Source organism: Flavobacterium hibernum, assembly GCF_000832125.1.
Classification (GTDB): Bacteria; Bacteroidota; Bacteroidia; order Flavobacteriales; family Flavobacteriaceae; genus Flavobacterium; species Flavobacterium hibernum.
In genome coordinates, this window is the sequence record NZ_JPRK01000018.1 from 1 (window position 1) to 57,671 (window position 57,671).

The following is a 57,671-nucleotide window of genomic DNA, read 5'->3' on the forward strand; positions in this document are numbered from 1 at the left end:
TTTGCGAGATTTAAAAAAAGAACTTTGTAACTAGTTTCTATGTGTTAGAAAAAATTACGTCACTGACTAAAATTACTTTGAAATACCAACATGAATAAAAGAGTTGTAATTACTGGAATGGGAATTTATTCTTGTATTGGAACTTCTCTAGAGGAAGTAAAGGAATCTTTATACCAAGGAAAATCAGGTATTAAATTTGATTCTGAAAGAAAAGAATTTGGTTTCCAATCAGCTTTGACCGGAATGGTTCCTAAAGCCGATTTGAAAAATTTATTGACCCGAAGACAACGCATGAGTATTGGCGAAGAAACAGAATATGCATATATGGCAACTATTCAGGCTTTGAAAGATGCCAATATAGATGATGCTTTTTTCGATAATCGTGAAGTTGGAATTATGTACGGAAATGATAGTGTTTCAAAAGCTATTATTGACGCCACAGATATTGTACGCGAGAAAAAAGACACCGCTTTAATAGGTTCCGGAGCAATTTTCAAGTCAATGAATTCTACGGTAACAATGAATCTTTCTACAATTTTTAAACTTCGTGGAATCAATCTTACTATTAGTGCCGCTTGTGCCAGCGGTTCACATTCTATTGGACTGGCTTATTTTTTAATAAAAAGCGGTTTTCAAGATATCATTATTACCGGAGGAGCACAAGAAATCAACAAATATGCGATGAGTAGTTTTGATGGTTTAGGTGTTTTTTCGAAGAGAGAAAACGAGCCCGAAAAGGCTTCTCGTCCTTTTGATGTAGATCGCGATGGATTAATTCCGAGTGGTGGTGGCGCAACCTTAATTCTCGAAAGTTACGAATCTGCCATTGCAAGAGGCGCCAATATTATTGCCGAAGTTGTAGGTTACGGATTTTCATCAAACGGAGGACATATCTCAACTCCAAACGTCGAAGGCCCGTCTATAGCCATGCAACGAGCACTTGACGATGCACAACTAAAAGCTACAGATATTGATTACATAAATGCTCACGCAACCTCAACTCCGGTTGGAGACGGAAATGAAGCGAAAGCAATTTTTGAAGTTTTTGGCGAAAAAAACCCATATGTAAGTTCCACCAAATCAATGACAGGTCACGAATGTTGGATGGCCGGAGCAAGCGAAGTTATATATTCTATCTTAATGATGCAAAATGATTTTATTGCACCAAACATCAATTTAGATAATCCAGATGAAGATGCTTCTAAATTAAATTTGGTCAAAACTACTTTAAACAAAAAAATTGACATATTTTTGTCCAATTCCTTCGGATTCGGAGGAACCAACTCTGCGTTGGTGGTTAAAAAGTTTAAATTGAACAATGAATAAAGAAGAGATTATAGCAAGAATTAATGGTTTTTTGGTTGATGAATTTGAAGTAGACAATGACGACATTGAGCCGAATGCTAATTTGAAAGACACACTTGGGTTAGATAGTTTAGATTATGTAGATTTAGTAGTTTCAATTGAATCTAACTTTGGTGTAAAACTGGTTGAAGCTGATTTTGTTGGAATCGCTGATTTTCAAAGTTTTTATGACCTTATCGAAACCAAAATAAAAGCCAAAACTGCTTAATGAGTCAATGGGATGGCAAATCAAAAGGGACAGTTTTAGGCTATAAAATATTCGTTTTTTTAATACAAAAAGCGGGTGTTAAAGCTGCTTACGGCTTACTTTATTTTGTTGCTTCTTACTACTTTTTATTCTTAAAGAAAAGCAATCGCGCTATTTCTTATTATTTTAAAGAGCGACTTCAATATTCCAATTTTAAAACAAAAAAAATGGTTTTCAAAAGTTACTATACTTTTGGACAAACCATTATTGATAAAATTTCCATTTCGGCAGGAATGCGAAATAAATTCACCTATGAATTTGATGGAATCGAAGTGCTAAAAAAACTGCTAGCCGAGAAAAAAGGCGGTGTTTTAATTAGCGCACACGTAGGTAATTTTGAAATTGCCGAGCACTTTCTTGGCGATATTGATGTTGATTTTCAAATCAATTTAGTGACCACTGATTTAGAACATTCGGCGATCAAGAATTATCTCGAAAGCGTTACCCAAAAACCCACCGTAAAATTCATAATTATCAAAGACGATTTGTCTCATATTTTTGAGATAAATGCAGCTTTGGCAAACAACGAATTGGTTTGTTTTACCGGCGATCGCTATTTTGAAGGTACCAAATCTATTTCTGAAGAAATTCTGGGTAAAGAAGCAAATTTTCCTGCAGGTCCATTTTTAATTGCTTCAAGATTAAAAGTTCCAGTTGTATTTGTTTATGTAATGAAAGAACCAAACCTTCATTATCATTTATACGCGCGCGAAGCAACCGTAAAACATCGTGACGAAAAAGCTTTACTAAAAGAATATATAAAAAGTGTTGAAAGTATTCTGCAAAAATATCCCTTACAATGGTTTAATTATTTCGATTTTTGGAATGATTTGAAAAGCTAGTTTTTTCGCCACGAATTACACGAATTTTCACTAATTAGTAATCGCTTTCTATTTTGTAAATTCTCAAGATACAGTTTTTATACCTTTTTTTGCCACATATAGATTTGCGAAAATTCGTGTAATTCGTGGCGAAAAATTAATCCATTAAACAAGAAAATTCGTTTAAATAAATTTACTTATTTTTGTTTACCACCAAAGCAAATAACCAAAATGAAAAATGTTCTCGTTATTTATTATTCTCAATCCGGACAACTGGAATCTATTGCGAAAAATATTGCAAAACCATTTCTAAATTCAGAGGATATAAAAGTAACTTTTCACGAAATACAATTAGAGAAACCATTTCCGTTTCCTTGGAATAAAGCTTCTTTTTTTGATGCCTTTCCAGAATCTTTTTTACAAATTCCAACAAAGTTAAAACCAGTTTCAGAAGAGATTTTAAATACAAAATTTGATTTAATTCTTTTTCATTACCAAGTTTGGTTTTTATCACCATCAATTCCAATCAACTCGTTTTTAAAAAGTCCGGAAGCCAAAACAATATTAAACAATACTCCCGTTATAACTATTAATGGTTCTCGTAATATGTGGGTCATGGCGCAAGAAAAAATTAAAGTTTTATTGCGTGATGCAAATGCAAAATTGGTTGGAAATGTTGCATTAGTAGATCGCGTTGGAAATTTAATTAGCGTAATCACGATTGTAAATTGGATGTTTTCTGGTGTAAAGAAAAAATATCTCGGCTTTTTTCCGCTTCCCGGAGTTTCTGATAAAGATATTCAGGAGTCAGATAAATTTGGAGAAATCATACTTTCAGAATTTAAACAAAATAAACTTGGCGATTTACAGCCAAAATTAACCGAAATAGGTGCTGTAAAAATCAGTCCATATTTAGTTACAGTAGATAAAACCGCCAATAAAATTTTTAATAAATGGTCAAATCTCATTCATAAGAATCAAAAAAACAGGAAAACGCTTCTTAAAATATTTTATGTTTATTTATTCCTTGCGATATGGCTAATCTCACCAATAGTCTATATATTGCATCTTATTACCTATCCATTCAAGTTCAAAACCATAAAAAAAGAAACTCAATATTATCAAGGAGTTTAGCACACGAAATTTAATTATGTTTGACGTATATATTACCAAAGCCGCAAAATATTTGCCTAATGAAGCTGTTTCAAATGACGAAATGGAAGATTATTTAGGTCTGATAAATGACACTGCCTCAAAGGCAAGACGTATTATTTTGCGTAATAATAAAATTACAAACCGTTATTACGCTGTAGATAAAAACGGAAAAAGCACACATAGTAATGCAGAGTTAACACGCAATGCCGTTGCACAACTATTTGATGAAAACTTTACAGATCAGGATTTGGAAGTACTTTCATGCGGAACTTCATCGCCTGATGTTTTGGCGCCGTCACATGCTGCAATGGTTCATGGTTTATTAAAGAACAGATCTGTAGAATTAAATTCTTCAATGGGTATTTGCTGTTCTGGAATGAATGCGCTTAAATATGGTTTTCTTTCGATAAAATCAGGAAACTCTAAAAATGCTATTTGTACAGGATCAGAAAAAGTTTCGACATGGCTTTCTTCTCCAAAATACAATCACGAAATTGTTAATTTAAAAAACCTTGAAGAACAACCTATAATTGCCTTCAAAAAAGATTTTTTACGTTGGATGTTGTCTGATGGAGCCGGAGCATTTTTATTAGAAAATAAACCAAGCGGAGAAATTTCATTAAAAATTGAATGGATGGAAGCCTATTCTTATGCATTCGAATTAGAAACTTGTATGTATGCTGGTGGAGATAAACTAGAAAACGGAGAAATCAAAGCCTGGAGCGATTACAAACCAGAGCAATGGTTAAACGAATCTGTATTTGCGGTAAAACAAGATGTAAAAATATTAGACGAATTTATCCTTCCAAAAGGTGTCGAAAGTATGAGCGATGCAATGGCAAAGCACAATATCACGGCAGATCAGATAGATTACTTTTTACCACACGTTTCCTCTAACTTTTTTGTAGAAGGACTAAGAAAAGGACTAATAGAAAAAGGAGTCGATATTGCCGAAGAAAAATGGTTTATGAACCTTTTAAGAGTTGGTAACGTAGGTTCGGCCTCAATTTATATTGCGCTTGAAGAATTAATGTATTCAGGTAAACTAAAAAAAGGAGATCGCATTTTATTATCAGTTCCGGAAAGCGGAAGATTCTCTTTTGCCTACGCCTATTTAACCGTTTGCTAATGGAAACAATTTCTCTATTAAATAAAGAAGCCGTCGAAAATTTATTGCCACAAAAGTTTCCTTTTGTAATGGTCGATAAAATGTATTCTTATACCGAAACCTCATTAGTTTCCGGTTTAAAAATTCAGAGCGACAATATCTTTGTTGAGAATAATTCTTTTCTGGAAGCAGGTATAATCGAGCATATGGCACAATCTGTGGCATTGCATACCGGATATGAGTTTTTTTTGAAAAACGAAACCGCACCAACAGGTTATATTGGCTCTATAAAAGATATTGAAATAAAAAAATGCCCAAAAGTCGACGATACAATTCAATCAGCCGTGACTATTCTGCAAGAATTTGCCGGAATAACTTTGGTTGATATTGTGACTACTTTAAATAATGAAGAAATTGCCCGCGGACAAATGAAAACCGTTTTGGCAAAATAATATACCTATGAAGATTGGAGTTGAAATACAAAATTATCTACCGCACCGGGCGCCAATGCTTATGGTAGATTTAATTTTGGATATAAATTCAAGTTTTGTAGAAACGACATTTCTGATAAAAGAAGACAACATTTTTGTTGATAATAACATTTTTGTCGAAGCCGGATTAATCGAAAATACAGCACAAACCTGTTCTGCAATTGTAGGCAAAAAGTATTTTTTTGAAGAAGACGGAACAGAAAATGAAAACGTAAATGTAATTGGTTTTATCAGTGCTTTAAAAAATCTGAAAATACATTCGCTACCAAAAACTGGTAATACCATTATTACCAAAGCAAATCTGGTTTCGAAATTTATTGGCGACGATTATACTTTATGCACAATGAGTTGCGAAAGTTTATTTGAAGACAAACTACTTTTAGAATGCGAAATTAATTTGTTTATTCAAAAGACAGTTTCGACAACAACATAATTCTGATCGAAAATAAAAAACCGTCATGGAAAAAGAAAATGTACCTCAGCACGATGGAAATTTAAGCAAAAAGAACCTCAAAGAACTTGTTTATGCTACAGATGAAAATGGCAATTATACAACCGCTTTAAGCACGGGTTGGGAACCAAAAGCAATTGCACTTTCTAACGCAATTGATGATATAAAAGAACGTGCGGAAGAAGCCAAAATAAAAGTTCAGACTGGCGAATTAAGTCCAATTTGTTATTATATGGAACTCAATAAAATGGATCTTACCATTCTTGCAGGTTATGTAGAAATGTGGAAATGGCGTGTAAAAAGACATTTTAAACCAACTGTTTTTGCCAAATTAAGCGATAAAACTTTACAGAAATATGCCGACGCTTTTGAGATTTCAATAGCTGATTTAAAAAACTTTAAAACAGATTAATGCAAGTTACTTTTACACATCATCAATCTGCTCATTGTGAAAATGGAGTAGCTTCAAACCTCTTAAAAAATAGCGGACTCAATATCAGCGAACCTATGGTTTTTGGAATTGGTTCGGGACTTTTTTTTGTGTACCTACCTTTTTTAAAAGTAAATCATGCGCCAGCAATTAGTTACAGAACTTTGCCTGGACAAATTTTTAATAAAGTTGCCAACCGTTTAAATTTAAAAATAAAAAGACAAAAATTTTCATCAACAGTTAATGCCAATAAAGCATTAGATGAAAATCTAAAAAATAATATCCCAACCGGATTACAAGTTGGCGTTTATCATTTAAGTTATTTTCCTGATGAATACCGTTTCCATTTTAACGCACACAATTTAGTCGTTTACGGAAAAACCGAAACCGATTATTTAATTAGCGATCCCGTAATGGAAACCGTTACCACTTTGACACACGAAGAATTAGACAAAGTGCGTTTTGCCAAAGGTGCATTTGCTCCAAGAGGACAAATGTATTATCCAATTCAGATTCCAAAAGATGTTGATTTAAAAAGTGCCATTATTAAAGGAATCAAAAATACGTGTCGCGATATGTTGGCACCAATGCCAATTGTTGGTGTTCGCGGAATTAAAATGGTTTCTCGACAAATTAGAAAATGGCCATTGAAACACGGTGTTAGAAAAGCCAATCATTACCTTGCCCAAATGGTTCGTATGCAGGAAGAAATAGGAACTGGTGGCGGAGGTTTTCGTTTTATATATGCCGCATTTTTACAAGAAGCTTCGGTTATTTTAAACAATGAAGAATTAAAAGTGCTCTCGAAAGAAATGACTCAAATTGGAGATTCCTGGAGAGATTTTGCTGTAGAAGCTTCCAGAATTTACAAAAACAGAAGCGCCAAAGAAGATGCTTACAATGCCATTGCCGATGAACTTTTGAGTATTGCCAACAGAGAAGAAATCTTTTTCAAAAAACTAAAAAAAGCAATTAGCTAAATATATATTTTGCAATCCATTATAAAAATAGAATCCCTTTCGAAAAAGTACAAAGATGCAGAAATGTATTCTTTGAACAGTGTTTCGTTGGATATTAACCAAGGTCAGATTTTTGGATTATTGGGCCCAAATGGTGCCGGAAAAACTACTTTAATTTCCTTGCTTTGCGGATTGATAAAACCAACTTCCGGGCACTTTAGTATTGACGACCTAAACTATTCCAATCATGCTTCAAAAATTAAAAAAATTATTGGAGTTGTTCCGCAAGAATATGCTTTGTATCCAACATTAACGGCGAGAGAAAATTTGCATTATTTTGGAAGTATGTACGGCTTAAAAGGCAATCATTTAAAAGATAAGGTAATCGAAACTTTAGATCTTTTGGGTTTATTAAAATTTGCCGACAAACGTATCGACACCTTTTCCGGAGGTATGAAGCGCCGAGTAAATTTAATCGCCGGAATTTTGCACAACCCAAAAGTTTTGTTTTTAGATGAGCCAACCGTTGGCGTTGATGTTCATTCTAAAAATGCCATTATAAATTATTTGAAAGTTTTAAACCAAAACGGAACTACCATTATATACACCTCACATCATTTGGCCGAAGCCGAAGATTTCTGTACCAATATTGCCATTTTAGACCAAGGTCAAATTTATGCCAAAGGAACTCCAAAGGCTTTAATTGATGCTACTGAAAATGCAAGAAATCTAGAAGACGTTTTTATTTCATTAACCGGTAAAGAGTTGCGAGATGATGTATAAAATTTGGATGTCGGTCGTAAAAGAATTCTTGTTGCTCAAACGAGATTTAGGAGGTTTGATCATTTTGTTTATCATGCCTTTGGTTTTGGTTATTACAGTAACCTTAATTCAGGACAGTGCTTTTAAAACGATTAGCGATAATAAAATTCCCATTTTATTAGTAGATAACGACAACGGTTCAGTCTCAAAATCCGTTTTTGAGAACTTAGAAAAAAGCAATTTGTTTAGTGTTATCACACAAATCGACAACAAACCAATTACCGAAGAAGTTGCCAAAGAAGCCGTTTACAAAGGAAAATATCAATTGGCTATTATAATTCCGCAAAATCTAAGTATTGATTTACAAACCAAAATTGATCAGAATGTCGAGAACATTGTGAGCAAAATGGGTTTAACAGAAACCGATACTTCCGCGCAAGCTGAAAAACCAAAAGTAATCAAAGAAAAAGAAGTGAAATTGTATTTTGATCCAGCGGTTCAAATGAGTTTCAAAAATGCGGTTATGAGTTCTATTGATAAAATGATTTCACAAATCGAAACCAAATCAATTTACGCCACTTTTCAAAATCAATTAGGAGAAGGAAATATTCAATTCGAACAAAAAAGCTTCATTACATTCAAAGAAATAATTCCAAGGATAAACAACAAAGAAGTATTGCCAAATTCAGTACAGCATAACGTTCCTGCGTGGACACTTTTTGCTATATTTTTTATTGTAATTCCCTTGTCTATAAATATCGTAAAAGAAAAATCCCAAGGAACATTTGTTCGATTATTAACCAATCCGGTTTCAAATCTAATTGTCATCATCGGAAAAACAATCACGTATTCAATCATTTGTATGATTCAGTTTTATATGATGGTTGCCGTTGCTATTTTCTTGTTTCCGCATATTGGTTTGCCTCCACTAAATATCGAAGGACATTTATTTTTAATGAGTATTGTCGCCTTATTTTCAGGTTTTGCCGCCATAGGTTTCGGAATTCTATTAGGAACTGTCGCAAGTACACAAGAACAATCGGCTCCGTTTGGTGCAACAAGTGTACTTATTTTAGCTGCCGTTGGAGGAGTTTGGGTTCCTGTTTTTGCAATGCCAAAAATCATGCAGATTATCGCTAAATCATCGCCTATGAATTGGGGTTTAGAAGCGTTTTATGATGTTTTATTGCGCAACGTTTCTTTCCTTGAAATCATTCCAAAAATAAGTTTGCTATTTTTGTTCTTTATAATCACAACATCCATCGCCTTATTTTATGACAAAAAGAAAAGAACAGTATAACGAAGCCACAGACTTAACCGTTTCGCACGAAATCAGAATTCGTTTTAACGAAACTGACCCACTCGGAATCGTTTGGCACGGCCATTATATTACCTATTTTGAAGATGGACGCGAAGCCTTTGGACGCCAACACGCACTCACCTATTTGGATATTGCCAAAACGGGTTTTACAACACCAATTGTAAAATCAAAATGCGAACACAAATTGTCTTTGCGTTACGGAGATGTTGTAACGATAGAAACAACAGTTGTCGATACGCCTGCTGCCAAAATAATTTATCGTTTTAAAATTTTAGACGCTCAAGGCGAAATTGCCTGCACTGGCGAAACCGTTCAGGTATTTTTAGATAAAGAAGGAAACTTAATGCTGACGAATCCTCCTTTTTATGAGGAATGGAAACGAAAAGTTGGGTTGTTAATGTAAAAGAAATGAATCAATTTAAAACTAGATACAATTACTTAATTCTTGTAGCAAGATTTATCTTCACAATCTTTTTTGGAGCATTATCTATTATAATGATTTATGTATTAATTAAAGATTCTAAATCAAACAATTACTTATCTGAATTTTTCTTTGGAATAGTATTCAACATCATTATGATATACCTTACTTATCATTTTGCCATTCTTATTATTAAACAATCATATAATTTCAAAATAGAAGAAAATAGTATATTTAAAATTTCAATTTTATCTGGTAGAAAAGAATTACTAAAAACGAATCAAATTAAAGGTTTTAGTATTTCAGAGTACCCAATAAAAATTTGGAATTTTAAATCGATAATATTGTATTTGGCGAACGGTAAAAAAATAGAACTGCCCCAATTCTTATATTTTAATTTCAATAAAATTGAAAATGAGCTTATTGAAAACTCAATCACAAAATTGGGTCACGAAAAACACAAATGGAAATCCTTTGATTCTCGATATTATGAGTATGAATAATAATCTTGACAATCAACGTAATATAAAATGACAAAAGAAATATATATCACACAAACGAATTGTATCACGCCTTTAGGTTTTGATGTTGAATCGAACATCGAAGCGATTTTGCGTGGTGAATCTGGAATTCAATTGCATTCCGCTCTTTCTTTAATGCCAATGCCGTTTTATGCTGCGATTATTAATGATGAAAAAATAAACAGTGCTTTTGAAAAAATCAGCACAGAAAAAAAATATTCCCGTTTAGAGAAAATGATGATCTTGGCTTTAGAGCCAATTATCAAAAATTCAGGAGTTGAATTAAATTCGAAAACTGCTTTTATACTTTCGACTACAAAAGGAAATGTTACGGCTTTAAAAAATAATTCTGAAGAAAGTTTCAATAACGCACATTTAGATGTTTTAGCAAAAAATGTTTCGGATTTCTTCGGATTTAAAACACAACCAATTGTAGTTTCAAATGCTTGCGTTTCCGGAATTTTAGCAGTTTCTGTTGCCAAAAGAATGATTCAGTCTGAATTGTACGATACTATTTTTGTGGTTGCCGGCGATGAAATTTCAGAATTTGTTTTGTCTGGATTTAATGCTTTTCAGGCAATGAGTGATTTGCCTTGTAAACCGTATTCTAAAAATAGAACCGGAGTAAGTTTAGGCGAAGCAACCGCAGCCGTTTTACTTTCGGCGGAAGCCAAAAATGCCAAAATAAAAGTAATTGGCGACAGTTCGATAAACGATGCCAATCATATTTCGGGACCTTCAAGAACAGGCGAAGGTTTGTTTAGAAGTATTCAGAATGCTTTGAAAGAAGCTCAAATTAATTCCGACAAAATCCATTATATTTCCGCACACGGAACCGCAACTCCGTTCAACGACGAAATGGAAGCTATTGCTTTAAATCGTTTAAATTTACAAAACGCTCCAATAAATAGTTTAAAAGGATTTTACGGTCATACATTAGGCGCTTCTGGATTGTTGGAAACGGTAATCGCGATAGAATCTGCAAATCAAAATATACTTTTTGAATCGAAAGGTTTTGATGAAATTGGAGTTAGTGAAGCTATCAATGTTATTGAGAAAAATCTAGAAAAGAAGATTGAGTATTTCCTGAAGACGGCTTCCGGATTTGGAGGTTGTAATACGGCGGTTGTTTTTGAAAAGATAAAATCCAACTTGTAAATTTTCTTTATAAGTTCAAAATTTAAATATCATGAATATAGACGAATCCCTTTTTAAAAAAGCTTTAAAAATTCACGGTTTTGATTTCAAAAATGATGTAGTAAAAGTAACTGATAAAATTATTGAATTTCTTGAAAGCTTAAATCTATCTAAAGATTTAATAACTTTTTTAAAAGCATTTTCCTTTAAAGAAGAGATAAATTTTGGAAGCATTTATTTTAATTGTGTAAATAGAATTAGAATAGAAAATCTTGAAAAGGAGAACAAAGAAATCTATAAAAAAGATTTACTTATAATTGGTTCAGGTGCAAATGGTGATCCAATTGTTGTAAATACTAAAACACTGAATGTGGGATATATTTTTCATGACATTCTTTGGGAAGAAGAAAATATTGAAGATTTGAATAAAGTTTACATTGATCTAAAAATGAGTATTGGAACTTTCTTTTATAAATCGATAACAGAAGAAGATTTTCCTATTGATGCTTATCAAGCAGAAGATTATATAAAATAAAATGACTCAAAATAAAACCTACATACAATCCTACATCACCATCCAAAACAACGAAATTGTTTTGAACGGAACTTCTGTATTCAAAATTGAACCAACAGATTTTGGGGATTTCTCGAAACAAGCGTATCGTAATTTTGATATTCAATACCCGAAGTTTTTCAAAATGGATGCTTTGAGCAAATTGGCTTTTTTAGGATCTGAATTGCTTTTGAGTCCGATAACTTCGGCTGAACAAGAAAACAATATTGCGTTGGTTTTGGCCAATAAATCGTCAAGTTTAGATACTGATGTTAAGTATCAGGAATCTATTTCAGACAAAGAAAATTATTATCCGAGTCCTGCGGTTTTTGTTTATACTTTACCAAATATTTGTTTGGGCGAAATAAGTATTCGTCATCAGCTTAAAAGTGAAAATTCTTTCTTTATATTTGATGCTTTCAATTCGGAGTTTCTGTTGAACTATTCCGAGGTTTTGTTAAACACAAATAAGGCAGATTCAGTTCTGTGCGGTTGGGTAGAATTTTTTAAGGATGATTACAAAGCATTTCTTTGTGTCATTAGTGCAGAAGAAAACACAAAATATACAAACGAAAATATCAATACATTATATAATCAATAATCATGGAAGCATTAAAAGAAGAATTAAAAAATAAAATCATTACGACTTTAAACCTTGAAGATATCGCAATCGAAGACATTGCTGATAACGATCCTTTGTTTGGAGATGGTTTAGGTTTAGACTCAATTGATGCGCTTGAATTAATTGTAATTTTAGATAAAGATTACGGAATTAAATTGGTTGACCCAAAAGAAGGTAAAACCATTTTTCAATCGATCGAAACTATGGCGGCGTACATTAGCGCTAACAGAACTAAATAGACATCTTAGACTGACTTAGATTTTTAGACAACTTAGACAATACTTTAAAAAAAATCTAAGAAGTCTAATGTCTAAAAATCTAAGCAAGTCTAATAAAGAAATCTAAGCAAGTCTAAAAATCTAAGAAGTCTAAAATGAAAGGTGTTGCAATAACCGGAATGGGAATTATCTCTTCGATTGGAAATTCAGTCGAGGAAAATTATACGTCGTTAATCGAAAATAAAATTGGTATTTCTCGTATCACAAATATTCCAACTGTTCATGCCGATGTTATTAAGGTAGGTGAAATTAAAAAAACCAACGACGAATTGGTTGACGAATTGAAACTTAGCCAAGATAATAACTTTTCGAGAACGGCGATGATTGGCACAATTGCAGCCAAGCAAGCTGTTGAAAATGCAGGAATTACATCGATAAACGAATTTAGAACCGGACTTATTTCGGCTACAAGCGTAGGCGGAATGGACATGACTGAAAAGCATTATTACGATTATTTCGAACACCCTGAACTTGTCAAATATATTGCTTGCCATGACGGAGGAGATGTTGCTGAGAAAATTGCCGAGGAATTAGGTTTAAAAGGAATTGTTACTACTATAAGTACCGCTTGTTCCTCTGCCGCAAACGCAATTATGCTGGGCGCGCGACTAATTAAAACCGGAAAACTAGATCGTGTAATTGTTGGCGGAGCCGATGGTTTGGCTAAATTCACGATTAACGGATTTAAAACTTTGATGATTTTATCAGACGATTTCAATAAACCTTTTGACAATGAACGAAAAGGATTGAACCTTGGTGAAGCAGCAGCATATTTGGTTTTAGAATCGGATGAAATTGTTGCCAAACAGAATAAAAAAGTGCTGGCAAGAGTTTCCGGTTACGGAAATGCAAACGACGCTTTTCATCAAACTGCTTCTTCAGAAAATGGCGATGGCGCTTATTTAGCGATGAAAAAAGCCTTTGAAGTTTCGGGCTTAAAACCTTCGCAAATTGATTACATCAACGTGCACGGAACAGCAACTCCAAACAACGATTTATCTGAAGGAAGAGCTTTGTTGAGAATTTATCAAGACATAAAAGTTCCGGATTTTAGTTCTACCAAACCTTTTACAGGACATACTTTAGCAGCAGCGGCAGCAATCGAAGCCGTTTACAGTGTTTTGGCAATTCAGAATAATGTGGTTTATCCAAATTTGAATTTCGAAAACCCTATGGAAGAATTTGATTTACAGCCAGAAACTTCTTTGAAAAACAAAACTATCGAACACGTTTTATCCAACTCTTTTGGTTTTGGAGGAAATTGTTCAACCCTTATATTCTCAAAAAGCTAACATGAAAAAAACATATATAAATGGAGTAGGTTGTATTTCGACTCAAAAAACATTTGATACCGTTTTTTTAGAAGAAGCAATTGAGCACAAAAATGAAACCGTACTTTCGATAGTATCACCGATTTACAAAGATTATATTTCGCCTGCTGCCAGCAGAAGAATGGCAAAAGGAGTAAAAAACGGAATTGTAGCTTCGGCTTTAGCCTTAAAAGATGCACATCTGGAAAATATTGATGCCATTATTACGGGAACTGGTTTGGGATGCATTGAAGATTCTGAAAAATTCCTGAAAAACATTCTCGATAATAACGAAGAGTTTTTAACTCCAACAGCATTTATTCAATCAACGCATAATACAGTTGGCGCTCAAATCGCTTTAACATTACAATGCAAGGGTTATAATTTTACTTATGTAAATGGAGCTGTTTCTTTTGAATCGGCACTTTTAGATGCCAAAATGCAAATCGAAGAAAACGAAGCCAATTCGATTTTAGTTGGCGGAATCGACGAAACCGGAGATTATACCATTTCTCTTTTTAAACTCGCAGGACGTGTTAAGGACGAAAATAATTTACCCAACGACATTTTAAACTCAACATCCACTGGCGCTATTTATGGCGAAGGTGCCGCTTTTTTTGTTTTAGAAAACGAGAAAAAAGAAAATACCTATGCTCAGATTTTAGATGTTGAAATCATAAATACTTTACAAGAAAACGAAGTTGAAGCCAAAATAACTGCATTTCTAAAAGCTAATAATCTAGAGATTTCAGATCTTGATGCTGTGGTTTTAGGTTTTAACGGAAATATTGATTCTGATATTTATTATAAAAATATTGCCGAAAATGCTTTTGCAAAAATACCTCAATTGTATTATAAACATTTAAGTGGCGAATACGATACGGCTTCGGCTTTTGCATTATGGATGGCTTCTAAAGTGATCAAAACTCAGGAAATCCCTGAAATTGTAAAAGTTAATTCAGTCGAAAAACCGATTTATAGTAACATTTTATTATACAATCAATTGAATGGAAAAAATCATAGTTTTACTTTGATCTCAAAATGATAACGCACAAAAACATATCACTTTTTTTCATTTTAGTCTTGCTCTTATTATTTCTTTCGAATTTTTATATAGCAATAAATATTTGGTGGTTTGTTTTAATAATTTTCATTTGGTTCAATTTTAATGCAATTGGTTCTTCGATAATTTCATCCAATTATCATATAAAAGTTTACTGCAATAATCCATCGGAAAAAGAAAAAAAAATCGCACTTACTTTTGATGACGGACCAAGTGAATTTACTTTGGAGGTTCTAGAATTGCTGAAAAAACACAACGCAAAAGCCACTTTTTTCTGCATCGGAAAAAATATTGAAAAGCATCCTGAAATTCTTCAAAGAATTATAGACGAAGGCCATTTAGTTGGAAATCATTCGTATTCTCATTCTAATTTTTTTGATTTTTATAATGCATCAACTATAATCGAGGAACTTCAAAAAACAGATGCACTTCTGGAAAAGTTCACTTCTAAAAAAATAAATTTCTTTCGTCCGCCTTATGGTGTAACGACGCCATCGATCAGGAGAGCTTTAAAAGTAACCAACCATAAAGTTATTGGCTGGAATATTCGTTCGCTTGACGGTGGAACAAAAAATCAGGATTTGATTTTGAACCGAATTAAAAAACGTGTTTCTCCAGGCGGAATTGTACTTTTGCACGACACTGCTCCGCACTCTGTTTTGGTACTGGAACAGTTTTTGCAATTTTTAGAGCACAGTAATTACGAAGTGATTTCGATTGAAGAACTTTTGAATCTTAAAGCTTATGAAATTGAACGCGGATAAAACGGATTCGCTAAAGCGAAAACGCAGATTTAAACGGATTTTTCTAATCATTTTAATCGGTGAAATCTGTGGCAAGAAATTTAAAGCATAATTTCTAAAAAAATATGAAAACTAAAATAGCACTATTAATTCTATTTATTTCAGGCAATTTATTTGCTCAGGAACAGAAAATGTCTGATGCAGAAATTGCTTCTTTTAAACAAGATGTAAATCTTGTATCAAAAAAAATCAAAACTTTGAGTACTGATTTTATTCAATACAAACACTTGGATTTTTTATCGAAAGACATTGAAACTTCTGGTAAAATGATTTTTAAAGAACCTAGTTTACTGCAATGGCAATATAAAAAACCATACAATTATACTATTGTTTTTAAAAACGGAAAAATCCTGATTAACGACGAAGGAAAGAAAAGTGCGGTTGATATTGGCAACAGTAAAATTTTTGGCCGTATCAATAAATTAATCGTGGGAAGCGTAAGCGGAAATATGTTTGACGACAAAGAATTTACGATTTCGTATTTTAAATTGAAAGGACAAAATCTAGCAAAGTTTATTCCGAAAGACGCAACGCTAAAAAAATACATCAAACAAATCGAACTTACTTTTGATAAAGAAGAATCAACTGTGGTTCAAGTAAAACTGCTGGAATCATCTGAGGATTATACTCGAATTGTACTTAAAAATAAAGTAATCAATGCAAAAATCGACGATTCAGTTTTTACTAATTAATTGCTTACTGGCGATTGTTTTGGTTTCTTGTGGCTCTGTTACAAAAAACTACATTCCTAAAAAATTAGACAAAACGGCTATAGAAGTTCCGTATTTTTCAGATTCAAAAACAGATTATGTTTATAAAACTAATATCACGGTTTATGGAAATGAGTTGTCGGGAATTTTTATTGCAAAAAAAATAAATGACACTTTACACCGAATTGTTTTCACTACTGAATTTGGCAATAAATTAATGGATTTTGAAATTTCTGATAAGAGTTTCAAAGTTAATTCGATTGTATCAGAATTAGATCGAAAAATCCTGATTAATACTTTAAAACAAGATTTTCGTTTACTTCTTAAAAAAGAATATCTAATCGAGGAACAGTTTGAAAATGAATCCAATAACATCTATAAATCTAAAGATGGAAAGCGAGATAACTACCTTTTTATCTCTAAAAAAGAAGGCAAATTAGAAAAAGTCGTTCATTGCTCTAAAACAAAAGAAAAATTTACAATAAAATTTAGTTCAAAAAACAATATTTTTGCCGAGAATATTCAGATTATTCATCAAAACATTAAGTTAAAAATTGAGCTTAACCATTTTAAATCAGAGTAAAATTTAAACTAAACCTAAACTTAAAGCAACCAAAGAATGAGAAAAATAACCGTAATTGCCTTTTTTTTATTTGCAAGTATAATGAGTGCTCAGGTAACCTTTAAACCGGGTTTAAGAGCCGGAGCTTCGTTCTCTAATTTCTCAAATATACGTTCTGATTATAAAACAGATTTTTATGTAGGTGGTTTTGGCGAAATCAAATTAACTAAGTTTTACACTTTACAACCCGAAATCACATATAGTCAACAGGGTGCTGATAATGTTAAAACTATTATTCGTTATAATAATGGTCAGGATGTTATCGAATCCAGAAATTTAGAAATTGACTATCTTTCGTTAGCTATGATTAATAAGTTTACTTTTAATGGTGGTTTTCAGCTTCAGGTAGGTCCAACTTTAGACTTTAGAGTACAGGACAATTTACTTTATCAAAAATCTGACGTCGATTTGGCCTTTATAATGGGTATTGCTTATAAATTGAAATCTGGATTAACATTTGAAGCTCGATTTAAAAAAGGGCTAGTTGATGTTTTAGATAGCGATATTTATGAAAGCAGCAGAGACAATGATGAATTTTGGTTGGCTGATTATAATACAAATATTAGTTTTCAATTAGGTATTTCATATCCTTTTGGTAAATAAAAAATTATGGTTTTAAAAGATTTTTACAACGTTCTTTCAGAAGAAAAAACAGGAGATTCTAAATATAGTATAACGATTTTGATCAACGAAAAACATGAAGTTTTTAAAGGTCATTTTCCAGGAAATCCAATTATGCCAGGAGTTTGCATGATTCAGATTATTAAAGAACTTACAGCAGCGATTACTAAAAGTACTTTGATTATTCAGACATTATCAAATGTAAAATTCATGGCACTTATTAATCCTGAGGTAACTCCGGAACTACGTTTAGAACTTGAGATTACGACAACCGAAGAAGATTTGGTTAAAGTAAAAAATACGACTTATTTTAACGACACTGTTGCGCTGAAACTAAGCAATGTGTACAAAAAAATATAATTATGAAGTTATTATTGTCAATACTTTTATGGATTAGTTTTGCCGGCACACCAGATTTGGCGAGCATTAGAAAAATGTATGCTGATGTGTCAAAATCTGAGGCAAATGCCAAAGAATTTTCCGGAAAACTTACTGGTATTTCAAATAACGACGATAAAATTTTAGTAGCTTACAAAGCGGCTTCTATTTTGTTAGATTCGAAGTTTGAAAAGAAATTGAAAGATAAAATGGATCGCTTTAAAGAAGGTGCAACATTACTTGAATCAACTATAAAAAGTGAACCCAACAATATCGAAATTAGAATGATTCGTTTAAGTATTCAGGAAAATGTGCCTGGAATTACGGGTTATAAAAAAAACATTAAAGAAGATAAAAAATACATTACTGAGCATTATGCTGAGCAAAATGCAAGTTTAAAAGAATATCTAAAAAACTTTATTTTACAATCGAAAAGTTTCTCTGAAAAAGAGCGACAATTTGTGAAGTAAGCTAAAGAAAATCTCCAAATGAAACCTACAATACCACAGCAAGACGTACTTAATTCGACCCATTTTTGTGTCATTGTTCCCACATACAACAATCAGAAAACGTTAAAAAGAGTGCTGGATTCTATTTTAGATTTCACTACAAATGTCATTATTGTTAATGACGGATCAACAGACGAAACCAGCGAAATTCTAAAACAATATTCGCAATTAACGCAAATTCATCATCCTAAAAATTTAGGAAAAGGAAGAGCGCTTCGAAATGGTTTTAGAAAAGCAATCGAAATGAATTTTGAATATGCCATTACGATCGATTCTGACGGACAACATTTTGCTACTGATATTCCGAAATTTATTGCTGAGATTCAAAACGAGCCTAATTCTTTATTGATTGGAAGCCGAAATATGACTCAGGAAAATGTGCCAAAGAAGAGCAGTTTTGGAAATAAATTTTCGAATTTCTGGTTTAAGTTCGAAACCGGAATTAAATTAGATGATACACAATCTGGCTTCCGTTTATATCCTTTGCGATTAATTCCCAAGCAATTTTATACCAATAAATTTGAGTTTGAAATTGAAGTCATTGTAAGATCTGCATGGAAAGGAATTGTGGTGAAAAATATTCCTATTCAGATTTTGTACGATCCAGAAGAACGTGTTTCGCATTTTAGACCCTTTCAAGATTTTACCCGAATTAGCATTCTAAATACCGTTTTGGTTCTAAATGCTTTGCTGTATATTAAACCAAGAGATTTTTTAAGAAACGCTAAAAAAAAAGGATTTAAAAAATTCTTTCTGGAAGATATTTTAGAAAGTAGCGATTCAAATTTCAAAAAATCGGCGGCAATTGCTTTGGGCGTTTTTATTGGGATTTCGCCTTTTTGGGGATTTCAAACCGTGTTGCTTTTTACATTTGCCGCATTGTTTAAGCTCAATAAAGTCATCGCTTATTTGGCTTCAAATGTGAGTTTTCCGCCATTTATACCTTTTGTTATCTATGGTTCTTTAAAAATGGGAAGTTATTTTGTGTCCAATGATGCGCCATTAATTTTAGACAGTTCTGTCACACTCGATGATATTCAGAAAAATGCAACGCAATATATCGTTGGAAGTCTTATTTTAGCATCCGTTTCTGCGCTGTCTGCCGGTTTTTTGAGTTACTTACTTTTAACCGCTTTTAGTTCTAAGAAAAAACAACAATAATTAAAATATTTTGCCACAGATTTAGAGGATTTATACAAATTTTTCGCCACGAATTCACGAATTAATTTATTCTCATTCGTGAATTCGTGGCGAAAAAACAAAGATTTAAAATAAATATAATCCTTTAAATCTGTGGCTAAAAAAAATAAAAAAATGCATCACTATTTTCACGCCATTCATTTGTTTGTAAACCGAAGAAAATCTCTTTCGGTTGTATTGGCAATCTTGATGCTTTTGCTGTTTGGCTTTTTTGCTTCTCAAATTAAATTTGAAGAAGATATTACCAAGCTAATTCCAACAAATGACAAAGCCGATGCCACTGCAAAAGTTTTAAAACAGCTTAATTTTGCCGATAAAATTACCGTTATTTTTAAACTGGATAAAAACGGAACAAACGAGGATTTAAAGGAAATGGCAACGGCTTTTTCAGATAGCGTTGCAAAATCCTGTAAACCTTATGTAACAGGAATTCAAGGAAAAGTTGACGAAGAAAACATTCAGGAAACTATAGATTTCGTTTACAATAATCTGCCTCTTTTTCTAGAAAATAAGGATTATGATGCTATTGCAAAAAAACTTCAAAAAGACAGTATTGCAGCAACTGTGCAGGGAAATTACAAATCGATTATTTCTCCGTCCGGATTTATTACCAAAGATTTTATTCTGCAAGATCCGTTTGGAATATCTTTTATCGCTTTAAAAAAATTACAACAATTAAATATTGGCGACGATTTTACGTTAGATAATGGTTTTGTAATGACCAAGGATAAAAAGAAATTATTGTTGTTTATTACTTCAAATCTTCCCTCGAGTGAAACGGAAAAGAATACCATTTTTGCCGAAAAACTAAAATCGATTCAAGACAATTTAAACCAAAAATTCAAAAGTAAAACCTCTATAAGTTATTTTGGTTCGGCTTTGATTGCAGTTGCCAATGCCAATCAAATTAAAAGTGATATAATCTTAACAATAACAATTGCGATGATTACGCTTATGTTGATTTTGATTTTATTCTATCGAAAAATAATGATTCCGCTTATCATTTTTCTTCCAACAGTTTTTGGAGCTTTGTTTGCTGTGGCGTTTTTATATTTTGTTAAAGAACAAATTTCTGCGATTTCACTTGGAATTGGTTCGATCTTATTAGGAATCACAATTGATTATTCGATACATATCCTCACGCATTACAAACACAATAGCGATGTAAAAACTTTGTACAAAGACATTACAATGCCCGTTATAATGAGTAGTTCGACAACTGCGGTTGCTTTTTTATGTTTGCTTTTTGTAAAATCTGACGCATTAAACGACTTAGGAATTTTTGCTGCTGTAATTGTTATGGCGTCGGCATTTTTCTCGCTTTTAATTGTTCCGCATTTGTACAAACCAAAAGAAGGAAATTTTGAACACAAGAAAAACTGGATCGACAAATTGGCTCATTTCTCATTTCATAACAATAAATATTTAATTGGTCTTTGCCTCTTAATCACAATAGTTTGCTGTTTTACGTATAACAATGTTGGTTTCAACAACGATTTGTCGCAATTAAATTTTGTTCCAAAAGAAATTAAAGCTGCCGAAAAGGATTTAGAAGAAAGCACGAGTTTAACTTCAAAAACCATTTATGTTGCTTCGTACGGAAATAGTATGGAAGAAGTTTTGCAAAGCAACAGCAAACTTTTCGCTGATTTATCAAAAGAGAAACAGCAAGACAAAATATTAAATTTCAGTTCGGTTGGTGGAATCATGCTTTCGCAAAAGGAACAGCAACAAAAAATCGACAAATGGAATTCGTTTTGGGATGCCAATAAAAAACAATTTTTACAATCGCAATTAATTACCGAAGGTTCAAAACTTGGCTTTAAGCCCACAACTTACACCGCTTTTTTTGATCATTTAAATGTTAGTTTCAAACCAATTTCGGCGCAAGATTATCTAAAAATTCAAGCTTTACAATTGAAGGAATTTGTAACCGAAAAAAATGGATTTTTCACGATTTCTACTTTAGTAAAAGTTACGCCACAACAAAGAGATCGCTTTGTAAAATCGGCTTCAGCCAAAAATAATTTGATAGCGATTGATCGTCAGCAAATGAACGAAACCTTTTTCAGCACTTTAAAAACTGATTTTAATTCGCTTGTCAATTATTCTTTTGTTGCTGTAATTTTAATTCTGTTCTTCTTTTTCCGGAGATTAGAATTAGTTATCGTGAGTTGTATTCCAATTGCTTTAACCGGAATTGTAACAGCGGGAATTATGGGGATTTTTGGCATTCAAATGAATATTTTCAGTATGATTGTTTGTACGCTGATTTTTGGTCACGGTGTCGATTTTAGCATTTTCATGACTAGCGCACTTCAAAAAGAATATACTTCGGGCAAAAACGAAATTGCCATTTATAGAACTTCAATCATTCTGGCAGTTATTACTACTATTTTAGGAATTGGTGCCATGATTTTTGCCGAACATCCTGCATTACGATCCATTTCGCTGGTTTCCTTAATTGGTGTTTTTGCAGCACTTATTATTACATTTATCTTCTATCCTATTCTGTTCAAATTATTTATATCAAATCGTTCAAAAAAAGGTAATCCGCCTTTTGTCTTGCGAACATTTATTCACGGTATAATTTCGTTTGCTTATTATGGACTTGGCGGAATTTTAATGTCACTTTTTAGCATTACCATCATGCCGATTCTGCCGATAAAAGAAAAAACAAAAATGAAAGGATTCCGTTATTTCATTTCAAAATTCATGAAATCGGTATTGTATTCGAATCCTTTTATTCATAAAAAAGTGGTGAATCAATTTGATGAAACATTTGATAAACCTGCTATTATAGTTGCCAATCATTCTTCGTTTATCGATATTTTGGCAATGGGAATGTTGAGTCCAAAAATTATATTTTTAGTAAACGACTGGGTTTACAATTCCCCCATTTTTGGCGGAACGGTAAGAAAAGCTGGATTTTATCCGGTTTCAGAAGGTCTTGAAGGCGGTGTCGAACATTTACGCCAAAAAGTAGAAGAAGGATATTCGTTGATGATTTTTCCGGAAGGAACCCGTTCTGAAAGCAATCAAATAAAGCGTTTTCATAAAGGTGCTTTTTATCTTGCCGAAGAATTTAATCTGGATATTATTCCTGTTGTAATTCACGGCGCATCAGAAGCAATTCCAAAAGGCGATTTTGTCATTCATAACAGCAATCTTACAATTACTATTTTAGAAAGAATTGCGCCTGATAATTTTTCTTTCGGGAAAAATTACACCGAAAGAACAAAACAAATAAGCGTTTTCTTTAAAGAAGAATATCGCAAAATCCGTGAAAAATTAGAACGTCCGGATTACTTTAAAAAAATGGTGCTTCATAGTTTTGATTATAAAGAAACAGAGATTGTAAATAGTGTAAAAACTGATTTGAAAAAAAATATCGAAACTTATTATCGTCTCAATAAGCATCTTTCGGCCAAAGCCAAAATATTGCATTTGTCTAGTGATTACGGACAACTTGATGTTTTATTGGCCTTGCAGGAACCACAACGCAAAATTACTTCATACAATAGCGATGAAGAAAAACTAGCGGTTTCAAAAACCAATTATATCGTTACAAAAAGAAAGATATCATATTTGGATCAGTTCGAATTGGCGTTCCCAAATCAATACGATGCTATTTTAATTTCTGATGCACATTATAAGAATGATCTTGAAAAAGTGATTTCCACTACTTCTACAATTATCGCCCTTAACAATTCTATTTCAAAGGACTCTTTGATTAACTTTGGTTTCGAATGTGTTTTAGAAGAAGATTCTATAATCGTATTTAAGAAAAAATAGCATGAAGGAGCAATACGATGTAGTAATTGTGGGCAGCGGACTAGGCGGATTGGTCTCGGCAATTATTTTGGCCAAAGAAGGCTACAGCGTTTGTGTGCTCGAAAAAAACAATCAATACGGCGGTAATCTTCAAACTTTTGTACGCGATAAAACCATTTTTGATACTGGAATTCATTACATCGGAGGTTTAGACGAAGGTCAGAATTTGAACAAATATTTTAAATATTTGGGGATTATGGATCATCTTAACCTGAAAAAATTAGATGATAATGGTTTTGATATCATCTCTTTTGAAGACGATCAAAACGAATATCCGCATGCGCAGGGTTATGATAATTTTGCCAATCAGCTCGTTCATTTTTTCCCTAACGAAAAAGCCAATATTGAGAGGTATTGCGAAAAAATAAAATCGATTTGCGAATGTTTTCCACTTTATAATTTAGAATGGGAAGGAAAATATGATAACGAAATTTTAAGCTTAAACGCTAAACAAACGATCGAAGAATGTACGCAGAATGAGAAACTAAAAGCAGTTTTGGCAGGATCTAATTTCTTGTATGCAGGAATTGCAGATAAATCGCCTTTTTACGTTCATGCCCTTTCTGTAAACTCATACATTCAAAGTTCTTGGAGATGTATAAACGGCGGAAGTCAGATTACAAAACAACTTTTAAAGCAGCTTAAAAAACACGGCGGCGAATTTTATAAATACAAAGAGGTTACCCGATTTAATGTCACAAACAAAAAAGTAACTTCGGTAGATATGAAAGACGGAACTCAGGTTTCGGGTTCTTTTTTTATCTCGAATATAGAACCAAAAACCACTCTGAGACTGGCTGGCGAAGAGAACTTTAGAAAATCATTTTATAGCAGAATTCAAAGTCTTGAAGGCGTAATTTCGGCCTTTAGTTTGTATATCGTTTTTAAGCCCGAAACTTTCAAATATATCAATCACAATCATTATCATTTTAAGAAAAGTAGTGAAGTCTGGACTGCGCATGATTATGATGAAGATTCTTGGCCCAAAGCTTTTATGGCTTCAATGAATGCCTCAAAAAAACAAGAAGAATGGGCAGAAGGAATGACTTTTATCACTTACATGAAATATGATGATGTTGCACCTTGGATTGATACGTTTAATACAACTGTAGACGAAAGCGATCGTGGAGAAAGTTACGAAGAGTTTAAATCACGAAAAGCTTCGAAGTTTTTAGATGAAGTCGAAATGAGATTTCCGGGTATCAAAGATTGTATTCAATCCCTACATACTTCGACACCGCTCTCCTATCGGGATTACATTGGTGGCGATAATGGTAATATGTACGGTTATGTTAAAGATTCGAATAACCCGATGAAAACTCTAATTCCGTCAAAAACCAAATTAGATAATTTGTATCTTACGGGTCAAAGCATAAATATGCATGGAGTTTTAGGCGTCACGATTGGCGCCGTTGTAACTTGTTCTGAAATTCTTGGTAGAGAATATTTAGTAAACAAAATCAATCAGACACCTGAATGAAAAAGCTATGAGAAACCGAAGTACACTCTTTTTCTTTATCGGTTTTTTATTGATGTTGGCTTCGTGCGGAACATCAAAATCTATGCACCATCAGCCTGAAATTTCAAATTATAACGCTACAAAGCCCATTGTAACAAAACTGTCTGACAGTATTTTTGTTTCCGGAAAAAATTCTCTTTTAAAAAATAAACAAGGCATTTGGGAATTGTATGTCGAGGGCGATCCATTAGAAATTGGACTAAACTCCGGCGCTTTGTCTGATTCTCTTTTAAAAAATCAAGAGCACATATTTTTCTCCAAAATACAAGATATAATTCCGTCTAAGTTTGAGCAAAAAATGCTCCGACACTTTTTAAAATGGTACAATCGAAAATTGTATCTAAATGTTCCTGAGGAATATCAAACTGAGATTTATGGTGTTTCGCAATACACATCGCATGATTTTGATAACATTGCACCACAATATCAGCGCAGTTTGTATTTGCATGCCGCACACGATATTGGACACGCTTTGCAAGATTTGGCTTTGGTGGGTTGCTCTTCTTTTGCGGCTTGGGGAGAAAAATCTGAAGATGGTAATTTAATTCTTGGACGCAATTTTGACTTTTATGTAAACGACGCTTTCGCGGAAAATAAAATTATCGCTTTTGTAAATCCAGAAGTAGGAAATCAATTTATGATGGTGACCTGGCCAGGAATGATTGGAGCGGTTTCTGGTATGAATATACAAGGTTTAACGGTAACCATTAATGCAGGAAAATCTAAAATTCCGATGAGTGCCAAAACACCTATTTCAATTTTGACCCGCGAAATTTTACAACATGCCTCAACTATTGATGAAGCTATTGCGATTGCTAAAAAAAGAAAAGTATTTGTTTCTGAATCTATAATGGTAGGAAGTGCCAAGGATAATAAAGCCATTTTAATTGAGGTTACGCCTAAAAAAATGGATATTTATGATGTTCCAAACAGCGATCAATTAATTTGTTCGAACCATTTTCAGAGCGATGCTTTTAAAGATGAAGAACGAAATCTATCGCAAATTGCAAATAGTCACTCTAAATATCGCTTTGACAGAATGCAGGAACTTTTTGCCGAAAACCCCAAAATCAATCCCAAAATTGCATCAGAAATTCTGCGAAATAAAGAGGGTTTACAAAATATTGCGCTAGGTTATGGAAACGAAAAAGCGCTGAATCAATTAATGGCGCATCACGGAATTATTTTTAAACCAAAAGAAAAATTGGTTTGGGTTTCTGCAAATCCGTATCAATTGGGCGAGTTTGTTTGTTACAATCTCGATTCAATTTTTAAAGATAGAAAAACAAATACAGCCATTTCTTTTGAACAAGAAAATTTGAACATTGCTAAAGATCCTTTTTTGGAAACTACGAAATATAAAAACTATCAAAATTTTAGAATTGAAGACCATAAAATAGATTTATATTTGAAAAATAAAACAGCTGTTTCAGCTGAGTTTATTCAAAACTATCAATCCTTAAACCCCGATTATTGGGTTGTATATTATAAAACGGGATTGTATTTTTATCAAAAAAAAGACTTTATAAAATCTCAGGATTATTTTGAAAAAGCGTTAACCAAAGAAATTACAACGGCGCCTGAGAAAGCACAAATTGAAAAATATTTAAAAAAAATCAAAAGAAAATTACAATGATTCCAGCAATAGAAAAGGATTCTTTAGAACAAATTAAAATTTTTCAAGAACAAAAATTAGCAGAATTTTTACAATACATTAGCCAGAATTCACCTTTCTATAAAAGACTTTTTTCAGCACAAAATATCGATATTTCGAAAGTAAAAACGCTGGAAGATTTACAATATTTACCTGTTACTACAAAAGAAAATTTACAAGAATATAACGATGATTTTTTGTGTGTACCACAACATAAAATCATTGATTATGCTTCGACCTCTGGAACGCTTGGCGATCCGGTAACTTTTGGTTTAACAGATTCTGATCTGGATCGATTGGCTTATAATGAAGCTATTTCGTTTGCCTGCGCAGGAATTGCCGAAGGTGATGTGGTGCAATTAATGACTACGATTGACAGAAAATTTATGGCTGGTTTGGCTTATTTTCTTGGACTTCGAAAACTAAAAGTTGGTGTTATTCGCGTTGGAGCCGGAATTCCGGAGTTGCAATGGGATTCTATTCTAAAATATAATCCATCTTATCTAATTACTGTTCCTTCTTTTCTTTTAAAATTAATTGAATATGCCGAAGCGCACGGAATTGATTATAATAATTCGAGCATAAAAGGTGCCATTTGTATTGGTGAATCGTTGCGAAATCAGGATTTTTCAATGAATACTTTATCGCAAAAAATTACTGAAAAATGGAATATTAAGTTGTTTTCGACTTATGCTTCGACTGAAATGAGTACGGCTTTTACGGAATGTGAACACGGACTTGGTGGTCATCATCATCCGGAATTAATTATTGTTGAAGTGCTTGACGAAAATAATATTCCGGTAAAAAATGGCGAAACGGGCGAATTGACTTTTACTACTTTAGGTATTGAAGCGATGCCATTATTGCGTTTTAAAACTGGCGATATTGTCGAGCTTCATGACGAACCTTGCGCTTGTGGACGACATACGTTGCGAGTTGGCCCAGTTGTGGGACGCAAAAAACAAATGATTAAGTATAAAGGTACAACGCTTTATCCTCCAGCAATGAATGATGTTTTGAGCGGTTTTGACAATATCGAAAATCATATTATCGAAATTTCAACCAACGATCTAGGCACGGATGAAATTCTCATAAAAATCGCTGTAAAAAATCAATCTGCCGAATTTTTACAGGAAATTAAAGATCACTTTCGAGCCAAATTAAGAGTGACTCCAAAGATCGAATTCGCCTCAAAAGAAACTTTGAATCCTTTAGTTTTTAACCCAATGAGTCGAAAACCAATTCGGTTTTTTGATTATAGGTAACCTTATTAGTTTCAAAGGTGCAAAGGTTCAGAGGGACAAAGGTTTTTATTCTAACTTAGAAATAAGTTTTATTTGTCATTTCGACCGAAGGGAGAAATCACACTAGTAATTCGACAAAGATTGGCAACTTTCTGCGTGGAGTTTTTTGTGTGATTTCTCCCTTCGGTCGAAATGACAAATGCTTGAATATAAAAGGCTTAAAATTCATTTAAAAACCTTCACAACTTTGCTACTCTGAACCTTTGAACCTCAATTTGGTACAAATTGAACTAAAAGTTGTAATTTTGCACAAAATATTGAAGATGGTCAAGATTGGCAACATAGAATTACCCGAATTTCCTTTACTACTCGCACCTATGGAAGATGTGAGCGATCCGCCGTTTCGCAGATTATGCAAAACGCACGGCGCTGACATGATGTATTCTGAATTTATTTCATCAGAAGGACTGATTCGTGATGCTATTAAAAGTAGAATGAAGTTGGATATTTTTGATTACGAACGTCCAGTTGGAATCCAGATTTTTGGTGGAGATGAAGAAGCAATGGCGCTTTCTTCTAAAATTGTTTCTACCGTGAAACCTGATTTAGTGGATATTAATTTTGGATGTCCGGTTAAAAAGGTAGTTTGTAAAGGTGCCGGAGCGGGAGTTTTGAAAGATGTAGATTTGATGGTTCGTTTGACTAAAGCGGTTATTAGAAGTACTGATTTGCCTGTAACGGTAAAAACGCGTTTGGGTTGGGATGAAAGCTCTATTAATATTGACGAAGTTGCTGAAAGACTTCAGGATATTGGTGTTCAAGCTTTAACGATTCATGCCAGAACTCGTGCTCAAATGTATAAAGGTCACTCTGATTGGTCTCATATTGCTCGTGTAAAAAATAACCCAAGAATTACAATGCCTATTTTTGGAAATGGTGATATCGATAATCCTGAAAAAGCTTTAAAATATAAAAACGAATACGGTATTGACGGTATCATGATTGGTCGTGCTGCAATTGGTTATCCGTGGATTTTTAACGAAATCAAGCATTATTTTAAGACGGGTGAACATTTGGCTTCTCCAACAGTTGCTGATCGTGTAGAAGCTGCCAGAAATCATTTAATGTGGTCGATGGAATGGAAAGGCGAACGTTTGGGAATTGTAGAAATGCGTCGTCATTATACCAATTATTTTAAAGGAATTCATTCTTTTAAAGAATACAAACAAAAATTAGTGACAACTGATGAACCAGAAAATTTGTTCAATATTATGAAAGAAATTGAACAGGTTTATGCAGGATATGAGTTTGTTTAAACACACTTAATAATTGTCGAAATTTAAGACAAAGACTTTAGAATTTAGTTTTAAAAAGAATAGACACAATCATTGTCATTTCGAGGAACGAGAAATCACACTCGGAAATCGACAAAGATTGGCAACTTTCTATACGGAGTTTCTGGTGTGATTTCTCGTTCCTCGAAATGACAAAAATTCGCAAACTAACTTTGGTAAAACATATAAAACGAAAGACCTTCAATATTGAAGGTCTTTCGTTTTTATATGATCTTTTTTACTTTACAGCTTCTAAAATATTTAAAGCAATTTCGTTTTGCCCTTTTTCACTGGTAATATAATCACGATCTTTTTCATTTGATAAAAATCCAATTAGCAATGTCATAACAGGACAATTAGCATTTTTTAAAATATAAAAAGGTGCTTCAGTAACTTTTCTTTTATTGAGATTTCCATCCTCTGTCATTTTATCAATTACGATTACAGCACTTTCTTTTGATTTTTCATGAAACATCTCATTTGATGGAACATACGCCTCTGCTCCATTTGCACTCATATTCATATTTGAGTTAACATGAAGAGAAACAACCAAATCAGGTTTTAGATTATTGATAACAGAAACTCTTTCGCTCAATTCCATCTCATGATCCCCATCTCGAAGTAAAACAATTTCAAGGTTACTATCTTTATTTAATGCTTTAATTTTTTTGCGATAGTTTCAGTAATCAATTTCTCTTGAAATCCATACATGTTCGCACCAAAATCATGGCCGCCATGACCGGCATCAATTACAATGATCTTCTTTTCTTCTATTGGTTTAAATGCAAAACATACTCCTAAAAGAAAAGTTGCACTCAAAAGTCCTAAAATTCTAATTTTGGTTTTCATATAAATTTATTTTTTGGTTATTGATTTCAAACGAATAAATTTAAGAAATATTGTACAAAATTCTAAACCTGAGTACGTTTCCATCTTCCTCTTTTGTAAAAGAAGATACCAGCAAGAGTTATCGCTGTCTCGGCTACAGGAATTGCAATGAAAACTCCCTTTGGTCCCATATTAAAATGTTTTGCCAATATATATGCTAATGGAATCTGAAACAGCCAAAATCCAAAGAAATTAATTCCAGTTGGAGTCCAAGTATCTCCTGCTCCATTAAATGTATTTATTAAAACCATTCCTATTCCGTAGAAAACAAAACCAATGCACATGATTTGCAAAGCTTCGACTGCAACAGCTTTCACTATTTCGTCGTTAGTAAAAAATGAAATTATATACTGCCCAAAAACTAATGTTATAATCGTTATGGAAGCCATAAAAATGACATTGTATTTTGCTGTTGTATAAACCGATTTTTCGGCACGCTCAATTTGTTTGGCTCCTAAATTTTGTCCTACCAAAGTTGCGGCTGCATTACTCAATCCCCAAGCTGGAAGAATAAAAAACATCATTATTCTAAGTGCTGTTTGATAACCCGCAGAACCGTGATCTCCTCCTGTTGTAGCTACTAATTGCGCCAGAAAAATCCAACTGCAAGAGGCTATTACAAATTGCAAAACTCCGGGAGCGGCAATTTTAACTAAGGCTTTTATTTGTTTGAAATTTGGAATTAAATAAGACATTTTAATTTTTAAAATTCCATTTCCATAAAACAAATGATAAATCTGATACACGACTCCAATACTTCTTCCTAAAGTTGTAGCAATAGCTGCTCCAACTAATCCAAAGGCAGGAATTGATCCAAAACCATTAATTAGTATTGGACAAAGGATGATATTACAAATATTGGCTATCCAAAGACTTTTCATTGCGATTGCTGCATTTCCTGCACCACGAAAAATTCCGTTAATCAGGAATAAAAGTGTGATACATAAACTTGAACCAATCATGATTTGAGTATATCTAAAACCATGTTCGGCGGCATCTCCAGAAGCTCCCATGAATACAAGAATATCTTTAGCATAGATAATTCCGTAAATACTCATAAAAATACTTAGTATAAATGCGATAACAATGGCCTGCATTCCGGCTTTTGCAGCGGCAACAGGATCTTTTTCGCCAATTCGTCTTGCTACAACTGCTGTTGCGGCCATACTTAATCCAATGTCTATAGAATATATAATTGTAAGGACTGACTCTGTTAATCCAACGGTTTGAATGGCAAAACTACTGTGCTCAAGATGACCAACAAAATATAAATCGACTAAAGCAAAAACTGATTCCATCATCATTTCTAAAACCATTGGTATGGCCAATAGAATTACGGCTTTCTTGATGCTTCCAGCTGTATAATCGAAAGATTCGTCGCCATTTAAGGCTTGTTTTAAGGTGGAGAAAATTTTAGAAAATAGACTTTTCTTTATAACTGTTTCTGTCATGATATTTAGGATAAATGATAAAATTTGTCCAGATGTAATAATCTGAACTGAAGAAAATAAACGTAAGTATCCTAATTATTTAAAAAATAAAAATAGGATTAGGCAGAAACAATCATATGCTGTAGATTTTTAAGAGGATAAATATAATCAATATTTTCTTTCAGAAATATTAATCTAACAGCTTTTTACTTACTCGACTACTGGCAATTAAAGATGCGATAAAGCCCAGTGATACAATGGTTCCCAAAACTATAAGTACGTTGTTGAGTGTAAAAACTACTGGATATGCCAGGGTTGGCGTAATCATAATGAGTTCGTATCGTTGTTGCAATACTACTAAAATAATGCCAAGAAGCAGACCAATTATTCCGCCGAAGAAACTTAGCAATGTTCCCTGAAGCAGGAATATTTTTCGCAAATTCTTAATTTCTGTTCCAAGATTAAAAAGGGTTTTAAGATTTCCTTTTTTCTCTAAAATCATCATAATTAATGCTCCAACTAAATTAAATAGTGCTACGATGATGACTAATGTAAAAATAAGATAGACAACAATATTTTCGGTATTGAGCATTTTGTATAAAGACTCATTAAGTTGTGCTCTATTTTTTACTGTGATTTTATTATTGAAAATTGCCTTAAGTTTTGCATCTATAGCACTCTCATCGGCATTTGGTTTTAGCTTAAACTCTACTCCCGAAATTTGGTTGGGTTTGTACATCAATAATTCCTGAGCTAAGCCCAAATCAGCAAAAACATATTTTGAATCTACATCTTCGCTTATGGAGTAAATTCCAACGGGCAAAACATCAATTTGATTAAATGCTTCATCCGGATTTTCGATCGCGCCTGTTCCTGGTTTAGGTGCAAATACTTGCAAAGGATTTTGGAAATCCAGTATTCCCATCGAAAAGTCTCTGGCGATTCCATATCCTACAATTACCTGATAGGTATCTGGTTTTAGCCATTCGCCTTCTTCATTAAACAGTTTTTTCTTAATAGCGTTTACTACCGTATAATTGCGATCGACACCTTTTAAATTAGTTACTAGCTGTTTGTCTTTGAATAGGAACAAAACACGTTCTTCGATAATTTTGCTGTACGAAACAATACCATCAATTTTCTTAATTTCACTTTCCTGACTAGGTGTGATCAAAAATGATTTTCCTAAAGTACTGGTAATTTTTAAATCGGGGTCGATTTCATTTGTAAACGAAAGACTAAAAACTTTTAATCCTCCAAAAACTGATAAAACGACAAACAAAGCCATTGCGCCAACAATAATTCCCATGCTGGCAATGCGATTAATAATATTTATAGCATTGTTTTTACTTCTGCTAAAAATATAACGTTTGGCTATGTAAAGGGGGAAATTCAATTTATGATTTTCTTCTTTTTTCTAAAAGATCACGATTTTCAATTGGGTTTTCTCTGTTTGATAAAGCGTTATCAATTTTTTCAATATAATCTAAAGAGTCGTCAATAAAGAATACCAAATTTGGCACTCTACGCAATTGCAAACGTACACGTTGCGATAAATCGTGTTTGATTAGTGTCGAATTTGATTTTATTCCTTCTAAAGTTTCTTTGGCTTTGTCTTGAGGAAAAATGCTTAAATAAACTGTTGCTACAGATAAATCTGAAGTAACACTAACTTTGGATACTGAAATTACAAGATTAGTAATTCCGTTTTTTCGCACTTCACCTTGCAAAATATCAACCAAATCTTTTTGGATGACACCGCCTATTTTTTTCTGTCTATTTGTTTCCATTATGCAAAAATACTATTTTTAAATTCAATCGTTGCAATTTCAAATTAACTTCGAGTGAATTTACAATCGATTTATCAAAAAAACTCCCGTTTTGGGTTTTCATATTCAAACTATTCTCAAATTTCAACTACTATAAGTACGGATTTGTTTTGATTTAAAAGCTGATAAATATCATCGACATTGTACGAATTATTCTGCAAATTTGATATGAATTTAAAACGTATCTATTATGAAAAAAAGAGAACCAATTAGTCACATTATGACTAAAAGTGTAGTGACTGTAAATCAAAATGACGATTTAAGAAAAGTAGTAGAAAAACTAAAATCGAATTCGATTAGACATATTCCTGTTGTTAATGGCAAAGAAGTTGTTGGTATTATAAGCCGAACAGATGTTAATCGATTGACTTTTGGTGCTTTGTTTGATGGACAAGAAGGCGTTGATGAAGCTATCTTAGACATGCTTAGCATTTCGCAGGTTATGACTTCAAAACCCAGAACTCTTCCATCTGACACAATTATCAAGGATTTGGCAGAAGTTTTTGCAAAAGAGGATTTTCATGCCCTGCCTGTTGTAGATCAAGGAGAACTTAAAGGAATTGTAACAACAACAGATGTTATTAAATACTTTTTAGAACAATATCAATAATATTAGAAACGGAGTTCAACTGAACTCCGTTTTTTACGTCCTATTTTATTACTTTTTAGACAAAACAAAACATTTTATCTGTTTATTAACCTATTATTTATTATAAACTCAAAACTTAATACATAATATTAATTATTAAATAAATTTATTATTAATAAAAAATTAAGCTTTTATTAAAATAAATCGTTTATTTTTTATCTAAAAATGATTAAACAATAATTTAGTTAAAAATCAGCATATCAACTATTTATAGAAAAATATAGTTGTTTCATTTATCAAAACAATCGTATTAGCTTCAAAATTAACAGGATAGAACAGGATACAAAGAGATTGAGATATAAATAAGTTAGTCTGCTCTAACTAACCAAATTTATACCTTATGAAAAACAAAATTAATCATTTGATTATTTTGATCTTTTCCATTTTACTCCATTGGACAGCTTTTGCCCAAACCAAAATGGTATCAGGATCAATAACCGATTCAAACGGAATTCCTATTCCCGGAGCAAACATTGTTGTAAAGGGATCACAAATTAGTACTGTATCTGATTTTGATGGAAAATATTCTATCAGTGCAAATACAGGAAGTGTTTTGATTTTTAGTTCCACAGGATCAAAAACTACCGAAAAAACTGTTGAACAATCCTCAACTCTTAATATTACATTATCCGATGATGTTGCAGAACTTAAGGAAGTTGTTGTGGTTGGTTACGGAACCATGAAAAAAAGCGACTTAACGGGTTCTGTAGCACAAATAAAAGGAGATGTTTTGACTACTGTAACAAGTTCAAACCCATTAGAAGCTGTTCAAGGTAGAGCGGCTGGAGTTGCCGTTCTAAACAATGACTCTTCTCCTGGTTCTTCACCAAAAATTAGGATACGCGGAAATGGTTCTGTTAGTGCCGGTAACGATCCGTTAATTGTTGTAGATGGTTTTCCGTTGGTCAACAGTAACTTAAACGACATTAGTGCAAACGACATCGAATCGATGGAAATTCTTAAAGATGCTTCGTCTGCTGCTATTTACGGTTCAAGAGGTGCAAATGGTGTTATCCTGATTACAACTAAAAGAGGGAAAAAGGGACAAAACAACATGGAAATTGTTGGTACTCAAGGAATCTCTACTCCAACCAGATTACCTAAAACCTTAAACAGAGATAATTTTATTAAGTTTATCAATGACGCTTATACTTATTCTACCGGAAAACCTGTTTATTCGGCTACTAATCCAGCTCCAAACATTAATGTGAATTGGCAGGATGAAGTTATTAGAAACATGGCTTTGATGCAAAATTATTCGCTATCATTTAGCGGCGGAAAAGACAACACTACTTATTTACTTTCGGGAAATCTCTTTTCGCAAGACGGAATTGTAGAAGCTTCCGGATTTAAAAAAATGACTCTTCGAACGAATTTAAACCATGAATTTAAATCTTGGCTTACTGTTGGAACACATTTACAAGTGGGACGCTCACAAAGAGATATTCGAAACAATCCTACTAGCGATATCTTTAGATACGGATGGCCAACAATACCAGTAAGAAACAGTGATGGAAGCTGGCACTATGCTACCGAAGATCCAAAGATTAGTTCTTACTTTGAAGGTACTTGGAATCCTGTTTCAGAAGCGGCAGAAATGACGAATCAAATTTCTTCAGATCGTATTTTGGGAGATGTATATGCACATTTTAAGTTGGCGAAAAATCTAACTTTCAAAACGAATTATGGTGTTGATGTTTCTAACGAAAAACAATATGAATATTATACCTCAAAATCGACTGCCGGAATTGGATCTGGTAGTACTGGTACGGGTTCTCAATATTACAGAAGACAAACTTCTCAATTAACTGATAACATTTTAAGCTATTCTAATACTTGGAATGACAAACATAGTTTTACGGCTACTGGCGTTTATTCCTGGCAAGAATATGTTTACGAAGATTTAGGAGTAAGAGGATCTGGTTTTCAAAATGATGCTACTGGTGCAAATGATATTACATATGCAGACAGAAGTAGCATTACCAATTCTTCGACTAAATATTCGAGCAAATTAATTTCGTGGACTGCCAGAACATCTTATGCTTATGCCGAAAAATATCTTGTTACTTTAACGGGGCGTTACGATGGATCATCGCGTTTTGGCGATAATAATAAATGGGGATTTTTCCCTTCTGTAGGATTAGGCTGGAGAATTGATAAAGAGAATTTTCTAAAAAACAATTCGGTAATAAATGGATTGAAACTAAGAGCTAGTTATGGTGTAACGGGTAATCAGGAAATTGGTAATTATCAATCATTATCAAAACTTGTAAAGGCTAATTATGTTTATGAAAACAACCCAATTTTTGGATTTGTAGAAACTATTGGAAATCCGGATTTAAAATGGGAACGAAACATTCAATATAATGTTGGTATCGATTTAAGTTTATGGAAAAGACTGGATTTGAATCTTGATTTTTATCAAAGACAAACTTCAGATTTATTATACAACGTACCAATTCCAACAACTTCTGGCTACAATAGTATGTTACAAAACATTGGTGAGGTAAAAAATGTTGGTTTTGAAGTTACTGCCAAAGTTCAAATAATCGATTCTAACTTTAAATGGGATTTAGGAACTAACTTTTCTAAAAATAAAAACGAAATTGTTAGCTTATACGGGGATGTACAACGTATTAACATTGGAAGTTCTTCTGCCGGAATTGCTAAATATTTAATTGTTGGACAACCTGTAAATAGTGTTTGGGCACGCGAATCAGCCGGTATTATTAAAACACAGGAACAATTAACAGCTTATCAGCAAATTCGTCCAACAGCAAAACTTGGAGAAGAAATGTATGTTGATAAAAACGGCGATAAAATCATTAATAATGATGATTACATTAATATTGGCTCTACTTCTCCTGATTTCTTTTACGGAATTTCAACTAATCTAAGTTATAAAAATATGACTTTAGATATCTATGGTCAAGGTGCAACAGGTCTAGCATCTGATGAAGATAATAACTATATGATTTTTGGAGAAAATCAAATTCAGAATAGAAATTACATTCCAACTCAATATGCTTACGACAGAATGTGGAGTACCACTAATCCAACAGGAAATTTCCCAAGAGCGGGTGCACAGGAAGTATATCTTTCAAATCGTACAAACGGTGACTGGAATTATTTTGTAATTAAAAATATCAAACTAGCGTATAATTTATCTAACGTAATTAAAAATGTTGATTGGGTAAAACAACTGAATGTGTATGTAAATGCGCAAAACTATATCAATATTGCAAATCACCGAGGATATAATCCGGAGAGCGGAAGCGTAAATTCTCCTTATGTAAAAACAATGCTTGTTGGCTTTAGCGCGAAGTTTTAACTCTAAAAATCTATAAAATGAAAATTCTAAAATATATCTTTTCCGGCTGTGCATTAATGTTATTTGCTCAATGCACGGATTTAACCGAGGAACCTTTTACTTTTTTATCGCCAACGAACTATTATAAAAATGCCGACGAGCTAAACACAGCTTTAGTGGGAGTTTATGATGGTTATCAAAATGGTTTTAATGGTTATTATAAATACATCATGTATTTGGAGGTTCTAACTGAATTTGGTTCTCCTGCTTATGCAAAAGATGATACTCAACTTTGGAATGTATGGGCTGATATGAATAATGCCGATAAAATGGTGATTACAAATTGGGATGATGCTTATAATATCATTAACAGAGCTAATCTGGTTGTGGGCAGAGGTGCAAATGTTACTATGGACGAAAATCTTAAAAAGAGATATTTTGCCGAGGCTCGTTTTCTTAGAGCTGCCACTTATTATAATTTAGTACGTATGTATGGTGGCGTACCTATTCCTGAAACTTTTACCGAAGGACTTAAAAACTTGGCTATTCCAAGAAAAACAGTTGATGAAACTTATGCTTACATAATCGCGGATCTTTTATATGCCGAAGAAAATCTTCCTTTGAAATCAGCTTATGGAAATGGTAATGCATGGAGAGTATCAAAAGGAGCAGCTCAGGCTTTACTTGGCGATTTATACTTAACCAGAGGTGGTATGACTGGCGATAAAACATACTTTCAAAAATCTAAAGATTATTGCGCCAAAGTAATTCAATCCAGTCAATATAACTTGCAGCCCAATTTTAAAGATTTATGGTTCTGGTGGAATACTAATAATAAAAACGGAATCGAATCTGTTTTTGAATTACAATATGGTAGTGTAGAAAATGAGTACAATAATAATCATGTAATGTTTGGTGTAAATATTACCGAAACTACTCTTGGCTGTTATATGTACCATCGTTTTGGTCCTTCTATCCAACATTATCTTTCTTATGATAATGCTGATACTCGAAAAGAAGGTAGTTTTCTAACTAAATTTAATGTCACCGAAAAAGGTAATCCGTCTCATATTATTCAGACTCTTGAGTTTGTTCCGGCAGACAAAGGTTTTTTCCCGGGATCTAAAGGATGGAAAACGGCATCGCCTGGAAACTTAAAATTTTATGACAGAACTGAAAGTTCGGCTTCATTAAAAAAACCTCAGGCAAATTCTTATGCCATTCGATACGCTGATGTATTGTTGGATTATGCTGAAGCAGAAAATGAAATCAATGGTCCGGCAGCTGCTTATTCATACGTTAACAGAATAAGAAACAGAGCAAATTTACCAGATTTGACACCTGGCTTGAGTAAAGAAGCTTTTGCAGATGCTATTTACAGAGAACGTGGTTGGGAATTTGTTGGTGAAGGGGTATTATTTTTTGATGAAATAAGAACGAACCGTATTGGCAAGAATGTTGCAAATCATGTAAAATACGGAAATGACAATAAGATTAATATGTATGTTAACAATCCTTTGCAATTTGTGCCTTCAAAGAATTTCTTATTTAAAATTCCTCGATATGATTTAGATTCTAATCCTGCATTAGTTCAAAATCCGGATAACGTGAGCAACTAAAAACAAAAAAATCCTTTTCGACAGCTAACGCTTTGAAAAGGATTTTTTTTATGTTTAAACTAAATCTATCTGTTTTGCAACCATCCTTCAGGATTGTTGTTTGATGTATTTTGAAGAATTAAAAACTTAATAATTGTTTTTCCTGTGTCTCCACTGGTTCTTACTTTACCTATACTTTGTTTGATTTTTACTTTATCTCCTTGCTCAACAAATACCTGACTTAGATTTTGATATACTGTAAAGTAATCTCCATGCTGAATAAAAACGGCTCTGTTAACAGGTGATAAAATAATAACTTTAGATACTTCCCCTTCAAATACTGCACGTGCTGTTGCTCCAGACTCTGTCGTTATCTCTACTCCTGAGTTGTGAACTGTTAACGACGGATAAAGTGGATGTGGCTGATCTCCGTATCCTAACGAAATAAATCCTTTTTCTACCGGCCAAGGCAATTTTCCTCGGTTTGCTTTAAAATCAGCAGCTAGTACTTTACCTTCTGGAGTTAATGCAATTCTGTCTGACGACACAACCCTAGCAGGCTCATCTGCTTCTTTGGTAGCAATACCTTTTTTCTTGTCTTCCTCTATTTTTTTTCTTCTTTCTTCTTCTGCTCTTAAATTGGCCAATCTAATTTGTTCACGAATCAACTGTTTAATTTTTGCATCAATTCTTTTCGATTCCTGTTGTTTGGCTTTAGTATCAGCAATAATTTTATTCTTATCTTTTTTAATCGAGTTAACTAATTTTTGCTGCTCTTGTTTTTCGACTTCAAGACTTTTCTTTTCTTTTTCATTTTCGGCAATGATTTTTTTCTTCACCGTTCTTTGTCCGTCCAATCGTGCGTTGTAATCTACCAGCTGAGCTGTTTTAGACTGAATCTCTAAACCTTGATTTTTTCTAAAATTGGTATATTGCTTCAAATATTGCGCTCTTTTATAAGCTTGCAAAAAACTCTCTGAAGACAAAATAAACATCGCTCTACTTTGCTCAGATCTACTTTTATATGATTTCAAGATCATTTTTGCATAATCCTTTTTTAATATGTCTAACTCTTTTTTGAGTTTGTTAACCTTAACTTGGTTAATATACATATCATTGCTCAAAAGCTTTTCTTGCTTTGCTGTAGTATTAATAAGTTTCTCTTTCAGTTTAATTTTGTTCGCCTGAATTAAAAAAACATTTACAGCTGATTTTTCTTTTTTCTTTACAGTCTGCAACATTTTTTCATTATCTCTAATTTCTTGCTGAATTTGAGCTTTACGTTCTTCCAGTTTTTCTTGTTGCGAATCTTGCGCCCACATAAATGTAGTGGCACATATAAAAATTAGGCTGAGGAGAAATTTTGGCATGTTTATATTTTCTTTTTGCAAATTTACTTAATTATAACTTTTTTGTAACCACTTGGCACACTATAAGGAAAAGAAAGTTCTTCATTAAATGAAATATTATTATAATTCAAATTAATATTAGTTTTTCCTTTTGGCTGTATTGCATTAATTTCAACAGTTGTTGGCAATGTTCCCTGATTAAAGACTTTATTATCAGAATATAAAATTTGCAACAATATATTTTGAGCCGGTTGCGAAATCTCTTCTTTTTGTACCAAGTATTTTTCGGTATCTAAGTAAAATGATTTTTTTAAACTAGCCGATTTTTCATCATCTAAACGAAGAAGATTTTCTACAATCGTTTGTGTGTACTTTCCATCTCTTAAATCGTCTAAAGCTTCACCAACCAATAAATTTTGAACTTTACTATAATTTAATTCAGTTCCTAACCATTGGCTTAAACTTGTAAAGTCTCCCTCATAATAAGTGCTTTTTATTTTTTCGTAATAACTTACTGTTGTGGGTGTTATTAAGGCTTTTGCCATTGTAATTCCTAAAAATCGTACACTAACTAAAATTTGTTTGTCTTTCTCGATTTTAATCTCGGCCGTAACATTCTGACTTTGTTTTTCGTCAGCATATCTCGCACTAGCTTTTATGTATAGAGTCGAAAAATCTAACGTGTTTTTATAATGGTTTTCAATTATCTTTTTCTCTTCTTTTGGCGAAATTTCTTTGACCTCTTTATTACTGTTTTGCACTGCGACCGCTTTTGATTTACAAGAAACCACAAAAATCGACAACAATACTACTACTATATATTTTTTCATCTGCACTTAATCTTTTACTTATTTTTCTTTAATAATTCATTTGCTTTCAAAAAGTATTCCTCTTTTTTCTTAGCATCTCCCAAACCATTATAAGCCTCTCCTAACTGAATATTAAAATTTGCTTCCAGAGCTTTATCATCTACAACATAATCGAGTCCCATTTCTAAAACGGTTTTTGCGTTTTTAAATTGTTTTAACTGATTATTTCCTAAGCCGGCATAATAATAAAATTGTGGCTGACTTGGATAAATTTCGATCATAGTCATGGCACGTTTAGTCATTGGTTCAAATTGTTTTGCCTGAGTATATGCTTCAAGCAAAAGCAAATTGGTTTCGCGATCTGTCTCTGAATTTGATTTTAAATCTTTTTCATAATATTTAATAGCGTTTTCAAACTGTCCTTTACTATGATAAAATTTCCCAATTTCTTTTGCTACATCAACATTTGGATCATTATCAAAATAAGAAATTGCTTTCTCCAAATCCGCAGAATACTGTGGATTCTTGTTTACGTAAATTAAAAATTCGTTTAAAGTACGATGTTTTATTTTTGAATCAATTTTTGAACTTGCCAAAATCACATTCATTGATTTGATTGCTTTATCAGCCTGATTAGAATCTAAATATGTTTTAAACAAACTCACCTGTCCCCACTCTGAAGTTGGAACTTCCTTTGCCAATTGCTTCGCGACATCTAAAGCTTTATCTGCCTCATTTGCTTTAGAATATAAAAAAATCAGATCTACATAATTAGATTCCTCTTTAGGATTTTGTTTAATCTGATTAATCAAATTATTAATCTCTGTATTTTGAAAATTCCCTTGAGATATAATTTGCATTTTATATCTATTACGATCATCAGATTTTCCAAACTTGGCATCCATTTCGATAATGGTAGCAAGAGCTTTTTCAAACTGATTGGTAATCATATAAAGCGAAATCAAATCGTCTTTATACTCTTCGTCAAATGGAATAATTTTCTGAATTGTCTGTATTGCCAACGGATAATTTTTGGTTTGAAAACTTACATCATAAATCCCCAACCAATACCATTTATTTTTTGGATCTAACTGAGTTGCTTTCTCAAACGAATCCTGAGCTTCTTTATACTGTTTTAGAAACAAATAATTTTTCCCCAGCTCAAAATAAGCTACAGCATCATTAGGTTTTAGTTTAATACATTTCTCTAATGATACTATTGCTTTATCATAATTTTCGATTCCCTTTTGTTTTAATGATTCATAAAAAGAGTCTTGATATTCATCTGTTGCCATAGCAATATCTTCTGGTTCTGTTTGAGCCATAAGTGAAGTTGTATTGCCAAGCAAAACAAAAAATAAAATTACTATAACTCCTTTTTGTATCATTTCTAAAATTTAATCTTTAAACAAAAACGAATCTATCTCTTATAAAAGTTTATTCTAAAACCGAATAATCTCCAATGCTTATGCTTGTAAATTTACCATCAAAAACAACATGATTTCCAATCATTGCATTGTCTAAATTTGCATTTTTGATCTGAGAATAAGTTTGTACTAAACTATTTTTAATTGAACTATCGATTACGTGACATCCTTTTCCAATTGAAACATTTGGACCAACTGTTGTGTTTTTCAACACTACATTTTCGCCAATATAACAAGGAGGAATAATAGTTGAGTTTTCTAATTTTACATCATAATCTACTAAATGTTCTCCGTCATTATGTAAGAATCCAAGCATTCTTGAATTGGTTTCAACGGTAACATCTTTGTTTCCGCAATCCATCCATTCGTCTACACTTCCGGTTTTAAAAACTTTACCGTTAGCCATCATTGCTTTGATTCCGTCGTTGATTTGGTATTCTCCACCATTCTGAATATTATTATCTAAAACTCCTTGAAGTTCTTTTTTTAGATCTCCAACTTCTTTAAAATAATAGATTCCAATAACTGCCAAATCACTTACAAACACTTTTGGTTTTTCAACCAATTCTACAATTTCATTATTAGAATTTAATTTTACAACACCAAATGCTTCTGGTTGCTCTACTTGTTTTACCCAAATTACAGCATCAGCCTCAGGATCTAATTCAAAATCGGCTCTAATTAAAGTATCAGCGTAAGCAATTACTGCCGGCCCAGACAATGACTCTTTTGCACACATAATAGCGTGACCAGTTCCTAATGGTAAATCCTGACGATAGATTGAAGCCTTTGCTCCTAAACTTCCAGCCAATTCTTCTAAACTTGTTACAAGATCGTCTCCAAAAAAAGCTTCGTCTCCTAAAATAAAAGCAACTTCTTCAATAGGTTCTTTTAATATTTTGGCAATATCCTCGACTAAACGATGTACGATCGATTTGCCTGCAACAGGAATTAATGGTTTAGGAACAGTTAAAGTATGTGGTCTAAGTCTTGATCCGCGACCCGCCATTGGAACGATTATTTTCATTTTATATTTTTATTTTATCTGAAGATTAAAAAAATCCTCTTAGTTTGGTTCTTAATTTTAACCGCAAAGTTCGCAAAGTTTTTTCGCAAAGATTGCAAAGTTTTTCATTTCATTTTTAAGATCGCAAAGTACAGAAACTGACTACTGTGACTTTGACTAAAAACTACTTCACTCCAGTACTTCCAAATCCGCCTTCTCCTCTGGACGTTTCAGAAAGCTCTTCAACTTCAATCCATTCCGCTCTTTCATGTTTAGCGATAATTAATTGTGCAATTCTTTCTCCGTTTTCGATAACAAAAACTTCATTTGATAAATTTACTAAAATTACACCTATTTCACCTCTATAATCGGCATCAACAGTTCCTGGAGAATTTAAAACGGTTACTCCTTTTTTAGCTGCCAAACCACTTCTTGGTCGAACTTGTGCTTCGTAACCAATTGGCAATTCAATAAAAAGTCCTGTTTTTACAATGGTTCTTTCTAATGGTTTTAATGTTATAGACTCTGTTAAATTCGCGCGCAAATCCATTCCAGCCGAAGCAATTGTTTCGTAATTTGGTAAAGCATGTTGCGATTTATTGATAATTTGTATTTTCATTTTTTATTTAAAAAGATTAAAAAATCAAATTGAATATTCTAATTCAATTCTACTTTCTATTCATAATTCCTTTGATAGTGTCTTTTTCATTATGATAAACAAAATAGACGAATCCTAATAGTAACGGAATCCCAACAAAATAATTTTCTCTAAATCCATAAAAAGAAATAGCCGAAAATAAAATTGAAATTCCAAGATAAGCTCCAATTTTGTTCATATCATATGGTATTGGGTAATATTTATTTCCTAAAACATAAGAAATCAACATCATACTTCCGTAAGCAGAAATAGTTGCAATTGCAGAACCGTAGTAACTGTATTTTGGAATTAAAAAATAATTTAAAACCAATGTTACAATAGCTCCAACAATTGAGATATAGGCTCCAATTTTAGTTTTGTCAGTCAATTTATACCAAACTGATAAGTTGTTATAAATTCCTAAGAAGAAATTAGCCAATATAATTAAGGGAACAACTTTCATTGCTTCCCAATATGATTTATTATCGAGTAAAAGATATTTTAGAACATCGGCAAAAACAATAACTCCTAATAAAATCAACGACCCAAAAATGACAAAGTATTTTGTGATCACCGCGTAAGTTTGAGGTGCATTTGCGTTTTTTGCATGACTGAAGAAGAAAGGTTCAATACCCAACCTAAAAGCTGTCGCAAACAGAACCATAAACAATCCTAATTTATAACAAGCCGAATAGGCTCCAACCTCAGATTTTGCAAGGTTTTCTGGCAATAAATATCCTAAAAGAATTTTATCAAAATGTTCGTTAACCGCAAATGCAAGTCCAGCAACCAAAATTGGTAAACCATATTTCATCATTTTCTTCCAAAGTACGGGATCGAATTTTCTGCCTAACGAAAGATAATTTGGAGATAATACTATAAAAGTGGCTAAACTCGCCAATAAATTTGCAATGAAGATATATGCAATTTGGAAATTTTCGACATATAAATTATCCCAAACTGAATTAGGGTTTGCAGCCGCCAATTTTGGTAAGTACACTAAAAAGAAGAAATTCAGTAACATATTGATTACTACGTTTCCTATTTTAATAGCCGCATACATCATTGGTCTCTGATTGGCTCGTAGTTTAGAAAAAGGCACAAGAACTAAAGCATCTAAAACTAATATCCAAACGGAATAGGTTATATATTGTACATCAACTTCGGCAAGACTTGCCAATGTATTTCTAAAAATCAAAGCCGCAAACAAAAATATAATTGACGACCAGAAAATCGATATTGTGGAAGTTGCAATTACATTTTTCTTGTCATCTTCAGCACTATAAAACCTAAAAAATGCCGTTTCCATTCCGTACGAAAGAACCACATTAAAGAAAACCATCCATGACAAAACGATCGAAACCTCACCATATTCTGCAGTTGGTAAAATACCAGTATACAATCTTACCAGTAAAAAACTTAGCATTCGTGGCAACACCGTTGCTAGTCCGTAAATAGCAGTTTGTTTGAACAGATTTTTATATAATCCCAAAATAAATGTGTAAAAAGTTTATAAAACAAAAATAACCAATTCTTTGGTTTATTATTGATTTTGTAGGTTCAATAAAAAAACTTGTGCCTAATTTATTGTGTTAATTTATTTTCATCTAATATTTTGACAAAATGAAAACCTTTTGGCCCGTAACCTTGATTGTAATAAAACCTGTGTGCTCCAAAGTTTCCGGTAAAAGCATCTAAAACGATACTGCTACAATCTAAATCAATAGCCTTTTTTTCAACGTAATCTGTCAATAATTTTCCGATTCCTTTAGAACGATGTTCCGGGTTTACAACAAAATTATCTATCTCAAGATATTTCCCTGTCCACAATTTAGTCGAAGACCAACACCCCGTAATTCCTAAGCAAACATCATTTTCAAAAACTGCAATTTGAAAATAATTATGAGGTACCATTTCTAAGAGGAATGATTTGTATTTATCAACAGAAAGATTTGGATAAAGAAATCTCATGGTCTCTAATTGTGCCAACATTTCTTCGATTGTCGTTAATTCTTGTATTTGCAGTTTCATTCTTATAAAAATAGACTTCAAAAATACTCAATTTTTCATTGTCGACAATATAATTCAGAAACAACTACATATGCGAAATCTATAATAAAGTTTAAAAATTCTATAAGTCTTTCTAGGTACTTGCATGTTAACTTTGCTTCACAGGGAATGAGAAAAGCTAATAGATAACCCTTTAAAAAACGTAGAGCTTTAGGACTAATAAAGCTAGTTTGTTCCTACAAAAGACAAAGCAAACAGAGGTGATAAATCTGTAAAATAATTTTATAAAATGGTAATGATTCTTGATTTTTGATTGAATTAAGAATCACCATTTTATAACTAAAATCTAAAAAAATTTCAGCATAAAAAAAGAGCCGATTATCTCACGATAATCGGCTCTTTCAATATATTCTTAAATAAATTATCCGTTCAAAGCTTCTGCTCCACCAACGATTTCCAAGATTTCGTTAGTAATAGCTGCTTGACGAGCTTTATTATAAGTTAATTTCAATTGGTTTCTTAATTCTGTTGCGTTGTCAGTTGCTTTGTGCATTGCTGTCATACGCGCTCCATGTTCTGAAGCAAATGAATCACGAATACCTTTGTACAGTTGTGTTTTCAATGATTTAGGAATCAAAGTTAACACGATTTCTTCTTTTGAAGGCTCGAAAATATAATCACCAGCAGAAACTGCTACATCAGATTTAATTGGAGCTAACGGTAAAAACTGCTCTGTTTGAACAATTTGTGTTGCAGCATTTTTAAACTGATTGTAAATTATCTCGATTCTGTCGTATTCTCCAGATAAAAATTTCTGAGTTAAGTTATCAGCAATTCCGGCAACATTATCAAAAGTTAAATGATCGAAAATTGCATTATGATGACCGTGAACTTTAAAAGATTTACTTAGTACGTCATTTCCTTTTTTACCAATAGGAAAAACATCAACTTGTTTTCCAGCGTAAAAAGCAGAACGGTTTTTAACCTCCTTAATAATATTTGTATTAAATGCTCCACATAAACCTCTGTTTGAAGTTATAGCAACAAGCAATACTTTTTTTACTTCACGTTGAGTTGTATAATCTCCTCCAACTTCACCATCAAGTGTAGCGGATAAATTTTGCAACAACTCTGTTAATTTCTCGGCATAAGGGCGCATTGCAGTGATTGCATCTTGTGCTTTCTTAAGCTTTGCAGCAGAAACCATTTTCATTGCCGATGTAATTTGCATCGTCGATGAAACGGAAGTAATTCTATTACGGATTTCCTTTAAATTTGCCATTTTTTCTAATTAGAAAATTTGATAATTAGCAATTAGATAATTGAAAGAGTCTTTCAATTATCTAATTATCTAATTGTCTTATTAGTTATATTTTGCTGAAATTTCTTTTGCTGCTTTTTCAATAACATCAGTAATGTTGTCATCTAATTTTCCAGCTTTTAAAGCGTTAAGCGTATCTTTATGTTTACTGTTTAGGTAAGCTAAGAAATCAGCTTCAAACTCTTTTACTTTATTTACAGGAACGTTTCTTAATAAGTTTTTAGAACCAGCGTAAATAATAGCTACTTGATTTTCTACCGTATAAGGATCGTTTAAACCTTGTTTCAAAATCTCAACGTTTCTTTTTCCTTTTTCAATTACATTTAATGTAACAGAATCTAAGTCAGAACCAAATTTAGCAAAAGCTTCTAATTCACGGAATTGAGCTTGGTCTAATTTTAAAGTTCCTGAAACTTTCTTCATTGATTTAATTTGAGCATTACCTCCAACACGTGATACAGAAATACCAACGTTAATTGCAGGACGAACCCCAGAGTTAAACAAATCTCCATCAAGGAAAATCTGACCATCTGTAATCGAAATTACGTTTGTTGGGATATATGCAGAAACGTCACCAGCTTGAGTTTCGATAATTGGTAAAGCAGTTAATGAACCACCACCTTTTACGATAGACTTGATAGAATCTGGTAAATCATTCATGTTTTTAGCAATTCCATTATCTGCAATTACTTTACACGCACGCTCTAATAAACGAGAGTGTAAGTAGAAAACGTCTCCAGGATATGCCTCACGTCCCGGTGGTCTTCTTAATAAAAGAGAAACCTCACGGTAAGCAACAGCTTGTTTAGATAAATCATCATAAACGATAAGAGCTGGACGACCAGAATCTCTAAAGTATTCTCCAATTGCAGCACCTGCGAAAGGAGCATAAACTTGCATTGGAGCTGGATCAGAAGCATTTGCAGCAACAATAACTGTATAAGCCATTGCACCTTTTTCTTCTAACATTTTAGCGATTCCTGCTACAGTTGAAGCTTTTTGTCCAATTGCAACATATATACAGAATACAGGTTTTCCTGCATCGTAAAATTCTTTTTGATTTAAGATTGTATCGATACAAACAGTTGATTTACCTGTTTGACGGTCACCAATTACAAGCTCACGTTGTCCACGACCAACTGGAATCATGGCATCAACTGCCTTAATACCTGTTTGTAATGGCTCAGTTACTGGCTGACGGAAGATAACACCAGGTGCTTTTCTTTCTAATGGCATTTCGTATAAGTCTCCACCAATTGGTCCTTTTCCATCAATTGGAAAACCAAGAGTGTTAACAACACGTCCTACCATTTGCTCACCTACTTTAAGAGATGCAATACGTTGTGTTCTTTTTGCTGTTGATCCTTCTTTGATACCTGTTGATGGTCCTAAAAGTACCACACCAACATTGTCCTCTTCAAGGTTCAATACAATAGCTTCAAGTCCGTTATCAAATTCAACTAACTCACCATATTGTACATTCGATAGCCCGTAAATACGAGCAATACCGTCTCCAACTTGAAGTACCGTTCCTACTTCCTCTAGTGTAGCACCAGATTCAAAACCTTCTACTTGCTTTCTTAATATTGCTGAAATTTCAGCAGGTTTGATGTCCGCCATAATTATTATTTTTACCTACTTTTATTTTATTTAAAATTAGAATATAAATCACTAAGATTTTTTAAGCCCTCCAAACTGCTGTAGTCAATTTTCTCTAAATCACTACTACCAATTGAATCTCCTACATATTCTTTTAACTTACTTAAAAATTTATCTTCTTTACCTTTTTTTACAAAAATTTGAAATGCTTTTTCTTGGTTTGGAACTTTAATTACATAAGACTTTGATGGTAAATCTTGATAGATACTCATCTTATCTGTAACATCTACTTCTTTAAAATACTTCCAAGAAGCTGAAGCTAATGAAACTCCTGCCAAAGCACCTAAATCAAGTGCTGTATTATCTTTTGGAGCAACTGTTTCAAGTTTTACCAAAAGTGCTTTATATTTTGTTTCTGTATTATCGTCATTAATAACTCCAAACGATACATTTTCTTTTGCTTTGTAAAAGTATTGTCTAAAATTACCTTTTTCATTTTTAGCAACGACTTTCACACTTTTACCATCTCCAGCAGCATCTAGATCAATCATACCACTACTACTAGATTTTGGGGCAATCTGCTCAAAATCAATAGAAAGTACTCCTTCTAATTTTACTCCTTTTTGATCAATTGCATATCCTTTTTTATCATAGATATTTGCTGAATTTAATTTAGCCTCTTCTGTTTTAGCCAATTTATCAGCTTTTCTAGCATCTAAAAGAACTTCAGCCTCACTTAAAGTCATGTATTTTTGACCGTTTAAGTATGAATTATCAACTACTTCTTTAACTAATCTTTCAGTTTCTGCAGCAGTACTTCTGCTTGTGTAAACAAAAGACGGAGTATAAGTAAATGTTTTACTTGATTCTGTCAATGCAACAACCATTTTTCCTCCTCTATCAACAGCTTTAACTAAAGATCTTCCATTTAATGTTAAAATATCAACATTTAAAACTGGAAAAGGAGAAGAATCTTGTTTCCAAGAAACAACATACTTAGCCACAACTTTAGACATGAACTCTTTGCGTTCAGCATCATTATATTTTGATGTAAAAGCATCTTCTGGAACTTCTCCAGAAAAAACTAATTTTTCAGTTGTATGAATTTGGTAATTTAGAGTTGCTAATTGCTTCTCATCTACTTTACCTGCTTCTTTTACTTTTTCTATTTCTGCAGAAATACTAGGACGTTCTTCAGCAAAAAAAGCATCAAGATTTTCAATACCATTTGCAGTGAAAACATTATACTTTTTAGCAAGAAGCTCAGCAACTGCTTTTTTATAATTTAATGTAAAAGATAATAATTCAAAATTAACCTCTGTTTTTTTAGATCCGTCTAAATTCGTAACAACTAACCAGCTTTTAGAATTTTGAGCATCAATTTTATGCGTTTTTAAATTGGCAATAATACCAGTTGAACCATCTATTGAAGTATAAGTAAATTGTGTTCCGGTTTTGTCTTTCTCAACCTTTGCAATTGCTTTCCCGTCAAATAAAATTTTGTTATCGTCTTCTTTAATCTTTTGACCAAACGACAGTAACGATGTACATAAAACAAATAAAATTAATAAATTCTTCATAGGTGGTATTTAGTTTTGGGTTAATTCTCTCTTTAACACTTGTAAGCTATTATCTACTGAAGCATTATATTGCTGATCAACAATTCTTAATTAAAAATTATGAATAGGTCGATCTAGTTTTGTGTTAACTCTCTTTTTAACACTTGTAATCTATTAGCAACTGAAGCATTATACTGCTGATCACCAATTCTTAAAATAAATCCTCCAATAATTGAAGCATCTACAATATTCTCTATTGTAATTTTTTTATCTGAAAAAGTTGCAATTTTAGCTAAAACTTTAGCTTCTAATTCTGCATCCATTGGAATTGCTGTTGTAACTTTCGCTACTTCAATACCATTGCTTTGATCAAATAATGTAATGTATTCTAAAGCAATCGCTTCTAGAATTTCGAACCTTTTGTTTTCAAACAATAAATGAAATAAACCTTTAGTTACTCCATTTACATTTGCAAAAACTTCTAAAAGAGCACTTTCTTTCACTTCAACTTTAATAGTTGGGCTTTGAATAAATGAACTTAATTCTGTATTTGTTCCAATTGCCGTAGCAATTGACTTCATATCGTTATTGACAACTTCGGCAACACCTTTAGAGTTTGCTAAGTCTAGAATTGCTTTTGCATAACGAATTGCTGCTCTTGTACTTGCCATAATATTAGTTTAACTTTACGTCACCTAACATTTTCTCTACTAATTTAGTTTGAGATTCTTTGTTAGATAATTCCTCTTTCAATAATTTTTCAGCAATGCTTAATGATAAATTTGAAACTTGTGATTTCAATTCAGCCATAGCAGCATTTTTTTCATTTTCGATCGCCAATTTAGCTTGAGCTATTAATTTTTGACCTTGCTCTTGTGCTTCATTTTTAGATTCAGCTATCATTTGCTCTTTCATTTCACGAGCTTCTTTTAACATTGCGTCACGTTCTGCACGAGCTTCTTTCAAGATACGCTCATTATCTGCAGTTAAATTTTGCATTTCTAAACGTGCAGCTTCTGCAGATGCCAAAGCATTGTTAATAGATTCTTCACGGCTTTTTACAGCACCTAAAATAGGTTTCCAAGCAAATTTTGCTAAAAGAAAGAAGAAAACAATAAAGATAATTGTTGTCCAAAAAATTAAACTTTCTGGTGAAGTTAATTGCATAACAGTATATATTTAAAAATTGTTTGTCGTTTTTTGAAAAAACTTCCTATAGCCAACCGCTACAGGAAGTTTTAAATTTTAATTATGCGTTTGTAATTAACGCAACAACTACTGCGAAAAGAGCAACACCTTCAATAAGTGCAGCAGCAATAATCATAGCAGTCTGAATTTTTCCAGCAGCTTCTGGTTGACGAGCGATAGCGTCCATTGCAGAACCACCAATTTTTCCAATACCAAGACCTGCACCAATTACAGCTAATCCAGCTCCGATTCCAGCTAATACCATAATAATAAATTTATATAGTTAATAATTAATAAAACTCTAATTAATGATGATCGTGCTCTTCAACAGCCTGACCAATAAATAATGCTGAAAGCAATGTAAATACATACGCTTGCAATGCAGCAACCAATAATTCTAATACGCTCATGAACAATACGAATGCTCCCGCAACTGGTCCAACAGCAATACTTTTGAAAATGAAAATCAAAGAAACTAAACTCAAAATGATAATGTGACCAGCAGTAATGTTTGCGAACAAACGAATCATTAATGCAAATGGCTTAGTTAACATTCCGATAATTTCCACAGGAATCATAATTGGAGCCAACCATACAGGAACTCCTGGTGTGTTGAAAATATGTCCCCAGTAAGATTTGTTTCCGCTTAAAGTTGTAACGATGAAAGTAATAAATGCCATTACGAATGTAAAGTATATATTTCCTGTTAAGTTAGAACTGAATGGGAAGAATGGAATTAAACCGATAAGGTTGTTAATCCAAATAAAGAAAAAGATAGTTAAAAGGTATGGCATATATTTACCAGCTTTTTTCGTTCCAATATTTGGAACAGCAATCTCATCTCTAACATAAGTAACTAGTGGCTCTAAAAAACCAGCTAATCCTGTTGGTGCATTTGGATTTTTCTTGTATGATCTTGCTACAGCAAAAAATAAGAAAAACAAAATAATCGCCGACATTAACATTGAGAAAACATTTTTAGTGATTGAAAAATCTAAAGGTCTTGCATCAAAAGCAAAAGCTCCAGTATTTTTTTGATCAGCCGTCATTGTTTCAAATTTGTCAGCATAAAAAATAATTTCTTTATAACGAACTAATTTCTGTCCATTAATATCAACTACGTGCTCACCTGAATTATCGTGGTGAAATTTTGAAGATGAAAAAATTTCCAATCCATTATTTGTCCACAAAATAACAGGTAGACTAAAAGAAATAGGATGACCATCCCAATCAGCGATATGAAAATCATGTGAATCTCCAATGTGTGAATTAATCAATTCACTTGCGTTGAATTCTTCTTCGATCTTGTGACCAACGGTTTCACCGTGATTACTTGCTTCTGCATGACTTACCTCTGTTGTTTCAACAGTTTCGTGATTAACCGAAACACTATCAACAGGAGTTGATGCGAAATTTATCGACGAAGTAAATGCTAATAAGGTAACTAATAAGTACTGGACTGGTTTATTTGAAATTATCATTATTAAATCTGTATGTAAATTTTAGGTTCCAAAAATTTTTTGCAAAGGTACATTTAAAATTGAAAATTGAAAATTTATGACTGTAATTTTTAATATTTACCTTTTATTAGACTAAACTTACTGCTAATAAAGCAATTAACGTCTATTTATTAGTCGGATTGTGAAATACGTTTCGAAAAGTAAAAATAAAAAATAAGGGATAAAAAATGTACTTAAGTCAATTATTGGATCTTTGACCTTCCCTTTTATTAGTGGAATTAGAAAAATAATAGCCAACATCATTCTGAAAAAGCTGGCACCCAAAAAGGCAAACCCTGTGTATGTATCGAAATTTTTATTTACAAAAATTAAAAATAGATACACTAAAAAAGTAGCAACAATATTAAAAGTATAAATGCTCCATGCGGAGTAAAAAAAGACTAATTTGTCTGACAATGCTTGCATCGCAAAATATTGCGCAACAAATAATACAACTGAAAAGGGGATAAAATACTTTAGAAAATCGAGAGTTTTGTTCATTATTTATTTAAATTTTTAACCTGTCTTATTACATTATAAAGTGCTAAAAAAACAGAGAACAAAGATAGAATTATTGTCCATAACGAACCTCCATTTGAATATTTTTTGTCTAACCATGTACCTAAATAAGAAAACAAAAAAATAATAACTCCCATTTGAATCGGAATATTAATTAATGCCAGCCATTTATTATTGGATTTATTATTCGGTTCCTTTTCCATCTTTTAGCGTTACTTCTTTAGTATTAGTTATCATAGTACAAGTCGCAGTAAACTCAGCTCCTGGTTCTATTGACAGTTTTCCAACTGCAACTTCTCCATGAATCTGTGCCGATGCTTTTATATTTAAAACTTCTAAAACTTTAATTTTTCCCTTAAACTCTCCTTCAATATCTGCATTATTACAAACAATCTCACCTTTTACTATGCCAGATGGGCCTATAACTAATTTTCCCTGCGAAGTAAAGTTTCCAATTAATTCGCCGTCCAGTCTAAAATCGGCTTTTGATACAATATCACCTATAATAGATGTTCCTTCAACAATTCTATTTGTTTTTCCTAAAAGTTCTGTTCCGTTTTTTTTAACTTTATCAAACATGATTATGGGGTTTTGGGTGCTAAATAAGCTTCCAGATTTTTTTTGATTTGGATTACTGAGTAATTATCACTTGAAATAATAATTGCGGGATGTGAAATTTTATATTTTTTATCGTCTCTTAAGACTCCAGAAACATCTTTTGCATATGCCTCTGATTTTAATCCATGAATAACTACAAAGCTTTCTGTTTGATTGTACTTATCTAAAGAAGTTGTAAGTCTTTCGAAATTTTCAACTGATAAAAACTTCTTAATTGCTTCTTCTATTTGTTTCGCTGTTTTGGTATCATCTTTTGAAATTGCATAAATGATTTTCCAATTTTTACTATCAACTGCTGTAAAATCAAGCTTTTCTAAACTTGGAATTTGTTTTTCTAAAATTTCCCGAGCATTTTTACCTTCATCACTATTAGGATAATTATCTGCAACTGATTCTAGCCCTTTTTTGTAAGCTGCCAAACCATTTACTTTTCCTAATGTGTTTGCTTTTAACAATTCATACTTAGAAATAATTTCATCCCCAGAATATTGATTGATTAAATTGTCAATATTACTTAACACAAGGTCAAACTGTCCCTTCTGATACAATTTATACCATTTTTGATACTCTTTATCGGGCGATGCTAAATCATCTGAATTCGTATTATTCAAAATTTGAGCATATCTCGAATTCGGATATTTTGTAGTAATATCAAACTTAACAGATTCAGCTTTTGCCGGATTTGTAATTTGATAAATTTTATACAAATTGTACATCGATGGTAGAATAAATTTTTCTTCTGGATTATTTTTTAACAACTGTTCCAGTTTAGCACTTGCCAAATTATACTCTTTAAATTTTTCTTTATAAATAAGTCCTAATTGATAATAGGCAAAATTACGTTCTTTACCTATACTATCCATTGCAGATTGGGTTGTTGGGAGTTGCTTTTCATAAAAAGCAGTTGTGTATTTTTCAATAACCACAGTATCTTTTAATGCGTTGGCCGCATCCTGACTATTAATTATGCTGTCATTAATCATTGCTGCATTATTGGCTGATTTTACTGCTGCCAATCGCCAATTGCCAACTAAAGTTCTGTTACCCCACGTTTTTCTAAACTGTAGTTTTCCGTAAGCAACTGTTGTTGGATTATAAAAGTAAAAAGTACTTGCTGGCTCATTTCCTGACGGAGGACTAAGTGGTCCCATATTAGGATCTGCTTTTCCAAGTGATTGTGGGTTTATTGCCGTTGGACCGTTATTACTATTTGTATTTCGATCTATATTTGCTAATTTCTCTTTTTCTTTTTCTTCGAGAATACGTTTTGCTTCATCTTTCTTTTTAAGTTCGGCTATATAATTTTCGAAATAAATTTTTCTGTCAGCATCAGGCAAATCATGAACTTTAATTATACTATCGTTACGTTTTGCAATTCCTTCATATTTAATTACATCATCTAAGTTTTTTCTGTTTTTTTGAATTACAGCGTACTCTCTCGTTTTAGGATTTAATTTTACTAATGTACTGTCATAATATTTGGCAGCCATTGTATAATCTGTATTTCTAAAATACATATTTCCAATGTTTCGATAAGTTGACGCAATTAAATATGGGTCTTTAGGCTTTCTTGCCAATGATTTGTTATAGAAAAATAAAGCATCGTCTTTTTGTTTGTATTTATCAAAAAAGACACCCATTTCATAAAACACTATGTCGTAATACGGTCTGTTTTCGCGATCAGCAACTAACTTATTATAGGTTTCGATAAATAAATCCTGATTACCGTTTTGATAATCAAACATCTCAGCTTTTTTAGCATAGGCATGCATCATATATTTACGATCGGCTTTACGATTCATGGCAATCACTCCGTCGTAAAAGTAATTTGCACTGTCCTTTTTTTCTGCCTCTTGATACATTTGACCCAAGATAAAACGGTAACGCGCTCGATCTTCGTTTATTTTGGTAAATTTTTCAGCAATTCTAAGTTTAGCAACGGCGCTATCTTTTTGTTGCAGATTTAAAAAAGCTTCTGCCAATAAAGCATTTGCATCAGAAAAAGTCTGTTTATCTAAATCGGTATTCTTTAATAAGAGTTTAATATTTTTTAAAGCAATAGCGTCATTTCCTAAACGCATATTGGTTTTTTCGCGCCAAATTTTTGCGGTATAAATATTACTGCTGTTTGGGTATTTGTAAAGAATATAATTGAATGCTTCTAAAGCTGGAATAAAACGCTGATCGTAATATCTTGCTTTACCAAGCATTAAATAAGCTTCATCAATTTGAGAATTTCGTTCTCTACCTCCAATATTCATTGAATGCTTTTGAATGGCTTTTGTTGCTTTAGTTTCGGCCTTTTCAAAATCTGGATTCTTTGCTTTTTCATCTCCCGAAAAATTTTCGTCGATTTGCATTTTTTCTATGGGCAAAATCTTCCAGAAATTATCCTGATTATTTGCCTGGATAGATTTTAGTCCTTTATCAAGACCAATTCCTCCATTGTACAAAATGTTATATTTCGTACTCAAAGCATGAGAATTTCTAGCCAGAAAAGTGTTTTTTTTGGTAGAACATGCTATCAAAAAAAACAAAAAAACAAGACAAAAACTGTATTTCAGAGTATTCTTTTTCAATTGAAAAGATTTTAAATCAATTAACTTCTAAAAAGGATTTTTAGTATAATGACTTGTAAAAATACGCTTCTTTTTGATATATGGAAATTTATACTGCAAAAAACAATTCTAGTTCTTGTAAGGTTTCTCTTGAAGTTTGAATATCTTTTACTATTTCACCTTTATTAAGAGCAACGATTCGATCGCAAACCTCTACTGTATGCTGCAAATCATGACTGGAAACCAGTACCGTAACGTTTGGATTATCTGCTAAATCTTTGATGATTTTTTTTAATCGGCTAACTGTTGTGGGATCTAAATTTGCAAACGGTTCATCAAGAATTACAACTTCTGGATTTCCTATAAGTGTGGCAATAATCCCCACTTTTTTCTGATTTCCTTTAGACAAATCACGCAAGTATTTT

Annotated in this window: 55 protein-coding genes and 1 pseudogene (1 of these 56 running past the window's edge); 34 read left to right on the forward strand and 22 right to left on the reverse strand. The window is 32.6% G+C overall.

Annotated elements, in window-relative coordinates:
• Positions 1–90: 90 nt before the first annotated feature.
• From IW18_RS19105 to dusB, 31 genes are all read left to right on the forward strand, one after another.
• Positions 91–1,326: a beta-ketoacyl-[acyl-carrier-protein] synthase family protein gene (locus IW18_RS19105; RefSeq protein ID WP_041519776.1), complete on the forward strand. Its 1,236-nt coding sequence runs from the start codon at positions 91–93 to the stop codon at positions 1,324–1,326.
• The gene (locus tag IW18_RS19110) at positions 1,319–1,573 is read left to right on the forward strand and encodes an acyl carrier protein (protein ID WP_041519777.1); all 255 of its coding nucleotides are present in this window, start codon (positions 1,319–1,321) and stop codon (positions 1,571–1,573) included. The genes IW18_RS19105 and IW18_RS19110 overlap by 8 nt, the downstream gene beginning before the upstream one ends.
• Complete coding sequence (locus tag IW18_RS19115; RefSeq protein ID WP_041519778.1) at positions 1,573–2,454, forward strand: LpxL/LpxP family acyltransferase; 882 nt, start codon at positions 1,573–1,575, stop codon at positions 2,452–2,454. The genes IW18_RS19110 and IW18_RS19115 overlap by 1 nt, the downstream gene beginning before the upstream one ends.
• A 210-nt stretch (positions 2,455–2,664) precedes the next feature.
• A complete protein-coding gene (locus IW18_RS19120; protein ID WP_041519779.1) occupies positions 2,665–3,567 on the forward strand; it encodes an NADPH-dependent FMN reductase family protein in 903 nt (300 codons plus the stop codon).
• Positions 3,568–3,583: 16 nt separating this feature from the next.
• A complete protein-coding gene (locus IW18_RS19125) occupies positions 3,584–4,717 on the forward strand; it encodes a beta-ketoacyl-ACP synthase III (protein ID WP_041519780.1) in 1,134 nt (377 codons plus the stop codon).
• Positions 4,717–5,148: a hypothetical protein gene (locus tag IW18_RS19130; protein ID WP_041519781.1), complete on the forward strand. Its 432-nt coding sequence runs from the start codon at positions 4,717–4,719 to the stop codon at positions 5,146–5,148. The genes IW18_RS19125 and IW18_RS19130 overlap by 1 nt, the downstream gene beginning before the upstream one ends.
• 7 nt (positions 5,149–5,155) lie before the next feature.
• Positions 5,156–5,620, forward strand: coding sequence for an ABC transporter permease (locus tag IW18_RS19135; protein ID WP_041519782.1), 465 nt, complete (start codon positions 5,156–5,158; stop codon positions 5,618–5,620).
• A gap of 25 nt (positions 5,621–5,645) precedes the next feature.
• A complete protein-coding gene (locus IW18_RS19140) occupies positions 5,646–6,050 on the forward strand; it encodes a hypothetical protein (protein WP_041519783.1) in 405 nt (134 codons plus the stop codon).
• Positions 6,050–7,048 carry a BtrH N-terminal domain-containing protein gene (locus IW18_RS19145; protein WP_041519784.1) on the forward strand — a complete coding sequence of 333 codons (999 nt, stop codon included), beginning with the start codon at positions 6,050–6,052 and terminating at the stop codon, positions 7,046–7,048. Before IW18_RS19140 ends, IW18_RS19145 begins: the two co-directional genes overlap by 1 nt.
• A 63-nt stretch (positions 7,049–7,111) precedes the next feature.
• Positions 7,112–7,810: an ABC transporter ATP-binding protein gene (locus tag IW18_RS19150; RefSeq protein WP_041519785.1), complete on the forward strand. Its 699-nt coding sequence runs from the start codon at positions 7,112–7,114 to the stop codon at positions 7,808–7,810.
• Complete coding sequence (locus tag IW18_RS19155; protein WP_041519786.1) at positions 7,800–9,089, forward strand: ABC transporter permease; 1,290 nt, start codon at positions 7,800–7,802, stop codon at positions 9,087–9,089. The genes IW18_RS19150 and IW18_RS19155 overlap by 11 nt, the downstream gene beginning before the upstream one ends.
• The gene (locus tag IW18_RS19160; protein WP_041519787.1) at positions 9,064–9,513 is read left to right on the forward strand and encodes an acyl-CoA thioesterase; all 450 of its coding nucleotides are present in this window, start codon (positions 9,064–9,066) and stop codon (positions 9,511–9,513) included. Before IW18_RS19155 ends, IW18_RS19160 begins: the two co-directional genes overlap by 26 nt.
• Positions 9,514–9,518: 5 nt before the next feature.
• The gene (locus IW18_RS19165; protein ID WP_123902568.1) at positions 9,519–10,034 is read left to right on the forward strand and encodes a hypothetical protein; all 516 of its coding nucleotides are present in this window, start codon (positions 9,519–9,521) and stop codon (positions 10,032–10,034) included.
• A gap of 27 nt (positions 10,035–10,061) precedes the next feature.
• The gene (locus IW18_RS19170) at positions 10,062–11,210 is read left to right on the forward strand and encodes a beta-ketoacyl-[acyl-carrier-protein] synthase family protein (protein WP_041519789.1); all 1,149 of its coding nucleotides are present in this window, start codon (positions 10,062–10,064) and stop codon (positions 11,208–11,210) included.
• 31 nt (positions 11,211–11,241) lie between these two features.
• On the forward strand, positions 11,242–11,724 hold the full coding sequence (locus IW18_RS19175; protein WP_041519790.1) for a hypothetical protein: 483 nt from the start codon (positions 11,242–11,244) through the stop codon (positions 11,722–11,724).
• Position 11,725: 1 nt separating this feature from the next.
• Positions 11,726–12,343 (forward strand): 3-oxoacyl-ACP synthase, encoded by a 618-nt coding sequence (locus tag IW18_RS19180; RefSeq protein ID WP_041519791.1) that lies wholly within the window; start codon positions 11,726–11,728, stop codon positions 12,341–12,343.
• Positions 12,344–12,345: 2 nt separating this feature from the next.
• Positions 12,346–12,603 (forward strand): phosphopantetheine-binding protein, encoded by a 258-nt coding sequence (locus tag IW18_RS19185; protein WP_017496902.1) that lies wholly within the window; start codon positions 12,346–12,348, stop codon positions 12,601–12,603.
• A 134-nt stretch (positions 12,604–12,737) separates the two neighbouring features.
• A complete protein-coding gene (locus IW18_RS19190) occupies positions 12,738–13,934 on the forward strand; it encodes a beta-ketoacyl-[acyl-carrier-protein] synthase family protein (RefSeq protein WP_041519792.1) in 1,197 nt (398 codons plus the stop codon).
• Position 13,935: 1 nt separating this feature from the next.
• Complete coding sequence (locus tag IW18_RS19195; protein ID WP_041519793.1) at positions 13,936–14,997, forward strand: beta-ketoacyl synthase N-terminal-like domain-containing protein; 1,062 nt, start codon at positions 13,936–13,938, stop codon at positions 14,995–14,997.
• Positions 14,994–15,779: a polysaccharide deacetylase family protein gene (locus IW18_RS19200; RefSeq protein ID WP_041519794.1), complete on the forward strand. Its 786-nt coding sequence runs from the start codon at positions 14,994–14,996 to the stop codon at positions 15,777–15,779. The genes IW18_RS19195 and IW18_RS19200 overlap by 4 nt, the downstream gene beginning before the upstream one ends.
• Before the next feature lie 104 nt (positions 15,780–15,883).
• Positions 15,884–16,510: an outer membrane lipoprotein carrier protein LolA gene (locus IW18_RS19205; RefSeq protein WP_041519795.1), complete on the forward strand. Its 627-nt coding sequence runs from the start codon at positions 15,884–15,886 to the stop codon at positions 16,508–16,510.
• The gene (locus tag IW18_RS19210; protein WP_041519796.1) at positions 16,476–17,111 is read left to right on the forward strand and encodes a hypothetical protein; all 636 of its coding nucleotides are present in this window, start codon (positions 16,476–16,478) and stop codon (positions 17,109–17,111) included. Before IW18_RS19205 ends, IW18_RS19210 begins: the two co-directional genes overlap by 35 nt.
• A 36-nt stretch (positions 17,112–17,147) precedes the next feature.
• The gene (locus IW18_RS19215) at positions 17,148–17,753 is read left to right on the forward strand and encodes an outer membrane beta-barrel protein (protein ID WP_041519797.1); all 606 of its coding nucleotides are present in this window, start codon (positions 17,148–17,150) and stop codon (positions 17,751–17,753) included.
• Between the two features lie 6 nt (positions 17,754–17,759).
• Positions 17,760–18,131: a hotdog family protein gene (locus IW18_RS19220; RefSeq protein ID WP_041519798.1), complete on the forward strand. Its 372-nt coding sequence runs from the start codon at positions 17,760–17,762 to the stop codon at positions 18,129–18,131.
• A 2-nt stretch (positions 18,132–18,133) separates the two neighbouring features.
• Complete coding sequence (locus IW18_RS19225; protein WP_041519799.1) at positions 18,134–18,619, forward strand: hypothetical protein; 486 nt, start codon at positions 18,134–18,136, stop codon at positions 18,617–18,619.
• Positions 18,620–18,637: 18 nt separating this feature from the next.
• Positions 18,638–19,819: a DUF2062 domain-containing protein gene (locus IW18_RS19230; RefSeq protein WP_041519800.1), complete on the forward strand. Its 1,182-nt coding sequence runs from the start codon at positions 18,638–18,640 to the stop codon at positions 19,817–19,819.
• A gap of 153 nt (positions 19,820–19,972) precedes the next feature.
• Positions 19,973–23,653: a 1-acyl-sn-glycerol-3-phosphate acyltransferase gene (locus tag IW18_RS19235; RefSeq protein WP_041519860.1), complete on the forward strand. Its 3,681-nt coding sequence runs from the start codon at positions 19,973–19,975 to the stop codon at positions 23,651–23,653.
• A gap of 1 nt (position 23,654) precedes the next feature.
• Positions 23,655–25,172: a phytoene desaturase family protein gene (locus IW18_RS19240; RefSeq protein ID WP_041519801.1), complete on the forward strand. Its 1,518-nt coding sequence runs from the start codon at positions 23,655–23,657 to the stop codon at positions 25,170–25,172.
• A 7-nt stretch (positions 25,173–25,179) separates the two neighbouring features.
• Complete coding sequence (locus tag IW18_RS19245; protein ID WP_041519802.1) at positions 25,180–26,847, forward strand: acyl-CoA--6-aminopenicillanic acid acyl-transferase; 1,668 nt, start codon at positions 25,180–25,182, stop codon at positions 26,845–26,847.
• The gene (locus IW18_RS19250; RefSeq protein WP_041519803.1) at positions 26,844–28,130 is read left to right on the forward strand and encodes a phenylacetate--CoA ligase family protein; all 1,287 of its coding nucleotides are present in this window, start codon (positions 26,844–26,846) and stop codon (positions 28,128–28,130) included. Before IW18_RS19245 ends, IW18_RS19250 begins: the two co-directional genes overlap by 4 nt.
• A 302-nt stretch (positions 28,131–28,432) precedes the next feature.
• Positions 28,433–29,425, forward strand: a complete 993-nt coding sequence (dusB, locus tag IW18_RS19255) for a tRNA dihydrouridine synthase DusB (RefSeq protein WP_041519804.1) — start codon at positions 28,433–28,435, stop codon at positions 29,423–29,425.
• 256 nt (positions 29,426–29,681) lie between these two features.
• Here dusB and IW18_RS22765 read toward each other — a convergent pair.
• From IW18_RS22765 to rbfA, 4 genes and pseudogenes are all read right to left on the reverse strand, one after another.
• A pseudogene (locus tag IW18_RS22765) lies at positions 29,682–30,292 on the reverse strand (N-acetylmuramoyl-L-alanine amidase family protein).
• Positions 30,293–30,354: 62 nt separating this feature from the next.
• Complete coding sequence (locus IW18_RS19265; protein ID WP_041519805.1) at positions 30,355–31,782, reverse strand: MATE family efflux transporter; 1,428 nt, start codon at positions 31,780–31,782, stop codon at positions 30,355–30,357.
• A gap of 169 nt (positions 31,783–31,951) precedes the next feature.
• Positions 31,952–33,157 (reverse strand): ABC transporter permease, encoded by a 1,206-nt coding sequence (locus IW18_RS19270; RefSeq protein WP_041519806.1) that lies wholly within the window; start codon positions 33,155–33,157, stop codon positions 31,952–31,954.
• A 1-nt stretch (position 33,158) separates the two neighbouring features.
• The gene (gene rbfA, locus IW18_RS19275; RefSeq protein ID WP_041519807.1) at positions 33,159–33,551 is read right to left on the reverse strand and encodes a 30S ribosome-binding factor RbfA; all 393 of its coding nucleotides are present in this window, start codon (positions 33,549–33,551) and stop codon (positions 33,159–33,161) included.
• A 229-nt stretch (positions 33,552–33,780) separates the two neighbouring features.
• Here rbfA and IW18_RS19280 point away from each other — a divergent pair, with 229 nt between their 5' ends.
• The 3 genes from IW18_RS19280 to IW18_RS19290 all read left to right on the forward strand — a co-directional run bounded on the left by IW18_RS19280 (position 33,781) and on the right by IW18_RS19290 (position 39,168).
• Complete coding sequence (locus tag IW18_RS19280; RefSeq protein ID WP_041519808.1) at positions 33,781–34,200, forward strand: CBS domain-containing protein; 420 nt, start codon at positions 33,781–33,783, stop codon at positions 34,198–34,200.
• A gap of 379 nt (positions 34,201–34,579) precedes the next feature.
• Positions 34,580–37,570, forward strand: a complete 2,991-nt coding sequence (locus IW18_RS19285; protein WP_041519809.1) for a SusC/RagA family TonB-linked outer membrane protein — start codon at positions 34,580–34,582, stop codon at positions 37,568–37,570.
• A 17-nt stretch (positions 37,571–37,587) separates the two neighbouring features.
• Positions 37,588–39,168 (forward strand): RagB/SusD family nutrient uptake outer membrane protein, encoded by a 1,581-nt coding sequence (locus IW18_RS19290; RefSeq protein WP_041519810.1) that lies wholly within the window; start codon positions 37,588–37,590, stop codon positions 39,166–39,168.
• A gap of 65 nt (positions 39,169–39,233) precedes the next feature.
• Here IW18_RS19290 and IW18_RS19295 read toward each other — a convergent pair whose 3' ends face one another.
• The 18 genes from IW18_RS19295 to IW18_RS19385 all read right to left on the reverse strand — a co-directional run.
• Positions 39,234–40,517 (reverse strand): murein hydrolase activator EnvC family protein, encoded by a 1,284-nt coding sequence (locus IW18_RS19295; RefSeq protein WP_041519811.1) that lies wholly within the window; start codon positions 40,515–40,517, stop codon positions 39,234–39,236.
• A gap of 23 nt (positions 40,518–40,540) precedes the next feature.
• Positions 40,541–41,326, reverse strand: a complete 786-nt coding sequence (locus IW18_RS19300) for a DUF4292 domain-containing protein (RefSeq protein WP_041519812.1) — start codon at positions 41,324–41,326, stop codon at positions 40,541–40,543.
• A 14-nt stretch (positions 41,327–41,340) separates the two neighbouring features.
• Entirely contained in the window at positions 41,341–42,693 is a 1,353-nt protein-coding gene (locus tag IW18_RS19305) for a tetratricopeptide repeat protein (protein ID WP_041519813.1), read from the reverse strand.
• A gap of 49 nt (positions 42,694–42,742) precedes the next feature.
• Positions 42,743–43,759: a sugar phosphate nucleotidyltransferase gene (locus tag IW18_RS19310; RefSeq protein ID WP_041519814.1), complete on the reverse strand. Its 1,017-nt coding sequence runs from the start codon at positions 43,757–43,759 to the stop codon at positions 42,743–42,745.
• Positions 43,760–43,922: 163 nt separating this feature from the next.
• Positions 43,923–44,357 carry a dUTP diphosphatase gene (gene dut / locus IW18_RS19315; RefSeq protein ID WP_041519815.1) on the reverse strand — a complete coding sequence of 145 codons (435 nt, stop codon included), beginning with the start codon at positions 44,355–44,357 and terminating at the stop codon, positions 43,923–43,925.
• Between the two features lie 49 nt (positions 44,358–44,406).
• Complete coding sequence (locus IW18_RS19320) at positions 44,407–45,867, reverse strand: lipopolysaccharide biosynthesis protein (protein WP_041519816.1); 1,461 nt, start codon at positions 45,865–45,867, stop codon at positions 44,407–44,409.
• Positions 45,868–45,959: 92 nt separating this feature from the next.
• Positions 45,960–46,406: a GNAT family N-acetyltransferase gene (locus IW18_RS19325; RefSeq protein WP_041519817.1), complete on the reverse strand. Its 447-nt coding sequence runs from the start codon at positions 46,404–46,406 to the stop codon at positions 45,960–45,962.
• Between the two features lie 400 nt (positions 46,407–46,806).
• The gene (gene atpG / locus IW18_RS19330) at positions 46,807–47,667 is read right to left on the reverse strand and encodes an ATP synthase F1 subunit gamma (RefSeq protein WP_041519818.1); all 861 of its coding nucleotides are present in this window, start codon (positions 47,665–47,667) and stop codon (positions 46,807–46,809) included.
• Positions 47,668–47,748: 81 nt separating this feature from the next.
• Complete coding sequence (gene atpA, locus IW18_RS19335) at positions 47,749–49,326, reverse strand: F0F1 ATP synthase subunit alpha (RefSeq protein ID WP_041519819.1); 1,578 nt, start codon at positions 49,324–49,326, stop codon at positions 47,749–47,751.
• Between the two features lie 26 nt (positions 49,327–49,352).
• Complete coding sequence (locus IW18_RS19340) at positions 49,353–50,885, reverse strand: hypothetical protein (RefSeq protein WP_041519820.1); 1,533 nt, start codon at positions 50,883–50,885, stop codon at positions 49,353–49,355.
• Positions 50,886–50,998: 113 nt separating this feature from the next.
• Positions 50,999–51,535: an ATP synthase F1 subunit delta gene (gene atpH / locus IW18_RS19345; protein WP_041519821.1), complete on the reverse strand. Its 537-nt coding sequence runs from the start codon at positions 51,533–51,535 to the stop codon at positions 50,999–51,001.
• Positions 51,536–51,539: 4 nt separating this feature from the next.
• Positions 51,540–52,031: a F0F1 ATP synthase subunit B gene (locus IW18_RS19350; protein WP_041519822.1), complete on the reverse strand. Its 492-nt coding sequence runs from the start codon at positions 52,029–52,031 to the stop codon at positions 51,540–51,542.
• An 82-nt stretch (positions 52,032–52,113) separates the two neighbouring features.
• A complete protein-coding gene (atpE, locus tag IW18_RS19355; protein ID WP_039113322.1) occupies positions 52,114–52,317 on the reverse strand; it encodes an ATP synthase F0 subunit C in 204 nt (67 codons plus the stop codon).
• A gap of 40 nt (positions 52,318–52,357) precedes the next feature.
• Positions 52,358–53,533, reverse strand: coding sequence for a F0F1 ATP synthase subunit A (atpB, locus tag IW18_RS19360; RefSeq protein ID WP_084607995.1), 1,176 nt, complete (start codon positions 53,531–53,533; stop codon positions 52,358–52,360).
• Between the two features lie 518 nt (positions 53,534–54,051).
• Positions 54,052–54,273, reverse strand: a complete 222-nt coding sequence (locus IW18_RS19370) for an AtpZ/AtpI family protein (RefSeq protein WP_041519824.1) — start codon at positions 54,271–54,273, stop codon at positions 54,052–54,054.
• Positions 54,254–54,649, reverse strand: coding sequence for a bactofilin family protein (locus IW18_RS19375; protein ID WP_041519825.1), 396 nt, complete (start codon positions 54,647–54,649; stop codon positions 54,254–54,256). Before IW18_RS19375 ends, IW18_RS19370 begins: the two co-directional genes overlap by 20 nt.
• 2 nt (positions 54,650–54,651) lie before the next feature.
• Positions 54,652–57,267: a type IX secretion system periplasmic lipoprotein PorW/SprE gene (gene porW, locus IW18_RS19380; protein WP_041519826.1), complete on the reverse strand. Its 2,616-nt coding sequence runs from the start codon at positions 57,265–57,267 to the stop codon at positions 54,652–54,654.
• A gap of 88 nt (positions 57,268–57,355) precedes the next feature.
• Positions 57,356–57,671 carry the final stretch of an ABC transporter ATP-binding protein gene (locus IW18_RS19385; protein ID WP_041519827.1) on the reverse strand. 380 nt of this gene lie beyond the right edge of the window, so only the last 316 of its 696 coding nucleotides appear in the window; the start codon falls outside the window, past its right edge — the gene reads right to left on this strand; its stop codon occupies positions 57,356–57,358.

Excerpts from the sequence above, each read along its gene's own strand:
- IW18_RS19105 (WP_041519776.1), top strand. The coding sequence starts at position 91 with ATGAATAAAAGAGTTGTAATTACTGGAATGGGAATTTATTCTTGTATT.
- IW18_RS19110 (WP_041519777.1), top strand. The coding sequence starts at position 1,319 with ATGAATAAAGAAGAGATTATAGCAAGAATTAATGGTTTTTTGGTTGAT.
- IW18_RS19115 (WP_041519778.1), top strand. The coding sequence starts at position 1,573 with ATGAGTCAATGGGATGGCAAATCAAAAGGGACAGTTTTAGGCTATAAA.
- IW18_RS19120 (WP_041519779.1), top strand. The coding sequence starts at position 2,665 with ATGAAAAATGTTCTCGTTATTTATTATTCTCAATCCGGACAACTGGAA.
- IW18_RS19125 (WP_041519780.1), top strand. The coding sequence starts at position 3,584 with ATGTTTGACGTATATATTACCAAAGCCGCAAAATATTTGCCTAATGAA.
- IW18_RS19130 (WP_041519781.1), top strand. The coding sequence starts at position 4,717 with ATGGAAACAATTTCTCTATTAAATAAAGAAGCCGTCGAAAATTTATTG.
- IW18_RS19135 (WP_041519782.1), top strand. The coding sequence starts at position 5,156 with ATGAAGATTGGAGTTGAAATACAAAATTATCTACCGCACCGGGCGCCA.
- IW18_RS19140 (WP_041519783.1), top strand. The coding sequence starts at position 5,646 with ATGGAAAAAGAAAATGTACCTCAGCACGATGGAAATTTAAGCAAAAAG.
- IW18_RS19145 (WP_041519784.1), top strand. The coding sequence starts at position 6,050 with ATGCAAGTTACTTTTACACATCATCAATCTGCTCATTGTGAAAATGGA.
- IW18_RS19150 (WP_041519785.1), top strand. The coding sequence starts at position 7,112 with ATGTATTCTTTGAACAGTGTTTCGTTGGATATTAACCAAGGTCAGATT.
- IW18_RS19155 (WP_041519786.1), top strand. The coding sequence starts at position 7,800 with ATGATGTATAAAATTTGGATGTCGGTCGTAAAAGAATTCTTGTTGCTC.
- IW18_RS19160 (WP_041519787.1), top strand. The coding sequence starts at position 9,064 with ATGACAAAAAGAAAAGAACAGTATAACGAAGCCACAGACTTAACCGTT.
- IW18_RS19165 (WP_123902568.1), top strand. The coding sequence starts at position 9,519 with ATGAATCAATTTAAAACTAGATACAATTACTTAATTCTTGTAGCAAGA.
- IW18_RS19170 (WP_041519789.1), top strand. The coding sequence starts at position 10,062 with ATGACAAAAGAAATATATATCACACAAACGAATTGTATCACGCCTTTA.
- IW18_RS19175 (WP_041519790.1), top strand. The coding sequence starts at position 11,242 with ATGAATATAGACGAATCCCTTTTTAAAAAAGCTTTAAAAATTCACGGT.
- IW18_RS19180 (WP_041519791.1), top strand. The coding sequence starts at position 11,726 with ATGACTCAAAATAAAACCTACATACAATCCTACATCACCATCCAAAAC.
- IW18_RS19185 (WP_017496902.1), top strand. The coding sequence starts at position 12,346 with ATGGAAGCATTAAAAGAAGAATTAAAAAATAAAATCATTACGACTTTA.
- IW18_RS19190 (WP_041519792.1), top strand. The coding sequence starts at position 12,738 with ATGAAAGGTGTTGCAATAACCGGAATGGGAATTATCTCTTCGATTGGA.
- IW18_RS19195 (WP_041519793.1), top strand. The coding sequence starts at position 13,936 with ATGAAAAAAACATATATAAATGGAGTAGGTTGTATTTCGACTCAAAAA.
- IW18_RS19200 (WP_041519794.1), top strand. The coding sequence starts at position 14,994 with ATGATAACGCACAAAAACATATCACTTTTTTTCATTTTAGTCTTGCTC.
- IW18_RS19205 (WP_041519795.1), top strand. The coding sequence starts at position 15,884 with ATGAAAACTAAAATAGCACTATTAATTCTATTTATTTCAGGCAATTTA.
- IW18_RS19210 (WP_041519796.1), top strand. The coding sequence starts at position 16,476 with ATGCAAAAATCGACGATTCAGTTTTTACTAATTAATTGCTTACTGGCG.
- IW18_RS19215 (WP_041519797.1), top strand. The coding sequence starts at position 17,148 with ATGAGAAAAATAACCGTAATTGCCTTTTTTTTATTTGCAAGTATAATG.
- IW18_RS19220 (WP_041519798.1), top strand. The coding sequence starts at position 17,760 with ATGGTTTTAAAAGATTTTTACAACGTTCTTTCAGAAGAAAAAACAGGA.
- IW18_RS19225 (WP_041519799.1), top strand. The coding sequence starts at position 18,134 with ATGAAGTTATTATTGTCAATACTTTTATGGATTAGTTTTGCCGGCACA.
- IW18_RS19230 (WP_041519800.1), top strand. The coding sequence starts at position 18,638 with ATGAAACCTACAATACCACAGCAAGACGTACTTAATTCGACCCATTTT.
- IW18_RS19235 (WP_041519860.1), top strand. The coding sequence starts at position 19,973 with ATGCATCACTATTTTCACGCCATTCATTTGTTTGTAAACCGAAGAAAA.
- IW18_RS19240 (WP_041519801.1), top strand. The coding sequence starts at position 23,655 with ATGAAGGAGCAATACGATGTAGTAATTGTGGGCAGCGGACTAGGCGGA.
- IW18_RS19245 (WP_041519802.1), top strand. The coding sequence starts at position 25,180 with ATGAGAAACCGAAGTACACTCTTTTTCTTTATCGGTTTTTTATTGATG.
- IW18_RS19250 (WP_041519803.1), top strand. The coding sequence starts at position 26,844 with ATGATTCCAGCAATAGAAAAGGATTCTTTAGAACAAATTAAAATTTTT.
- dusB (WP_041519804.1), top strand. The coding sequence starts at position 28,433 with ATGGTCAAGATTGGCAACATAGAATTACCCGAATTTCCTTTACTACTC.
- IW18_RS19265 (WP_041519805.1), bottom strand. The coding sequence starts at position 31,782 with ATGACAGAAACAGTTATAAAGAAAAGTCTATTTTCTAAAATTTTCTCC.
- rbfA (WP_041519807.1), bottom strand. The coding sequence starts at position 33,551 with ATGGAAACAAATAGACAGAAAAAAATAGGCGGTGTCATCCAAAAAGAT.
- IW18_RS19280 (WP_041519808.1), top strand. The coding sequence starts at position 33,781 with ATGAAAAAAAGAGAACCAATTAGTCACATTATGACTAAAAGTGTAGTG.
- IW18_RS19285 (WP_041519809.1), top strand. The coding sequence starts at position 34,580 with ATGAAAAACAAAATTAATCATTTGATTATTTTGATCTTTTCCATTTTA.
- IW18_RS19290 (WP_041519810.1), top strand. The coding sequence starts at position 37,588 with ATGAAAATTCTAAAATATATCTTTTCCGGCTGTGCATTAATGTTATTT.
- IW18_RS19295 (WP_041519811.1), bottom strand. The coding sequence starts at position 40,517 with ATGCCAAAATTTCTCCTCAGCCTAATTTTTATATGTGCCACTACATTT.
- IW18_RS19300 (WP_041519812.1), bottom strand. The coding sequence starts at position 41,326 with ATGAAAAAATATATAGTAGTAGTATTGTTGTCGATTTTTGTGGTTTCT.
- IW18_RS19305 (WP_041519813.1), bottom strand. The coding sequence starts at position 42,693 with ATGATACAAAAAGGAGTTATAGTAATTTTATTTTTTGTTTTGCTTGGC.
- IW18_RS19310 (WP_041519814.1), bottom strand. The coding sequence starts at position 43,759 with ATGAAAATAATCGTTCCAATGGCGGGTCGCGGATCAAGACTTAGACCA.
- dut (WP_041519815.1), bottom strand. The coding sequence starts at position 44,357 with ATGAAAATACAAATTATCAATAAATCGCAACATGCTTTACCAAATTAC.
- IW18_RS19325 (WP_041519817.1), bottom strand. The coding sequence starts at position 46,406 with ATGAAACTGCAAATACAAGAATTAACGACAATCGAAGAAATGTTGGCA.
- atpG (WP_041519818.1), bottom strand. The coding sequence starts at position 47,667 with ATGGCAAATTTAAAGGAAATCCGTAATAGAATTACTTCCGTTTCATCG.
- atpA (WP_041519819.1), bottom strand. The coding sequence starts at position 49,326 with ATGGCGGACATCAAACCTGCTGAAATTTCAGCAATATTAAGAAAGCAA.
- IW18_RS19340 (WP_041519820.1), bottom strand. The coding sequence starts at position 50,885 with ATGAAGAATTTATTAATTTTATTTGTTTTATGTACATCGTTACTGTCG.
- atpH (WP_041519821.1), bottom strand. The coding sequence starts at position 51,535 with ATGGCAAGTACAAGAGCAGCAATTCGTTATGCAAAAGCAATTCTAGAC.
- IW18_RS19350 (WP_041519822.1), bottom strand. The coding sequence starts at position 52,031 with ATGCAATTAACTTCACCAGAAAGTTTAATTTTTTGGACAACAATTATC.
- atpE (WP_039113322.1), bottom strand. The coding sequence starts at position 52,317 with ATGGTATTAGCTGGAATCGGAGCTGGATTAGCTGTAATTGGTGCAGGT.
- atpB (WP_084607995.1), bottom strand. The coding sequence starts at position 53,533 with ATGATAATTTCAAATAAACCAGTCCAGTACTTATTAGTTACCTTATTA.
- IW18_RS19370 (WP_041519824.1), bottom strand. The coding sequence starts at position 54,273 with ATGGAAAAGGAACCGAATAATAAATCCAATAATAAATGGCTGGCATTA.
- IW18_RS19375 (WP_041519825.1), bottom strand. The coding sequence starts at position 54,649 with ATGTTTGATAAAGTTAAAAAAAACGGAACAGAACTTTTAGGAAAAACA.